This is a genomic window from Candidatus Paralachnospira sp. LCP21S3_A2 (assembly GCF_052118925.1).
In the GTDB taxonomy this organism is placed as follows: domain Bacteria; phylum Bacillota; class Clostridia; order Lachnospirales; family Lachnospiraceae; genus Lientehia.
The window spans coordinates 1-57,671 of sequence record NZ_JBQKGG010000014.1 but is presented as its reverse complement, the minus strand read 5'-3'; the positions used below and the strand labels follow the sequence as shown (position 1 = coordinate 57,671).

The window sequence follows — 57,671 nt, the reverse complement described above, 5'->3', positions numbered from 1 at the left end:
TGGAAGCCAGGGAAAACAAGATGTCCGAAGAAGAGATCGAGGCCATCGGTGCCGGCGATCAGGGTCTGATGTTCGGTTATGCAACCAACGAGACACCGGAGTATATGCCTTACCCCATCGCGCTTGCCCATAAGCTGGTTCGTCAGCTTACCAAGGTAAGAAAAGACGGTACTTTAAAATATCTCCGTCCCGACGGAAAGAGCCAGGTAACCGTAGAGTATGACGAGAACGGAAAACCGATCCATCTGGATGCAGTCGTTCTTTCTACCCAGCATGATCCCGATGTGACCCAGGAGCAGATCCATGCAGATATCCGTAAATATGTTCTGGATCCGATCCTTCCGGCAGAGCTGGTGGATGATGAGACCAAGTTCTTTATTAACCCCACCGGACGTTTCGTTATCGGCGGCCCTCATGGCGACAGCGGCCTGACCGGTCGGAAGATCATTGTCGACACCTACGGCGGCTACGCAAGACACGGCGGCGGCGCATTCTCCGGAAAGGACTGTACAAAGGTAGACCGTTCCGCAGCTTATGCAGCACGTTATGCGGCAAAGAACCTGGTAGCAGCCGGACTGGCAGACAAATGCGAGATCCAGCTTTCCTATGCCATCGGAGTTGCACAGCCGACTTCGATCAATATTGATACATTTGGAACCGGAAAGCTTTCCGATGAGCGCCTCGTAGAGATCATCCGCGAGAATTTTGATCTCCGTCCCGCAGGAATCATCAAGATGCTTGACCTGAGAAAGCCTGTTTACCGCCAGACCTCCGCTTATGGTCATTTTGGCCGTAATGACCTGGATCTGACCTGGGAAAGACTGGACAAGGCTGAAGCACTGAAGAAGTATCTGTAAGCAGATCTCCGATCATAGAAAAAAGCATAATTCTGCGCCGCAGACTCAAAAACAGAGAAGGCGGCGCAGTTTTTGTATCATAACACAAAGGTATTCACGAACGGCTGATGCGTATCCGGAGCAGAAATATACCGAGGGCTGTTCGGATCGTTTCGGATGATCGGCGCCTGCTTGACCTGCTTTCCGGGAAACGGTATAATACAGTTAAACTGCAATGAAGCAATGATAAGTGGGATAAAGGAGAATAAGATGGGTAAGATTTATGCAGGTGTCGATCTTGGCGGCACAACAACGAAAATGGGACTGTTTACCGCAGACGGAACACTGATCCGGAAGTGGGAGATCCCCACAAGATCTGAGGACGGAGGAACCCATGTGACTCCGGATATTGCGGAGGCGATCAAAAAGCATATGGCGGAGGAACAGCTTCCCATGGAGGATCTGGCGGGAGCCGGTATCGGCGTGCCCGGCCCGATCATGCCCGACGGTTATGTAGAGATCATTGTCAATATCGGACGGATCCAGGACTGGAATCCGGTGAAGGAGCTGTCGGAGCTTCTTGGCGGAATCCCGGTGAAAGGAAGCAATGATGCCAACGTGGCGGCTCTGGGCGAGATGTGGCAGGGCGGCGGCAAGGGCTATAAGGATGTAGTTGCCGTGACCCTTGGAACCGGTGTCGGCGGCGGCGTGATCCTGAACGGCCATATCGTTCCCGGAAGCAAGGGTATGGGCGGAGAGATCGGCCATATGGTCATGGACTGGGACTGGCCGCGTGAAGAGGGACGGTGCAACTGCAACAACTACGGCTGTCTGGAGCAGATCGCTTCGGCGACGGGAATCGCGCGGATCGCAAGACGGTTCATGCGGAACCAGGATATGCCGTCGGTGCTTCGGGATGTTGAGGATGTGACGGCCAAGGACGTGTTTGATGCGGCAAAGGCAGGCGATGCCTTGGCAGAGTCGGTGGCGGCGTACTGCATGAAATATCTGGCGCGGGCTCTGGCTTACATTGCCCAGACGATTGATCCGGAGGTCTTCGTTATCGGCGGTGGTGTGTCCAAGGCGGGAACCTATCTTCTTGATCTTCTGCGGGAGCAGTTTGATCCGCTGATCACGTTGATTAAGGAAAAACCGAAGCTGGCGCTGGCAACTCTGGGGAATGATGCCGGGATTTACGGAGCCGCAAAGATGGTAATCGAGGATTAAGAGACAGAAAACGATAAAGAGAGGCATAAAGACAGGCAGTACCATGAAAAAAGAAACAAAGAAAAAAACCTTTTTCTCCTATTATAAGCCGTATCTGGGACTGTTTCTGAGCGATATGCTGTTCGCCTGTATCGGCGCGGGCGTCACACTGGTGATCCCGCTGATCATCCGTTATATTACGGGAACAGCGGTTCATTTTGAAACGGCTCAGGCAGTATCCACGATCTTAAAGCTGGCGGCACTGATGGTCGTTCTGGTGGCGGTGGAGTTCGGCTGCAACTATTATATCGGTTATTTCGGGCACATCATGGGTGCGCGCATGGAGCGGGATATGCGGCATGAGCTGTTTGCCCATTACCAGAAGCTTTCCTTCGCTTTTTACGATGATCAGAAGGTCGGACAGCTCATGTCCCGGGTCACCAATGATCTGTTTGACATCAGTGAACTGTGCCATCACGGTCCGGAGGATCTGATGATCTCGGTGATCCGCATGGCGGGCACGCTGATCATTCTGCTGTTCATCAATGTACCCATGGCGCTGGCGGCTGCGGTGCTTCTGCCGTTTATGCTGGGCTATGCCTATGTGCTCAATAAAAAGATGAAGCGGGCCTATAAGCGGAACCGGGAAAAGATTGCCGATGTCAATGCCCAGATCGAGGACAGCCTTTCGGGGATCCGTGTGGTGAAGTCCTTCAGTAATGAGAAGGGTGAGATGGAGAAGTTCGATCAGGGCAATCAGAAGTTTCTGGAGAGTAAAAAGGACAGTTATCGGTACATGGGAGCCTACAACGCCGGACTTGGAGCCTTCGCGACCATGATGACGGTGCTGGTGATCTCAGTGGGCGCCCTTTTACTGGCGCGGGGAAGCCTGGAGGCAGCGGATCTGGTGGCATTTCTTCTGCTCATCAATAACTTCACCGATCCGGTGAAACAGCTGATCCGGTTTACAGAGATGTTCCAGAACGGTATGTCCGGTTACAGCCGGTTTCGCGAGATCCTGGCGGTGGAGCCGGACATTGAGGATGCGCCTGATGCGGTGGAGATTGATCATGTGGACGGGGAAATCCGGTTTGAGGATGTGGATTTCCGATATGCGTCCTCGAAGGAGGATGTGCTCCATCATCTGAACATGACGGTAAAGCCGGGGGAATATGTGGCACTGGTGGGCTCCTCCGGTGTGGGAAAATCAACGCTGTGCAGCCTGATCCCACGGTTTTATGAGGTGAACGGCGGAAGGATCACACTGGACGGCCGGGATATCCGGAAGATCACATTAAAGAGTCTGCGGGAGCAGATCGGCATTGTGCAGCAGGATGTGTATCTGTTCGCAGGAACCGTATATGAGAATATCTGCTACGGAAAAAAGAATGCGTCCAGAGAGGCTGTCATCGAGGCGGCAAGGATGGCGGGAGCTCATGAGTTTATTATGGAACTTCCGGACGGATATGATACAGACATCGGCCAGCGGGGCGTAAAGCTCTCCGGCGGCCAGAAGCAAAGGCTTTCCCTTGCCCGGGTGTTTTTGAAGAATCCTCCGGTGCTGATCTTTGACGAGGCCACCTCAGCGCTGGATAATGAGAGCGAGCGGCTGGTTCAGGAGGCCATGGAACGGCTGGCAAAGGGCAGAACGACGTTCGTAATTGCCCACCGGCTTTCTACGATCCGAAATGCCGGAAAGATCCTGGTTTTGACCGATGACGGCATTGCCGAGCAGGGCAGTCATTCAGAGCTGATGAAGAAAAACGGGATTTATGCCCGGTTTTACCGGATGCAGTTCTCAGCAGGAGAAACGGACGGAAGGTGCATGACCGGTATGCATGAAGTTCTTGAATAATCATGCGTTTTATGATATGATAACGAAGAACCGGTTTTGGCCGGAAGCAAGGAGAAAGGAACACGGCAGTCATGAGTCAGCAGAAAGTAGATAAGTATAAAGAGCAGAAGGCAAGACGGAAAGAGATCGTAGAAAAAGAGCGGCGCGACCGGAAAATGAGAAAAGCCATCGCTGCTCTGATTCTGATTCTTGTGATTGCAGGAATCGGAGCCGGAATCGGTATTACGATCCGGAATCAGTATATTAAGGCACAGAATGCAAAGCCGGATTATACGGCAAGCTCTCTGGTCGTACAGGATATGGCCGGAATTCTGGAAACGGAAACCAGCGCAGATGCAGCGGGCGGTGAGACCTCTGCGGATGAGGCAAATGCGGAGGAAACTGCACAGGCTGCGGAAACGGAAGCAGCAACTGAGGCCGCTGAGACACAGAGTGGAAATTAAACAGCAAAAGAAAAGAGCGGAGGGCATCGATGTCCTCCGCTTCTGTGGCTTTATGGGGAAAGAACGGAAAGCGGGACAGAAGCATGAACCGAAAAATGGAAGAAAAACCTGGTTTGGTAAAAATGCTGAATAAACAAAAAGAACCCCAAAAACGAGGAGTCCCCGGAGCAGAAGCTCCGGGGTAATTATGAAAAACCTATATGCAATTTGACGAAAAAACGAAGATAATTGTTTCTCATCTGTACAAATAGCATAACAATAGAATATGAACAAAATATGAACACATCATGAATAAACCGTTAATATTGACCGCAGAGGAGAAAAATGGCCGTTTCGCGGAGCACAGGAGGGAGGAATTTTCGAAATGGAAGAAGAAACAGGAAGAAAGATAATCGTGATCGGACATCGGAACCCGGATACGGATTCCATCTGTTCGGCGATTGCATATGCAAGATTAAAGCAGGCAGTGACCGGACGGGAGCATGTACCGTGCCGTGCCGGGATCATCAATCAGGAGACCCAGTATGTTCTGGAGCGGTTTCAGGTTCCGGTTCCGGAGTTTAAGGAAAATGTCCGGACGCAGGTAAAGGATGTGGAGTTCCGGAAAACAAAGGGCGTCAAATCCAATATTTCCTTAAAAAAGGCATGGAGCCTGATGAAGGATCTTGGCGTTGTGACGCTTCCGATCACCAGGGACAGCCGTCTGGAGGGGGTAATTACCATCGGTGATATTGCCAACTCTTATATGAACGTATATGACAGTGCGATTCTTTCCGCAGCACGTACCCAGTATGAAAATATCAGGGAGACTCTGGAGGGAATTGTGGTTGTCGGGGATAAAAACCGTTATTTTGATCAGGGAAAGGTGCTGGTGGCAGCGGCAAATCCCGATCTGATGGAGTCCTATATCGAAGAGCATGATCTGGTAATCCTCGGAAACCGTTACGAATCCCAGCTTTGTGCCATTGAGATGAATGCGGACTGTATTGTGGTCTGCGACGGTGCACCGGTCTCCATGACCATCAAGAAGCTGGCGGAGGAGCATGGATGTACGGTGATCTCGACGCCGTTTGATACGTTTACGGCGTCCCGTCTTATCAATCAGAGTATGCCCATTGGCTATTTTATGAAAACAGATAAGATCATCAGCTTCGATATTGAGGATTATACCGATGAGATTAAGGACATCATGGCAAGCAAACGGTTCCGTGATTTTCCGATCCTGGATAAGGACGGCCGTTACAAGGGCATGATCTCCCGTCGGAATCTGTTAGGCATGAAGCGCAAGCAGGTGATCCTGGTGGATCATAATGAGCGTGCTCAGGCTGTTGAGGGGATTGAGAACGCAGAAATTCTGGAGATCATCGATCATCACCGCCTCGGAAGTCTGGAGACGGTTTCGCCGGTGTTTTTCCGGAATCAGCCCCTTGGCTGTACAGCGACCATCATTTATCAGATGTATATCGAAAACAAGGCAGAAATCTGTCCGGAGGTGGCAGGACTTCTGTGCAGTGCTATCATTTCCGATACGCTTCTGTACCGGTCGCCCACCTGTACACCGGTGGACAAGGCGGCGGCGGAGGCACTGGCAAAGATTGCCGGTATTGATACCAAGCAGCTTGCCAGAGAGATGTTTGCGGCGGGAAGCGATCTGAAGCAGAAAACAGAGAAAGAAATTTTTTATCAGGATTATAAGGTATTTGATATGGATGGCACTACCATCGGAATTGCCCAGATCAGTTCCATGGATGAAGAGGAACTGAAGGAATTAAAGAAGCGGATGGTTCCGTTCCTGGAACAGATGAAGAGCAGGCATAACGTGGATATGCTGTTTTTCCTGCTTACCAGTATTCTGGATGAATCCTCCGAGGTGCTGTGTGACAGCCAGAGCGGTGAGCAGCTTCTTGAGCAGGCGTTCCCCGGCTGTCATCCTCAAAATCAGTCGGTGGTTCTGGAGGGCGTGGTGTCCAGAAAGAAGCAGTTTGTACCGGCACTGATGATGGTGCTGCAGGCATAGGAGAGGTGTTTTACGATGAAGTACGCATTGACGAACGGAAAAATTTTAGACGGAACAAGGGACATGAGTGTGCAGGAGGAACTCTGCGTTCTGGTGGATGGCGAGAAGATCCGGGCACTGGTTCCGGAACAGGAGATTTCGGTCGGGTATGAAACGATTGATTTAAAGGGCGGCTATCTTATGCCGGGACTGATCAACATGCATGTTCATCTGGCAGGCAGCGGAAAGCCCCAGAAAAAGCAGAGGGACAATGAGAAGCTGGTGAAGAAGATCATGAGCTCGGGCCTTACCAGGGCAGTTGCGTATAAGATGGTCTGCGGATTTGCAAAGCAGGAGATGCTAAGCGGAGTCACGACGATACGGACGGTAGGAGGCCTGGGGGATTTTGATACCAGGCTTCGTGATGAAATCGCGGCGGGAACAAAGGACGGTCCCAGGATCCTTGCGGCAAACCGTGGAATCTCCGTTCCCGGCGGACACATGGCAGGTTCAGTTGCTGTGGCAGCACATAATAACGAGGAAGCCCTCGCCCATCTGGCTCAGTCGAAAAAAGAGGGTGTGGATCTCATTAAGCTGATGATCACCGGCGGCGTGCTGGATGCCAGGGAAAAGGGTGTGCCCGGGGAGCTGAAAATGGCGCCGGACATGGTAAAGGCTGTCTGTGAGAAGGCTCATGAGGCAGGGTATCAGGTGGCCGCCCATGTGGAATCGCCCGAAGGTGTCCGGGTCGCACTGGAAAATGGCGTGGATTCTGTCGAGCATGGTGCAAAGTTGGATGAGTATATGATCCGGCTTTTCAAAGAGCATGGCGCATTCCTTTGCACGACTCTGTCTCCGGCTCTTCCCTATGCGTTGTTTGACCGGTCGGTTACCAATGCGTCCGAGGTGGAGCAGTATAACGGCAACGTGGTCTTCGAGGGGATCATCGACTGTGCGAAGGCAGCTCTGGAAAACGGAATTCCGGTGGTGCTGGGGAACGATGTGGGATGCCCCTGGATCACGCAGTATGATTTCTGGCGGGAGCTGTATTATTTCCATAAATACGTCGGCGTGTCCAACGCCTTTGCCCTTCACACGGCAACGGAGCAGAGCGCCCGCCTGGCCGGGATCGGCGATGTGACAGGAACCATTGCACCCGGAAAGTGTGCGGATCTGATCGTGACAGCGAAAAATCCTCTGGAAGATCTGCGGGTTCTGCGAAACGTTGATCTGGTCATGGCACGGGGCCGCCTGATCCGCCAGCCGAAGCTCAGAAAGCGGGCACAGGTGGAAGCCGAGCTGGATAAGTTTTTGGACTGAAAAGCATGGAGAGAACGATATGAGACACAACTGGAATAATATTACCATGATCGGTATGCCGGCCTCCGGGAAAAGCACGGTCGGTGTGCTGCTGGCTAAGCGGATCGGCTATCAGTTTATTGATTCCGATATTCTGATCCAGAATCAGGAGAAGCGGCTGTTAAAGGAGATCATTGCCCAGGACGGCCTGGAGGGCTTCCTTGCCATTGAAGAACAGGTGAACCGCGGCATTCAGGCAGACCGGGCCGTCATCGCTCCCGGCGGCAGCGTGATCTACGGAAAGACTGCTATGGAGCATCTGAAGGAGATCGGAACTGTGGTTTATTTAAAGATCAGCTATGAGGATCTGGAAAAGCGGCTTGGAAACCTGGTGGACCGCGGGGTTGCTCTGAAAGACGGCATGACGCTTCGGGATCTTTACGATGAGCGGACAGAACTTTATGAGAAATATGCCGATGTTACCATCGATGAGACCGGAAAGACCAGCGGAAAAGTCGTTGACGAGCTGCGGGCCATGGTGGAGTGGGGGTAGAAAGCAATGGCGGTGCAAAGTGGTACTTTTCTGGTACTTGCTTGACAATGCCCTTTCAAGTGTGCTATTCTGTGATACGTTGAAAACCTTATAGATCAAGGGATTTCAATAAAAATAGTCGAGTGTTCGAGACCTTCCACTCGTAAAACAAAACTAAAGGAGAAATGAAAAATGAAGACAAACAACGTATCATCAAAGGTGGTTCTGTATCTTGTGCAGGGAGCGCTGATCGCGGCGCTCTATGTGGTGCTGACCATGCTGTTCGAGCCTATTTCGTTCGGGCCGGTGCAGTTCCGGATCTCAGAAATGCTGGTAGTGCTGCCGTTCTTTACACCGGCGGCGATTCCGGGTGTGACCATCGGCTGCTTCCTGGCAAACCTGTTTTCCGGAGCGGTTGTTATGGACGTGGTGCTGGGAAGCCTGGCGACTCTGATCGGCGCTGTGGGAACGTATCTGCTGCGAAAGCACAAGTATCTGGTGAGTGTGCCGCCGATCGTGTCCAACACCCTGATCGTACCGTGGGTGCTGAAGATTGGCTACGGTGCGGGAGACGCAGTACCGTTCATGATGGTGACCGTGGGAATCGGAGAGATCCTGGCGGTGGCAGGACTGGGAACGATTCTTCTGCTGGCGCTGGAGCGTCATAAGAACGTAATCTTCCGGATGAACGCGGTATAGTTCAAATAAGGAAAGGAAAAGAAATGTATCAGATCGATTTTCAGAAACCTATTGCGATACATTTTATCGGAATCGGCGGGATCAGTATGAGCGGGCTGGCGGAGATACTGCTGAAGGAAGGCTTTCGCGTAACCGGGTCCGATTCAGCAGTGTCTGCTCTGACGAAACATCTGGAAGCCGGCGGAGCAGTTGTATATCAGGGACAGCGGGCATCCAATATCAGTCCCGATACGGATCTGGTGGTATATACGGCGGCTGTTCATCCGGATAATCCGGAGTTCGCCGAGGCTGTGCGGCGGGGACTTCCCATGCTGACAAGAGCCGAGCTTCTGGGGCAGATGATGAAGAATTACAGGCAGGCAGTAGCCATTGCCGGAACCCATGGAAAAACAACGACGACTTCCATGGTGACAGAGATCCTGCTGGCAGCGGATGCAGATCCGACGATTTCCGTGGGTGGGATTCTTCACAGCATCGGCGGAAATATCCGGGTCGGCCATTCGGACTGCTTTGTGACGGAGGCATGTGAATATACCAACAGCTTCCACTCATTCTTCCCGACCATTGAGGTTATTCTGAATATCCGGGAGGATCATCTGGATTTCTTTAAAGATCTGAATGACATACGAAACTCGTTCCATACCTTTGCGAAGCTTCTGGCAGGAGACGGACTTCTGATCATCAATGCGGATATTCCGGGATACCGGGAGTTAATGAACGATCTTGCCTGTCCCATGGTGACCTTTGCGCTGGAAGCGGAGGATGCGGATTACCGGGCAGAGCAGATCACCTATAATGAAAAGGGATATGCGTCCTTTGACGTGATCCGTCGGGGAAGAAAGATCGGTCATCTGGATCTGGAGGTTCCCGGTGAGCATAACATTGCCAATGCCCTGGCTGCGGCAGCTGTGGCAGATGCACTTCATATTCCGGAGGAAGCCATTGAAAAAGGTCTTGACGGCTACACCGGAACAGAGCGGCGGTTTGAATTCAAGGGAAATCTCGGAGGTGTGGAGATCATTGATGATTATGCGCATCATCCGGATGAGATCAAGGCGACGCTGCTTGCGGCAGAGAAGCTTCACAAAAAGAAGATCTGGTGTGTATTCCAGCCGCATACATATACCAGGACAAAAGCGCTGATGGGAGAGTTTGCGAAAGCATTGTCCCTGGCAGATGAGGTAGTTCTGGCGAAGATCTATCCGGCGAGAGAGACCGATACGCTGGGAATCAGCTCCGCGGATCTTGCTGTCGAAATTGAGAAGCTGGGCACGCCGGTCCATTATTTTGAATCATTTGGAGAAATTGAGAAATTTCTTCTGGAAAATCTTGTCCCCAATGAATTGTTGATAACTATGGGGGCGGGAGACGTTGTAAAGATTGGAGAAACCCTTTTGGGAAAGTAGTTATCCACAATATCCACAGGCTTATCAACAATTTATGGGGATAAGCCTGTGGATTTTTTTGTGGAAAACTCCAGATTGATAAATTCATAACTATCCAGTAAAATCGACGTTTTCTGCACATGATGGGGAAAAAAGTCGATGGTTATCCACAATATCCACAATATCCACAATGAAATTGTGGAGAAAGCTCCACAGTCTGTGGACAGGAAAAAGCAGTTCTCTTTTTCGGGGGGCTGTGCTATAATGGACGGACGAGAGAGGTGAGAGAGATGGCCGGACTGTATGTGACAGACAGGCAGAGCCACGGAGCAACGGTGGTGTCCAACCGGTTTGTGGATGATTATATGGCGGAGGCTAACGGAGAGTTTGTAAAGGTATATCTTCTTCTGCTGCGTCAGATGACCCTGGGCGGAGAGCTTTCTGTCGCAGGAATGGCGGACAGGCTCAATAATACGGAAGCAGATGTGCTGCGTGCATTGAAATACTGGGAAAAAACAGGGCTGATCCGACTGGAATATGACCGGGCGGGAACGCTGGCAGGGATCTTGCTGCTGGATGGGGAGAAGGCCATGCAGGCTCCGGGCCAGGAAAACCGACGGGGGATAGACCGTCAGACAACGGAGCACCGGGCAGGAACCATGGACGGACAGGCAGAGTCCGGAGCGGCGGAGCAGGAAGCGGCTGCGAAGTCGGTCTTTGACGGAAACGGCCCTACAAAGGAGCAGATGCAGGCGCTTACGAAGGACGCGGATTTTACCCAGCTTGTCTATATGGCAGGACGTTATACGGGAAAGAATCTGACGGCAAGAGACTGCGATGTGCTGGGAAACCTGTATGGGAATCTTCATATGAGCGCAGAGCTTCTGGAATATCTGCTGGAATACTGTGTTTCCAATGGACACCGGAGCATGCGTTATATTGAGGCAGTTGCCCTGAACTGGAAGGAACGTGGGATCCTGACGGTGGAGCAGGCGCGGGCGGAGACCGTCATGGGCGGAAAGAATACATATGCCGTGTTAAAGGCCTTTGGTCTTGGCGGGCGGAATCCGGCTGCCGGGGAGCGGAAGACTATCGACCGGTGGTTTCGGGAGTACGGCTTTCCGGTGGAGGTGGTGCTGGAGGCATGTGACCGCACCATGCGGGCGATCCATCAGCCCAGCTTTGAGTATGCGGACAAGATCCTGACGGAATGGCGGAAGAAAGGGATCAGCCGGAAAGAGGATATTGCGCGGTTGGATGAAAAGCAGCCGAAGGATCAGTCCCAGATTCAGAGCCGCGAGGAAAAGCGCCCCAACAGCTTCCATAATTTTACCCAGAGAGATTACGATTACGATGAGCTGGTGAAAAAGCTCAACGGTTTTTAAAGGAGGATGGCAGTGGCACTGAGTAATTCCCAGTATGATGCGCTGATGAGGATCTATCAGCGGCGGCAGACGGAGAACCGCCATAAGCAGGAGGAGCGGATCGCACAGGTCTACCGGGCGCTTCCCCGGCTGGAGGAGTATGACCGGGAGATTGCGGCCGTTTCGGTGGAGCAGGCAAAGCGGCTCTTATCCGGTGATCAGGCGGCGCTTCCCCGGCTGCGGACAAAGCTTGACGAGCTGCGGGAGGGAAAAGAAACACTGCTGGCGATGGGCGGCTTTTCAAGGGAGTTCATGGCGCCGGTCTATACCTGTCCGGAATGTAAGGACACCGGCTATGTGGACGGGAAAAAGTGCCGCTGCTTCCGACAGGCGGAGATTAAGATCCTGTACGGACAGTCCAATCTGGAGCATGTGCTGGAGCGGGAAAATTTTGATCATCTTGTCTATGATTACTATGATAAGGAACTGATCGTCAACGAAAAGCAGGGGCTGAGCCAGTATGATTATATGAAGCAGGTGGTGGCAGGCTGCCGTGCTTATGTAGAGAATTTCCGGGAAAAGGGAGGAAATCTTCTGTTCACCGGTTCGGCAGGAACGGGAAAGACATTTCTGACCAACTGCATTGCAAAGGCGCTTCTTGACCGGGCGGAAGCGGTGCTGTATCTCACGGCATCAGATCTGTTTCAGATCATCGTGGATCACCGGTTCGGGCGGGATGGCGAAAACCGGGAAAAATATGACGGTTTGTTTTCCTGCGATCTGCTGATCATTGATGATCTGGGGACAGAGCTGGGAAACAGTCTGGAAAATGCGGAGCTTTTTTACTGCATCAATGACCGGAAGCTGCGGGAAAAGTCTACAGTGATCTCCACGAATCTGTCGGTCAATGAGCTGCGCCGTACCTATTCGGAGCGTATTGCGTCCCGTGTTATGAACGATTATCGGGTTATTCCGCTCTTTGGCGCTGATATTCGTATAAAAAAGAAAATCGGGCAAAGCAGGGCTTGACTTTTCAGAACGCCGATGTTAGCCTTTTAATAGAAAACTCGGAATTACTGTGTCATTTTATGTTATAAAAATATTACAGACGATCGGATAAAACAGGAGGAAACAAGAATGCAGGACGAACATGTGCTGAATACCATACCCGTAGGGCCGCTGGGGCTGATCCCTATTGACGGCTGCCAGGAGCTTGGGCGAAAGGTGGATGCCTATCTGGCTGCGTGGCGCTGTGAACGGCAGCATGAGCATAAAGGATCCGTGCTGTTTTCTGAATATGAAAAGGAAAGCTTTATTATCGAAAGTCACGTGCCGCGGTTTGGAACCGGTGAGGCAAAGGGCGTTATTGACAAATCCGTGCGGGGGGATGATTTGTTCCTGATGGTGGATGTCTGCAACTACAGCCTGACGTATACAGTCAGCGGTCATCTGAACCATATGTCCCCGGATGATCATTTCCAGAATTTAAAGAGAATTATTGCTGCGGTGGGTGGAAAGGCAAGGAGGATCACCGTTATCATGCCGTTCCTTTACGAGAGCCGCCAGCATAAGAGAAGCGGAAGAGAATCCCTGGACTGTGCTCTGGCACTTCAGGAGCTGATCCATATGGGCGTGGATCATATTATTACCTTTGATGCCCATGATCCCCGCGTGCAGAACGCGATTCCGTTAAAAGGCTTTGAGACGGTGCAGCCCTGCTATCAGTTTATCAAACATCTGCTGCGTCATGAGCTGGAGCTCCAGATCGACAGTGAGCATATGATGGTCATCAGCCCCGATGAGGGAGGCATGAGCCGTGCAATCTATTTTGCTAATGTTCTTGGCCTGGATGTGGGTATGTTCTATAAGCGCCGTGATTATACCAGGATCGTAGACGGACGTAATCCGATTGTAGCACATGAGTTTCTTGGTTCCTCAGTAGAGAATAAGGATGTGGTTATCATCGATGATATGATCTCCTCCGGAGACAGTGTTCTTGAGGTAGCTAAGGAGTTAAAGCGCAGAAAGGCAAGAAAGGTGTTTGTCTGCGCAACGTTCGGTCTGTTTACCGGCGGACTTCAGAAGTTTGATGAATATTATGAGAAGGGGATCATCGACCGGATCCTTACCACAAACCTGATTTACCAGACGCCGGAGCTCCTTTCCAGACCGTATTATATTGATGTTGATATGAGCAAGTATATTGCGCTTCTGATCGATTACATGAACCATGATGTTTCCATCAACGGGCTTCTGAATCCAACCGACCGTATTAACCGGGCACTGGAAAAATATCGGAACCGGTAAGAAGTGACAGCAGGCGAAAAAATGTTTCTGGAGCAGTCCGGAAACAGAAATGAACAGGAATGAATAAAATATTCTCCCGTCCTTCGGAACAGATCTGAAGAGACGGGAGATTTTCTGTTTATAAGGTGATCAGATGATATGGCACGTTCAGTCTTGACAGGAAGGCAGCCTCCCGTTTATGGCAGGTGAACAGGAGCACCTGGCCGGAATAATGTTCTGCCAGCCACTTTAAGGTGTTGTGGAGGCGGGTATCATCATAGTAGGCGAAGGTGTCATCCAGCAGGATGGGGAACGAGACATCAGGGCAGAGGATCTGCACCGCACTGATGCGGAGTGCCAGATAGATCTGCTCAATGGTGCCGCGGCTTAATGATTCCAGAGGAACAGTCCGGCCGCCGGTGCGGACCGTGACGTTTAAGCTTTCATCAATGTAAACCTGATCGTAAATGCCGTCGGTGATGGAGCAGAGGATTTCGGAAACCTGGCGGTTAAGCACCGGGCTGAAGGTTTCATGGATCTTTGCTGACAGGGAGGCAATGGTTTCTTCTGCCAGAGTGACGGCTTTGATCTTTTCCTCTGCCTGATGGTTTGCTTCACGAATCCGCCCCACGGCAGTTTTCTGTTCCTCCAGGTCGGCGAGTCTGGCTGTGGCCTGTTCAAATTCCCAGGTCTGCTTCTGAAACTGTGTCTGCTCTTCATGGGCAGCCTGGAGCTGTTCCTGAAGCGCAACGATGGCCTTTAAGGAATCCTCTGTGGCTCTCTCTGTGGCTTCCAGCTCCTTTTCCTGCTGGAAATAATCACCGATGACTCGAAGCAGTTCCTCCATGCCTTCCTCGCTGACCTCGGAAGTTCCGAGATGGAGTTCAAACTGCTGCTGTAGAAACAGCTCGGTTTCTGCGGCCATTGCTTCCGAATCGGAGTCATCTTTTCGGGACAGGATGAATAAAATAACAGTGACCAGAAGTGAGACTCCGGAAGCACCGAAAAAGAAGATCAGGAATGGCAGCATGGGGAGCGGAAACGGTGTGTTTACGATCGGAATCTTGTCGTAAAAGATAATACCGAGTCCAAGAAGCGCAAAAATCACCGTGGATAAAAGCCCGGCAGCGATGTCACGAAAGCGCAGCCTTCTCCGTGCATGGCGGTCATTCTCGTTTTTGGCAAGCCGGTGGGCGGCAAAGGCATCCTCCAGACGATCCTGGTAGATTTCCGGATTGCGGATTGCGGACATGCTGTTTTTGGCAAGCTGTTCTTTTCGAAGCTCATGGAGCGTTTCCAATCCGGCCTGAGTTTTCTGTTCTTTTTTCAGGGAGGCTTCCAGTGTTTTGATTCTCTTTTCCAGCTCCTCTGGCTGGCCGTCCATGTCCTTTAACTGATCCTCGATCTCACAGATCTCCCGGAACAGGGACCGGAACCGCTCTTCAGCATTCGGGTCGATGGACTGCTTCAGGGCTTTTTTCTTTTCCTTTAAGGAAGCCATGGTATGGGTTACATCCAGGGCACTGTTTCCGGAAAAGGTTAAGCTGGAGAGATGATTTTTCAGGCCGGAGCTTAGCGACTTGTCAGTGGCAGCCTTGAGCTGTTCAATGCTGATGGTGTTTTTATAAACATCTTCAGTGAGACCGCTCAGCAGCCGGTCCAGATCGGCCTGCTCGGTACTGATCAGCTTTCCGGTGGCCTGTTTCCGGATGGCCATGGTACGGTTTTTGGTGTCAAAGCACCGTTCCAGCAAAAAATCGCCGTCATCCTCATCCGTCCGGAACGACAGAGAACCACCGTAGGGAGCCTGAGAATTCCAGGGATAATAGTGGCTGTAGGTATCGGTACTGGCGGCCCGTCCCCGGCCCCGTTCCATGCCGAAGAGCATGGCACGCAGGTATGCGTGGAGGGTGGATTTTCCGGAGCCGTTGTCTCCGTAGATCACATTGATCCCATCGGTAAAGGACAGATCCTCATGGGTGTATTTTCCGAAACCGGAAATATGCAGATCCTTTAATTTCATTTTGGTTCTCCTGTATCTGAATCTAAGTTGGAAAGCAGCGCGTCAAGACCATAGAAAAATGCCTGGCGGCGGATTGGATCCTGAAGGGAGGATTCCTCAGCGCCGGGAAGAAAGGTGTCAATATAATCACCGATCAGGTCGTGGCGGTGTTCCATGCGCAGCGCTTCGATGTCATAGGCGGGTACGGTCGTATCGGTAAACGAGATGATCCGTCCGGCAGTTCTCAAATATGCTTCGTCGAACACGATGTCGGGATCCCGCTTTCCGGTTAAGGTCAGCTTGTAGATATTGGCGGCTCCGTACTGTTCCATGAAATTTGTCACGGTTTTGAACAGAGACTGGTTTGTGGTCTTTTCCGTCACCTTGACCCGGCATGGAATATAGCTTCTGGAGGCAAGAGGAAGGAATTTCAGATGCAGTTCACCGGGGCCGTCATTTTCGGTGAGCTCCCCGGCGATACAGCCATGATTTCCGGTTTCCGTCAGATCTACCGGGCAGAGGGAGCCAGGATAGGCCATGCGTCCGGCTTCGTTGAGCCAGGGCTTGTGGATATGGCCCAGTGCCATATAGGAAAAGCCGGATCCGGCCATTTTTTTCAGATCCATGGGGATATGGGTTTCGTCTCCGCCGTGGGCGAGAAGAATATGAAACCTCCCGTCTGCAGGAGCCTGAAGTGTATCATACAGTGGTTCGCGGATCTCTCTGGTATGATAGGAAAAACCATGAACTATGGTATTCAGCTCCGGAAAGGAGACTTCTTCCAGCTCGTTTCCCGACAGGAGGGTGACATGATCCGGCCAGGTGAACCGCTCCAGGGCGGAGCCGGCACGGATACAGTCGTGATTTCCGGCGATCATGATCACAGGGATCTCCGGAATATTGGAAAGAAGCGCGCTGGCCTCTTTCAGTTCCGCGGCGGTGGGCTGGCGGTGGAACAGATCGCCGGATAAAAGAAGCAGATCCGGCTTCTCTTTTTTGCATGCCACGATCAGCGCCTTGAACGCGGCAAGAATATCAAAAGAACGCTCGCGGGACCAGGGAAATCCCCGGTCCGGCTGGCATCCGAGATGGATGTCGGCAGCATGGATAAATTTCATGGAATAATCCTTTCTGTAAAAACCGGGCAGAATTCCATCGTGCTCCAGAATCAGGCCGGTTCGGAATAGTAACCAAAAGTCAAGGAACTCTTTTCATTATATCATAGGTAATGAGGTGGTTTCAAAAAAATATTTTTATAAATTGCATAAAATTTAGGGGAAAATAAAAAAATAATTGTTCACATATTCCAAAAAGTGTGATAAACTTAATATAAGCATCATATGTAACTGTTCAGGGCCTGAAGGGATCAGATATGACCCGGAGCAGGAGACAGAACTATATTACAGCAAGAGGTGATAGCGTGGTTAAGAAAGAAATGATTGCAATGCTGCTGGCCGGCGGACAGGGCAGCAGGCTGGGCGTTCTGACAGCGAACGTGGCAAAACCGGCAACAGCTTTTGGCGGAAAATACAGGATCATTGATTTCCCGCTCAGTAACTGTATCAATTCCGGAATCGATACAGTCGGAGTTCTTACCCAGTACCAGCCCCTCAGGCTCAATGCTCATATCGGCATTGGGATTCCGTGGGATCTGGACCGGAACATCGGAGGAGTGTCCGTCCTTCCGCCATACGAAAAGAGTAAAAACAGTGAGTGGTACACGGGAACAGCCAATGCGATTTATCAGAATATGGAGTACATAGACTCCTATAATCCGGAGTATGTGCTGATCTTGTCCGGCGACCATATCTATAAGATGGATTATGAGGTTATGCTGGATTACCATAAAGCAAACAATGCAGATGTGACCATCGCGGCCCTTCCGGTTCCCATGGAAGAGGCAAGCCGTTTCGGCGTGGTGATCACAGATGAAAACAACCGGATCACGGAGTTCGAGGAGAAACCGGAGCATCCCAGAAGCAATCTGGCTTCCATGGGTATCTATATTTTTACCTGGAAGATCTTAAAAGAAGCTCTGATCAAGATGTCGGACGAGCCCGGCTGTGATTTCGGAAAGCATGTGATCCCCTACTGCCATGCCAAGGGTGAGCGGATCTTTGCCTATGAATACAACGGCTACTGGAAGGATGTCGGAACGCTCGGCTCCTACTGGGAAGCCAATATGGAGCTGGTGGATATTATCCCGGTATTCAACCTTTATGAAGAATTCTGGAAAATCTATACCAAGAGCGATATCCTGCCGCCTCAGTATATTTCCACAGATTCCGTCATCGAGCGCAGCATCATTGCCGAGGGCTCCGAGGTTTACGGCGAGGTCTATAATTCGGTGATCGGTGTCGGAGTTAAGATCGGAAAGGGCGCGGTGATCCGCGATTCCATTCTGATGTCCGGTGTTGTCATCGGCGACAACTGCGTACTGGATAAAGCCATTGTGGCAGACAACGTGGAGGTCGGAGCCAATGTCCGGCTGGGCGTGGGCGAGTTTGCCCCCAGCAAGCTGAATCCCAAGGTTTATGCCTTTGACCTGGTGACCATCGGTGAGGATTCCTATATTCCCGACGGCGTTTCGGTAGGACGGAATACGGCAATCTCCGGCGTGACAGAAAAATCAGATTATCCCGGCGGCGCGCTTGAGAGCGGCGGTTATATTATAAAGGCAGGTGGCGTGAGATGAGAGCGATAGGAATTATTCTGGCAGGCGGAAACAACAAGAGGATGAGGGAATTGTCAGAGAAGCGTGCGGTTGCCGCAATGCCTGTCGCAGGAAGCTACAGAGCCATCGACTTCGCTCTGAGCAACATGAGCAATTCCCATATTAAAAAAGTAGCGGTATTCACCCAGTACAATTCCACTTCCCTGAATGAGCATTTAAGCTCCTCCAAGTGGTGGGATTTCGGAAGAAAGCAGGGAGGACTGTTTGTATTTACTCCGACCCTTACCGCAGTCAACAGCAACTGGTACAGAGGTACGGCAGATGCTCTCTGGCAGAACCTGAATTATTTAAAGAGCAGCCATGAGCCTTATGTTGTGATCGCCTCCGGCGACGGAATCTACAAGATGGATTACAATAAGGTTCTGGAGTATCATATCGCAAAACAGGCAGATATCACTGTGGTCTGCAAGGATCTTCCCGACAGCGAGGATGTGAGCCGCTTCGGCCTTGTACGCACCAACGGAGACGGACGGATCATCGATTTTGATGAAAAGCCTATGGTGGCGACATCCCATACGGTGTCCTGTGGAATTTATGTAATTCGCCGCCGTCAGCTCATCGAGCTGATCGAGAAGTGTGCGGAGGAGGATCGCTACGACTTTGTTCAGGATATCCTGATCCGCTATAAGAACATGAAACGGATCTATGCCTACAAGATGGAGTCCTACTGGAGCAATATCGCCTGCGTGGAGGCTTATTACAAGACCAACATGGATTTCCTGAAACCGGAGGTTCGAAATTATTTCTTCAATACCTATCCGGATATTTATTCCAAGGTAGATGACAATCCGCCCGCAAAGTACAACATGGGAGCCCAGGTGCGGAACAGCCTGGTGTCCAGCGGCTGTATCATCAACGGCAGGGTGGAGAATTCGGTGCTTTTCAAGAAAGCATATATTGGCAACAACTGCGTGATTAAAAATTCCATCATTCTCAATGATGTTTACATCGGCGATAATACGCGGATTGAGAATTGTATCGTGGAAAGCCGCGATACGATTCGGGCAAATATGACGTATCAGGGGGAGCCCGGAAATCTCAAGATCGTCATTGAGAAGAATGAGCGGTTCGTGCTTTAAGAATCTGCCTGCTGGAGAATGACGAAGGAAGGGGACTATGTAAAAATGCAGATTACAGACGTGAGGGTTCGAAGAGTAGCAAAAGAAGGTAAAATGAAAGCCATCGTGTCCATCACTCTGGATAACGAGTTTGTGGTGCATGATATTAAAGTGATCGAGGGAGAGAAAGGCATGTTCATCGCCATGCCGAGCCGTAAGGCCACCGACGGCGAATACCGTGACATTGCCCACCCGATCAATTCTACTACCAGAGACCGGATCCAGAATACCATTCTGGAGCGCTATGCAGAGGAAGCCGCCAGGCCGGATTTCTTTGAAGCATAAGGCAAGAGTGGGGCGAAGCCGGTCAGGCGGAGCTGGTACAGCATAAGCAGATGGCATATCGAATGGGCTAAAATCGAAATGTTAAAAAGCAGATAAAAGAAAAGAGGAACTGTCTTCGGAAAACGGGGCGGTTCCTTTTCTTTATACTGTCGAAGGTGGAGAGGCGGCGGGGATACCATCTGCAGCATGTCCCTGGGATAGTATGTGTCTGTCTGTCTGCCTACTATCCCAGCGCCACATCCAGCACCATCATCAGACTGAATCCGATGGCAAAGAAAACGGTTCCGATATTGGAATGTTTTCCTTCGGACATTTCGGGGATCAGCTCTTCGACGACCACATAGAGCATGGCGCCGGCGGCGAAGCTCAGCAGATACGGAAGAGCAGGAACCACCAGACCTGCGGCGAGCACCGTCAGCACGGCGCCGATGGGTTCGACCACACCGGAGAGGACGCCGCCGAAGAATGCCCGTCCTTTTTTCATGCCTTCCGCCCGCAGAGGCATGGAAATAATTGCGCCCTCCGGGAAGTTCTGGATGGCGATTCCCAGGGACAGCGCCAGCGCACCGGCGGCTGTGATCTGGGAGGCGCCGGAAAGATACCCGGCATAGACAACGCCCACGGCCATTCCTTCCGGGATGTTATGGAGTGTCACAGCCAGGATCATCATGGTGGTCCGCTGAAGCTGGCTTTTTGGGCCTTCGGCCTGATCGCTGCCCAGATGGAGATGAGGAATCAGTCGGTCCAGGAGCAGCAGAAACAGGATTCCCAGCCAGAATCCGGCAGCGGCGGGGAGAAACGCCAGCGTTCTCAGCCTGGCAGATTGTTCGATGGCAGGGATCAGCAGGCTCCAGATCGATGCCGCCACCATGACTCCGGCGGCGAAGCCGGTCAGCGCCCGCTGGATCTGTTTATTCAGTGCCTGCCGCATGAAAAAGACGCAGGCCGCACCGAAGGATGTACCGAGAAACGGAATCAGAATACCATAAAAAGTGGTCATAAGAACCTCCTTTCAACTAAAAGTTAGATATAGCTAACTCACGGGCGATAAAAGAACTGCCGGAGCAGTTCAAGTATCAGATGAGGTTATTATAAGCGAAAAAGAGAGGGAGAGCAAGGGGAAAGTACAGGAGATGAACAATCGTGGACAGTGCGCATGATATCCTCCCGGGAAATATGGTTCTTTTAGTTAAAGCTTCCGTCCCAGGTGGGCATATTGGAGATATAGCGGCTTTCGACGGCGGGGACATAGTAGGCGCCATAGGTGATTAACCCGTTTTCCTGTGTTTCTTCGGGAAGCTCCACATAGAAGCGGTAGTATGGCATATAGTAGGTTTCCAGCGCGCCGGTACGGTAGACCAATTCCACTTTTTGCACATAAGCTTCACCAGGAAATTCATAAGGAACGGAGGTCAGGTAATGGCTTTCCGCCAGCAGTTCCTGTGCCTTGTCCGGGCTGATGATGGGATAGTCGCCGATTTTCCGGGAAAGATCCGGTTTGAAGATCCGCGCCATAAAAAGGTCTCCGTTGTCATCGCAGTAAAATTGAACCTGGTTGAAATTATAATGAACGATCTGTTCGGTAACGGTTCCGCTATCGTCAAAAAATCCGACAGAATAATGCTGATTTCCGTAAATATCATAATCACCGCCGGACAGATTGGAGCGTGGCTGCATGAAGCCGATGAAATCTGAATAGGAGGTTTTCAGCCAGTCTGATACGGCAGCCAGCTCCTCATAGGAGGAGGTATGGGTAAAATGATATTCCTTTGGAAGCTCTCTGGCTGGATCGAATGAAACGGTCACGGTCATTTCCTGATCCACGGTGATCGTGACGCCGTCGGTCTCAAGGACTGCGGCGGTGGGGGCAAACTGTGTTTCGGAAACGGAATCTCCTGCTTCTTCCAGTTTTTCCCGAATCTGGTTTCTGGTATCTTCATCGGGGGAGTTGTCCGAGAGGGTCAGGGTATTGGGATCAAGTCCAAGGCTGGCTGCTGTGTCAAGCAGGAGCGCGTTCATCGCGGTGAAATCATAACCGCCGGTGATCTGATAAAAATCGTCATAAGTCAGAGGATTTTTATAGACCGGGAGCGCGGAAAGTTCCAGTGCTTCATTCCATGGATTATCATTCACAAGTTCCGATATATCATGGGCGGTGCAGCCTTCAAATCCCATGCCGAGTGTAAGGTCGGAAACAGTCAGCACTGGAAGATCCGGGGAATCCAATGTGTCGGAAGAAACTCCGGGGATTCCATGCAGAACCAGTCCGATGACGATGAACAGGACCAGACAGGCGGCCAGGGCACTGAGCCGAACCCGGACAAGCTTTTTGTGTTTTAAGATCTGATCGGCTTCTTCCACAAAAGCCGGATCAACAAGCTCCATTTTATCTAACAGATCTGTTCCTCTCATAAAACATAACCCTCCTTTTCCAGATAGCTTCGGAGATCCCTGCGGCACCGGAAGAGTGTCGTTTTTACCTTGCTTTCGGAGATGGAAAAACGCCCGGAAATATCTGTGATGGAATCCAGATACCAGTAACGTCTGAGAAAAATCATACGCTTTTCTGCATTCAGCTTGCGCAGATATCCGTTTATGGCTTCCCGCAGCAGCAGATCATCGATCCGGCATTCCACATCATCAGGCGCAGGGATACACTGCTCCAGCTCGGTGTTCAGCTCACATAAAAATGCGCGGCGTTTCAGGCGGCTGCGGTTCCGGCAGCAGTTCAGGGATAAATGACGGGTGATCCGGAGCAGAAACGAGTAAAGATAGCTTCGCGGTTCATGGGGAGGAATCGAATTCCATGCTTCCAGGTAAGTATCATTTTCACATTCCTCGGCAGTCTGATGATCTCGGACAATGCCGTATGACAGGGCGCGCAGGCGGCTTCCAAACTTCTCAGCCGTATGGGCAACTGCGGTCTCATCGCGCGACAGATATAATTCAACAATCCGGGAATCGTCCATGGCGGACCTCCTTTCGCTGACAGTATTTCTATCTTTATAAGCACCGTTTGGAGGACGGAGGTTACAGGTTTTATAAAAAAGATGAAAGGGAAATGTTAAGGTTCTTATTTATAACTGTACCATAAACGGGGAAGAGTGGGAATGGAATGTTTTGGAAAACGGATAAAGGAGAGAAAAAACAAATCGGATCAGAGATTATCCCCTGAGTTGTAAAGATATAAAACCGTAAAAATATAAAATGGGAATATGAGCGGATTGACTATTAGCCGCCGCATGCTCGTGACTTTAGTCGTGAGTTAGGCGGCTTTTGGTTGCTTTGTATGCTTACATATGGTACCATAGAAATATGGATAAAACAGTTTATTTTTCAATTCCGAAAGATGTTACGCATGGTCGTGGTTATATCTATTCCCTGCAGTATCATATCGTATGGGTCACAAAATATCGGAAACCCGTATTCCTTGGCGGTATTGAGACAGAGGTAAAACAATACCTGCTCGAAACGCTGAAATCTTTAGATATGAACGTTCTTGCAATGGAAGTGATGCCAGACCATATCCATCTGCTCGTAGACTGCAAGCCACAGCTCCGGCTGTCCGATGCAGTCAAGATACTCAAAGGCAACATTGCCAGATGGCTCTTTTTGAAGCACCCGGAGATCAAGAGACAGCTCTGGGGCGGACATCTGTGGAACCCATCTTACTTTGTTGCTACTGTAAGTGACCGGACACTGGATCAGGTCACACAATATATCAACAGCCAGAAGACCAGATAGATCAGAAAGGAGGCACAGCATGAAGATCATTTCGACTTATGGCGTCAAGATCAAAACTTATAATCATATCTTCAACGAGACCATAGAAGTCTATCGTCATGCTGCTGGCTTCCTGATCGATGTCTGCCTGAATGAATGGGATCAGATCTTCCCATTAAAGGGAAAATGCCGGCTTACCTATGTGGAATCACTGATCCATGTCACCGCGGCACATCCGAATGTAACATATACGGACTTCGATAAAAGGTTTTATAAACTTCCAAGCTATATCCGGCGTGCTGCAATCAATGAAGCAATCGGGAAAGTCTCTTCCTACAAGAGTAACCTGGCAAACTGGGAAGCCGATGAACCAAAGACACGCGGAAGGAAACCTTCTTTCCCAAAAGCCGGATATATCTATCCGTGTATGTACCGTGGGAACATGTACCAGCAGACAGGAACTTATGAGGCAAAGATCAAGGTCTATATCCGTAACACCTGGGACTGGCTGACTGTCAAGCTCCGGAAGTCCGATGTAGACTACATGGAACACCGGTGTGCCACACGGAAAAAGTGTGCCCCTACCCTGCAGAAACGCGGACATGAATGGCACTTGGATTTCCCGTTCATGGAAGAAGTAACGCTTTGTAATATGGATATCCGGAGTCGGACGGTCGTTGCTGTAGATCTTGGGATCAATACTGCTGCGACGGTCAGTGTGATGCGTGCCGATGGCACTATTCTCGGAAGACATTTCTGTAAACTCTCCGAAGAAACAGACCATCTGACGCACAGCATCAACCGGATCAAAAAAGCACAGCAGCATGGGAACCGGAAAATGCCAAGACTATGGGCGAAAGCAAAGGGTATCAATCACGATATTTCTGTCAAAACGGCCACGTTTATCATCGATACTGCTGTTCTTTACAATGCTGACACGATCGTGTTCGAACACTTAGACAAAAAAGGAAAAGTCCATGGCTCCAGGAAGCAGCGGCTGAAATTGTGGCGGAGCCAGGAGGTCCAGGCGATCGTCACAAATAAGGCACACCGGCTTGGCATGCATATCAGCCGGATCTGTGCATGGGGGACTTCCCGTCTTGCCTATGACGGCAGTGGAACGGTCCTCCGTGGTCAGGAAGCCGGCTTTTCTCCATACGGACTCTGCAGATTTTCAAATGGCAGGGTCTATAACTGTGATCTCTCAGCTTCCTATAACATCGGAGCCAGATATTTTATCAGAGAGATCTTAAAATCCTTGGATGAAAGTTCAAGGTTGCTCATGGAGGCGAAAGTTCCTCCATGCAGTAAGAGAAGCACCTGCACATGGTCTACGTTAATTAGCCTGAATGCGGAGCTTATGTTCTTAGCGGCATAAGAATTCTGAGTTCTGGCTGTATCGGTAGAAATGTAGTCCCCGCCTCCTAAAGAGGCTACGTGTGATCGACTGCACTTAAGGGGAAGCACGCGACTTTAGTCGTGTGAGGCTTCACAGAGAATTAAAATAAGGGTATTGTGGTAGTAATATGTTGTTTTTAGCATGGATAAATACCGGTTCACAAATCTTGAATTTTCGATGAAGAACACTTGATTATATGAGGAGGTTTGCAGATGAACGAACATGAAGTTCCTGAAACGGAATTCAATCACATAGATAACAGAAAGAATTTACTGTCCGGTGCAGAACCGGCGGGACAGTTGTCTGGCCAGATCTGTCATATGGAGATTCCGGCTGATGTGGCGCGGATCATCGATACGCTGGAGCAGGCCGGATTTGAGGCGTTTGCGGTAGGCGGCTGCGTGCGGGACACGATCCTCGGGCGGACGCCGGGTGACTGGGACATTACGACCTCGGCGCGGCCGGCGCAGGTCAAGGCATTGTTCAGGCGGACGGTGGACACCGGGATCCAGCATGGAACGGTGACGGTGCTCCTGGGGAAAGAGGGGTATGAGGTGACCACATACCGAATCGACGGCGAGTATCGGGACGGGCGTCACCCGGAGGAAGTGGCGTTCACGGCCAGCTTAAAGGAGGATCTGGCGCGGCGGGATTTCACCATCAATGCCATGGCATACAGTCCGAAAACCGGAATCATCGATGTGTTTGGCGGAATGGAGGATCTGGAGAGACGGGTGATCCGGTGCGTGGGCAGCGCCAGAGAACGGTTCGGAGAGGATGCCCTGCGGATTCTGCGGGCAGTGCGGTTTTCGGCACAGCTTGGATTTGCCATTGATCCGGAGACGGAGGAAGCAATCCGGGAAATGGCGGAGCGGCTGGAGCTGATCAGCCGGGAACGAATCCAGGTGGAGTTAGACAAGCTGCTCTGCTCGGCCAATCCCGGTTATTTTCGGAAGGTTTATGAGCTGGGGATCACGGCGGTGGTTATGCCGGAGTTCGACCGTGCCATGGAGACGCCCCAGCGGAATGCCTACCATGATCTGTCCGTGGGGGAGCATACCTTAAAGGCACTGGAAAGCGTCCGCGCCGATCATATCCTGCGATGGACGATGCTGCTTCATGATCTCGGAAAGCCGGATACTATGACAACCGGCGAGGACGGCCGGATCCATTTTTACGGACATGCCAAGGTCAGTGCGGAGCTGGCCAGAAAGATCCTGAGGGGATTAAAGTTCGATAATGAGACGGTGGATCAGGTGACGCTTCTTGTGACATATCATGATTTCCCGTTCCAGATCTCCGAAAAGGGAATCCGACGGGCCATGAACCGGGTAGGGGAGCTATTCCCGAAGCTTCTGGAGGTCTGCACTGCAGACAGCATGGGGAAAAATGAACATGCGAGAGCCGAATATCTTCCTCTTCTGGAACAGGCGGAAAGCTGTTACCGGAAGATCCTGAGGGACGGGGACTGTGTGAGCTTAAAGAGCCTTGCCGTCACCGGTTCCGATCTGATCGCAGCAGGCATGAAGCCGGGGAAAGAACTGGGGCAGTGCCTGAACCGATGCCTGGAAGCTGTTCTGGACGATCCGGCAAAGAATAGAAAAGAGACACTGCTGAAGCTGGCATTTTCTACGGAAAACGAGAGTCCGGCGGAAAAAACGCAGAAAGAGGAAGCAAAGCGGAAGTGAATATTGGATCATTACAGAAGATCAGGTTAAAGGTACCCCCGGAGAACGAAAAATCTCCGGGGGTTGTAAATCTTATAAATAGTGTTTGATGGTATTGGGATCATTTAAGGCATTTTCCAGGATACGGCTGAGCACGGAAGTATATCCTTTTCCGAGGGATCTGGCTTTTTTCAGGGCCTGAGGTGATAAGCGGATTGTGACAGTCTGTTTTTGTCTGTCTGCAGTCCGTTCTTTGGAGATACGTTTGAACTGAGCCAGTTCAGCTTCTGTAAATTCCGGGTATTCGTCATCGTCCGGAATTGGGAGCTTTGCTGCTTCTGTAAGCATGGCAATTTGTTCTGGGGTGGGAGCTTGTGTTACATCAATAGTTTTACGCATTATAGTACGCCTCCTTTTCGCGGGTGGTAGCCAATCTGGCAGATATGATTCGTATCACGTCGGTTCGTTCTGTATATACGACCATGACAATAAGCGTGATGGAATTGATTTGTCCGATGGTGATATATCGATCCTCTATATCAGAATGCAGAGAATCATAAGTTTCAATTCGGTAAATATCATTAAAAACAAGTGCTGCGGTACTGAAATCAATACCATGCTTCTATATATTGATTTGTTCTTTATGGTCGTCCCATTCAAATTTCAATATAGTTCTCCTCCCTTTTATAATATTATAGTATGCATTAAATAAAAAAACAATACAAAATGTAAGACAAAATAGAATATAAAACACCTGCGGCAGATAGGACGTATCGCGCCGCAGGCAATAATTTGATAGTGTTGAATAATGGAGGATTTTGAATTACAGTCCCTCGCTTCGCAGCAGACGGTCCATCAGTTCAACGACCTTCATAGTGTAATCGAAGAAGGCAATGGAGTAGTCTCCGGTTTCCAGGGCAGCTTCAATGTCCTGGATCTCATACTGGAGAGCCTTCGCGGTTTCACCGACCTCCAACACTTCTTCCCGGCCGTCGGGATAAACCAGCGTGGCTTTCTCGGCGCGTACATAGTTCATGACAGTGATGTAAGCCTTGTCACCGGCGATGATGCCGCGCTTGGGAAGCTTGGCACGGAACGTTAAGTTCACGCTGCCGATTTCCTTCGTGCTGGTCTTCAGGGCGATGCCCCACATTTCATCGACTCCGGTGGGATAAGGGCTCATGAGATGCTTCATGTCAGTCAGTTCCCCGGACAGGAAGTACAGAACGAACGACAGGCCGTAGGTTCCGATGTCCAGCATGGCGCCGCCGCCCAGATCCGGGTTAAAGAAGCGGTTGGTGGGATCCTCCTCCTTCAGGCTTCCCAGCTCTGCCTCCACGAACTTGATGGTTCCGAGAGTGCCGTCCGCCATCATCTTCTTGATCTCCTTAAAGATGGGCATATGGTAGATGGTCATGCCCTCGCACAGCAGCAGTCCCTTTTCGCGGGCAAGCTCTGCCGCTGTTTTCATTTCTTCAAAATTCCCCCAGATCGCCTTTTCGCAGAGCACATGCTTTCCATGGTTCAGGCATTCCATGATCCATTTATAGTGCTGACTGTTGACGGTGGCGATGTAAACGATGTTAACCGCCGGATCGCCAAGAAGCTCCTCGTAAGAATTATAAATATGGGTTACATGATACTGCTCTCCGAACGCTTTTGCAGATTCCGGATTTCGGGATGCGGCAGCATAGATCGGGTGAAGCGCGGTCATATTTTCAGCAAACTCATGGGCGATGTGGCCCAGTCCAATGATTCCCCAGTTGAATGTTTTCATAGTCAGAACGTCCTCCTCATGTGATCCAGTTTTTTCATTACGATTTTCTGTGCCTGTCTTGTTTTTATTTTTGTTATCGTGAATGTGAAATCAGTACGATTTTATTATCTTCGGAAATCCGACAGGTGTCAACCGGGAATGAAAGAATCATTTCATGCCGGCCAGGGCAGTGGATCCACGAAAAATACAGATATTCATCAGGATCTTTGTTCAATTGAAGGATGAGCCGGGGACATGGCTCAGAGCGCTGGTGGTGAAGCGAAAGAGCAGGGGAAACTATAAGGATAAAAGTAGGAATAAAGTAAGTGCGGATCTGAAAAACAGCCGAACCCTGCTTTTGCGGGGTTCGGCTATAATCAGGAGTCGTATTTACGATTACCGGTATTCTTCCGGCAGCATGGAAAGGATCACGTCTCTGGTATAGGCACCGAGGAACTTCTTCTGATCCTTTTCCAGTGTTTTGATGTCGATGGGCTTGCCGAAGGTGACGGTTACATGGCTCTTTTTGATCCATGGAATGTGCTTTTCGAAGATCTCTGCCGTTCCGGTCATGGCAACAGGAATGATCGGACAGCCGGTTTTTTCGGCGATCTTCATGCTGCCCTCCTTAAATTCCATCATGCCGGCGTCTCTGTTCCGGGTACCTTCCGGAAAGATCCAGATGCTGATCCCGTGCTTGACCTTGTCGATTCCGGCAAGAATGGTCTTTAAGCCCTCTTTAATGTTCTTACGATCCAGGAAAAGGCAGTGGATATTTTTCATCCAGCGGCGCAGAAACGGAATTTTTTCCATTTCCTTTTTGGCAATGAAGCCGCATTCACCCTTGATGAGCCGATAGCCGATCACGATATCGAAATAGCTCCGGTGGTTGCCTACATAGAGCACCGGCTGATCATCAGGGATGTTTTCACGTCCGATCACATCAACCTTTGTACCGGACAGGAAGAGAATGATGCCGAATGCTTTCTGAACCAGCCACAGGGAGCTTTTTGATTTTCGCTCCGGATTGAATCTTCCGATGATCCACTCCACAATAAGAGCAGGAGAAAAGATCACCAGAAAAAGGATCAGAAAGATGGCAACAAGAATCAGTCGTATCATGTGGTACTCTCCTTAGTTTTCTCCGTGGGTCATATGATCTACATCCTCCAGAAGGCTTGCCTTCAGCTCATAAAGCTTTGAGGAAAGATCGATATGGGCGCGGTGCGGGTTGGTAAGACGTTTTGCCTCCTCCCAGAGAGTATCCAGCTCCTGCCTGCAGATGGCCTGGATCTCCATAACGGAGGGAGAGGTGTAGATGCACTCGCCTTTTTTGAATACCTGAACCGGAAGCTCACGGATCGTGTAGCTGTTGGGCGCCAGATGCGTCTTTTTCCAGGTATCAATGGGGTCGAACAGTAGAAGCGGCTGGTCGCTGGAATATTCCTCATCCGTGAGGGCAATCATGTCGGCGATCATCTTATGGTTCTTCTTGTCATAGATTCGGTAAGTGGTCTTGTTTCCGGGGTTTGTAACCTTTTCCGTGTTTTCGGAAAGCTTGATCTTCGGAACAAAATCGTTGCTTGTCGGATCCTGAAGTGCTGCCAGCTTGTAAACGCCGCCGAAGGCAGGGCAGTCCTGGCAGGTGATCATCTTTGTACCGACGCCCCAGGAATTGATGGCTGCGCCCTGGGTTTTCAGACTGCTGATCAGGTTTTCGTCCAGGTCGCTGGAGGCAGAGATGATAGCGTCATGGAAACCGGCAGCATCCAGCATTTTTTTAGCTTCCTTGGAAAGATATGCCAGGTCACCGCTATCCAGACGGATTCCGTAGCCCTTTAAGGGAATTCCGGCGGCCTTCATCTCCTGGAATACCTGAATGGCATGGGGAACACCGGAGCGGAGTGTATCATACGTATCCACCAGCAGGATGCAGGCGGTGGGATAAAGCTTTGCATAGGTACGGAACGCGGTCAGCTCATCGGGGAAGCTCATGATCCAGCTGTGGGCATGGGTCCCTTTTACAGGTACATCAAAAAGCTGTCCGGCAAGAACGTTGGAGGTTCCGATACAGCCGCCGATCATGGCAGCTCTCGCTCCGTAGATTCCGGCGTCCGGCCCCTGGGCACGGCGCAGGCCGAATTCCATGATTCCGTCGCCCTGTGCGGCATGAACTACACGGAAGGTCTTGGTGGCGATAAGACACTGATGGTTAATGATATTTAAAATCGCCGTCTCCACAAGCTGAGCTTCCATAATGGGGGCAACAACCTTTACCAGAGGCTCACGGGGGAAGATGATAGTTCCCTCGGGAATTCCATAAATGTCTCCGGAGAATTTAAAGTTGCTGAGGTATTCAAGAAAGTCTTCATCGAAAAGACCGGTGCTTCTCAGATAATCGACCTCCTCTTTTCCAAAGTGGAGGTTTTTTACATAGTCAATAACCTGCTCCAGGCCGGCCATGATGGCAAAGCCGTTGCCGCAGGGGTTGTCGCGGTAGAAGACGTCGAAAACAGCCGTCGGATTCGTACCGCCCTTGAAATATCCCTGCATCATGGTAAGCTCATACAGGTCTGTCATCAGCGTCAGATTGCGAGCACTCATAGTATCTCCTTTCGCCGGGGTTCTCCCGGTCTCTTTCAGTTAGTATGGGCGGAAACCCGAAACAGATTCTGACATTCCGGTTCTGATTTTGCCCCTGATATCTTCTCATTATATCATAAAATAAATTTTACACAAGCATTACATAACACACGACAGATGACAAGACAGAACAGAGGGGATATACCAGAATCCAGACAGAGGTACTCTGCGGCGAGACACGGATGTGAGGCGTTTCCGGAATGTTATCCTTCCTTTTTATGAAGCCAGGTTATACCTGTAATTCCATTCCCGTATACTCTCCCCGTGGAAAATCCAGAGGAAAACTTGAAAAAGGGTGAAAAATAAGATAGTATAAAAGATAACGCGGCGGCATGGCGCTGAACGTCTTGGAGCGCCACCCCAGGGATTAGAGATAAAGTGAGGGAAAACATATGGAATTTCAGGTTGCAGTGATTCCCGGCGACGGTATCGGACCGGAGATCGTTACAGAGGCCATGAAGGTGCTCGATCAGGTGGGCAGGGTTTATGGTCATCAGTTTCATTATAAGAAGCTTCTGATGGGCGGATGTTCCATTGACCGGTACGGTGTGCCGCTGACAGAGGAAACGCTGGAGGAGGCAAAGAACAGCGATGCCGTGCTGCTTGGAGCAGTCGGAGGAAACGTCGGAAACTCCCGCTGGTACAGCGGAGCGCCCAGTACAAGACCGGAAGCAGGACTTCTGGGGATCCGCAAGGGACTGGAACTGTTTGCCAATATCCGTCCGGCGTGGCTGTATCAGGAGCTGGCAGAGGCCTGCCCCTTAAAGAAAGAAATCATCGGCGAAAAGGGCTTTGATATGGTCATCATGAGAGAGCTGACCGGCGGCCTGTATTTCGGCGAACGTCATACAACAACAGAAAACGGAATTCGCAAGGCCGTGGATACCCTGGTTTACGATGAGAATGAGATCCGCCGGATTGCCGTAAAGGGCTTTGAGATCGCAAGAAAGCGTTCCAGAAATCTGATCAGCGTGGATAAGGCCAACGTGCTGGATTCCTCCCGGCTTTGGAGAACCGTGGTGGATGAGACGGCAAAGGATTATCCCGATGTGACCGTCAGCCATATGCTGGTGGACAATGCCGCCATGCAGCTTGTCATGAATCCGGCCCAGTTTGATGTGGTCCTGACAGAGAACATGTTCGGCGATATCCTTTCTGATGAGGCAAGCGAGATCACCGGTTCCATTGGAATGCTGCCCTCTGCCAGTCTCGGAAAGACAAAGCTCGGCCTTTATGAGCCCAGCCATGGCTCGGCACCTGATATTGCGGGCAAGGATATTGCAAACCCCATTGCAACGATCCTGTCGGCGGCTATGATGCTGCGGTACTCCTTTGATCTGGATGCGGAAGCAGACGCTGTGGAAGCAGCAGTACAGCAGGTGCTGACCGATGGTTACCGCACCGGCGATATTTATTCAGACGGCTGTAAGAAAGTCGGAACGAAAGAAATGGGCGATCTGATCGCAGAAAGGATAAAGAAATGAAAAGTGATGCAGTAAAAAAGGGAATGCAGCAGGCACCGCATCGATCCCTGTTCAACGCCCTCGGATTTACCGAAGAGGAAATGGAACGTCCTCTGGTCGGAATTGTAAGCTCCTATAATGAGATCGTTCCCGGTCATATGAATCTGGACAAGATCGTGGCAGCCGTAAAGCAGGGTGTTGCCATGGCGGGCGGAACCCCCGTTGTATTTCCTGCCATCGCTGTCTGTGACGGAATCGCCATGGGCCATGTTGGGATGAAATACTCTCTTGTAACGAGAGATCTGATTGCTGATTCCACCGAATGTATGGCTCTGGCCCACCAGTTTGATGCGCTGGTCATGGTACCGAACTGTGATAAAAATGTGCCCGGCCTTCTGATGGCGGCAGCAAGACTGAATATCCCTACCGTATTTGTCAGCGGAGGCCCCATGCTGGCGGGTCATGTGCATGGCAAGAAGCGGAGTCTTTCCAGTATGTTTGAGGCAGTCGGCTCCTATGCGGCAGGAACCATGACAGAGGCGGACGTGAAGGAATACGAAAATAAGGTGTGCCCGACCTGCGGCTCCTGCTCCGGTATGTATACTGCAAACAGCATGAACTGCCTGACAGAGGCACTGGGCATGGGACTTCCCGGAAACGGAACGATTCCGGCTGTTTATTCCGAGCGGATCAAGCTGGCAAAGCATGCCGGCATGAAGGTTATGGAAATGCTGGAGAAGAATATCCGTCCACGCGACATCATGACCGAGAAGGCATTTATGAATGCCCTGACGGTTGACATGGCACTGGGCTGCAGCACTAACAGCATGCTCCATCTTCCCGCTATCGCTCATGAAGCGGGCGTTGAGCTGAATGTGGATATCGCAAACGAGGTCAGTGCAAGAACGCCGAACCTGTGCCATCTGGCGCCGGCCGGTCCGACGTATATGGAGGATCTGAATGAGGCAGGCGGCGTGTATGCCGTTATGAATGAGCTGACCAAGAAGAATCTGTTATACACGGATCTCATCACTGTGACCGGAAAAACGGTCGGAGAGAATATTGCAGGCCATGAGATCTTAAATAAAGAAGTAATCCGTCCTCTGGACAACCCCTACAGCCAGACCGGCGGCCTCGCAATCTTAAAGGGCAACATTGCTCCCGACTCCGGCGTTGTAAAGCGCTCCGCGGTTGTTCCGGAGATGATGAAGCATGAAGGCCCTGCCCGCGTCTTTGACTGTGAGGAGGATGCCATTGCAGCCATCAAGGGCGGAAAGATTGTTGCCGGTGATGTGGTCGTAATTCGTTATGAAGGCCCCAAGGGCGGCCCCGGCATGAGAGAAATGCTGAACCCCACTTCTGCTATCGCAGGTATGGGACTTGGCTCCAGCGTGGCGCTTATTACCGACGGCCGGTTCTCCGGTGCGTCCAGAGGTGCATCCATCGGTCATGTTTCCCCGGAAGCAGCCGTAGGCGGCCCCATTGCACTGATCGAAGAGGGCGATATCATCGAGATCGATATTGATGCCCATAAGCTCAACGTGCGGGTTTCCGATGAAGAGCTGGCAAAGCGCCGTGAGAAGTGGCAGCCCAGAGAGCCGAAGATCACAACCGGCTATCTGGCAAGATATGCAAGTCTGGTAACCTCCGGAAACCGCGGTGCAGTTCTGGAGATCAAGAAGTAAAAGGCAAACGAGGAGGAAAACATGAAACTGACAGGTGCGGAAATCGTAGTAGAGTGCCTGAAGGAGCAGGGAGTTGATACCGTATTCGGTTATCCCGGCGGCGCAATACTGAATATCTATGATGCATTATATAAACATTCGGACGAGATCACCCATATTCTGACCTCTCATGAGCAGGGTGCGGCTCATGCGGCAGACGGCTATGCGAGAGCTACCGGAAAGGTTGGTGTCTGTCTGGCAACCTCCGGCCCCGGTGCGACCAACCTGGTAACCGGGATCGCCACGGCTCAGATGGATTCCATTCCGCTGGTTGCCATTACGGCCAACGTAACGGTGGGACTTCTTGGACGGGACAGCTTCCAGGAGGTGGACATTGCCGGTGTGGTAATGCCCATCACAAAGCACAGCTTTATTGTAAAGGATGTCAGCACACTGGCGGATACCCTCCGCAGAGCCTTTAAGATTGCGGCAGAGGGACGCCCCGGCCCGGTTCTGGTGGATATTACCAAGGATGCAACGGCCAATGCAGCGGAATATGTTCCCATGAAGCCTGCGAAGATTCTTCCCAAGGTCAATACCATCAAAGAAGCAGATATCAAGAAGGCGATTGACCTGATTGAAAAGGCAAAGAAGCCGTATATTTTTGTGGGCGGCGGTGTGACCATCTCCGGAGCCAGTGAGGAGCTGGCAGAGTTCGTGGAGAAGGTGGATGCTCCTGTGGCTGATACTCTTATGGGCAAGGGTGCGTATCCCGGCGATAGCCCCCGCTATACTGGCATGGTCGGCATGCACGGAACAAAGAGTTCCAATCTGGGAATTACGAAGTGTGATCTGCTGATCACCATTGGCGCCCGGTTCAGTGACCGTGTGACCGGAAATACGAAGAAGTTTGCCCGTGATGCAAAGATCCTCCAGATCGATGTGGATGCGGCAGAGGTAAATAAAAATATCCATACCGATGCATCGGTGATCGGCGATGCAAATGCGGTTCTGAAGATCTTAAATGAACGACTCACCGCGCAGCATCATGAAAAGTGGATGAAAGAGGTGGAGGAGCTGAAAGAAGCCTATCCTCTTACCTATAATCCCGATGGACTGACCGGCCCTTATGTGATCGAAACGCTTTATAAAGTAACTCAGGGCGATGCGATTATTACGACAGATGTAGGCCAGCATCAGATGTGGGCAGCACAGTTCTACAAGTATAAGAAGCCTCGTACGTTCCTGACCTCCGGCGGCCTGGGCACCATGGGCTACGGTCTTGGTGCAGCTATCGGCGCAAAGGTCGGAAAGCCGGATGTTCCGGTATTCAATATCGCCGGAGACGGATGCTTCCGTATGAATATGAATGAGATCGCAACGGCGTCCCGCTATAATATTCCCGTGGTTGACATTGTTATCAACAATCATGTGCTTGGTATGGTGCGCCAGTGGCAGACTCTGTTCTACGGCGGACGGTATTCTGCGACAGTCCTGGAGGACAAGGTGGACTTTGTGAAGGTGGCGGAGGCGCTTGGTGCAAAGGGAATCCGCGTCACAAAGAAAGAAGAAGTGGAACCTGCGATCCGCGAAGCCATGGCAGCAGGCGGCCCCGTGATCATCGATGTCCAGATCGACAGTGATGACAAGGTATTTCCTATGGTAGCTCCCGGAGCAGCCATCGAGGAGGCCTTTAATCAGGAGGATCTGGATCAGAGAGAAGCCGAATAAAGATGTAAAGAGTCCGGAATCGGCCGTGATTTTGCAAAGAACCCGTTGGAACTGCTTCGGATTGGCTAAAATTTTAACAAAAATGAGGCCTGGTGACTTTACAGTTACCAGGCTTTTGTATTATACTAGTGTCAATGTGACGTTAAAACATGCGGCGAGGCCGCGAGGAGGATTAGTGAAATGAGCAGAGTGTATAATTTTTCGGCTGGACCGGCAGCGCTGCCGGAGGAGGTTCTGAAGGAAGCGGCAGCAGAAATGCTGGATTACGCAGGGACGGGAATGTCCGTCATGGAGATGAGCCACCGATCCAAGACTTTCGATAAGATCATTAAGGATGCAGAGCAGGATATCCGTGATCTCATGGGAATTCCGGATAATTACAAGGTGCTGTTCTTACAGGGCGGCGCAAGCCAGCAGTTTGCCATGATCCCCATGAACTTTATGAAGAACGGCGTTGCGGATTACATCGTGACCGGAAACTGGGCGAAGAAAGCATGGCAGGAGGCATCCAAATACGGAAAGGCTAACTGTATCGCATCCAGTGAGGACAAGAATTTCAGCTACATCCCCGACTGCTCGGATCTGCCGGTGGACGAGGATGCAGATTATGTTTATATCTGCCAGAATAATACTATTTACGGAACACAGTTCCATACGCTTCCCAATACCAAGGGAAAGACTCTGATCGCAGATGTTTCGTCCTGCTTCTTATCGGAGCCTATTGATGTGACAAAATACGGTGTGATCTATGGCGGTGTTCAGAAGAATGTAGGTCCTGCAGGCGTGGTAATTGCCATTATCCGCGAGGATCTGATCACCGATGAGGTGTTCCCCGGAACTCCGACCATGTTAAAATACAAGACTCATGCCGATAAGGATTCTCTTTACAACACACCGCCCGCTTATGGCATCTATATTTGCGGAAAGGTGTTCAAATGGTTAAAGAAGATGGGCGGTCTGGAAGAAATTGAACGGCGCAACCACAGGAAGGCCGAGCTTCTGTATGGCTATCTTGACGAGAGCAGGCTGTTTACACCGACAGCAGAGAAGGCTTCCCGTTCTTATATGAATGTGGACTTTGTGACCGGAGACAAGGAGCTGGATGCGGAGTTTGTGAAGGAAGCGGAAGCAAAGGGCTTATGCGGATTAAAGGGACACCGGATGATCGGCGGCATGAGAGCCAGCATCTACAATGCAGTTCCTTATGAGGGCGTAGAAGCGCTTGTGGCATTTATGAAAGAGTTTGAGGAAAAGCACAGCAAGTAATGTGCAGTCGGAGGAAAAACAAATGACGAAGATTCATTGCCTGAATCAGATCTCCAGAGAGGGCTTAAAGCTTCTTACGGATGATTATAAAATTACAGAAAATCTGGCGGATGCGGATGCTGTTCTTGTCCGCAGTGCCAATATGCATGAGATGGAGCTGCCCGATGGTCTGGAGGCCATCGCCAGAGCCGGAGCCGGTGTCAACAATATTCCCCTGGAGAAATGTACCGAAAAGGGAATCGTGGTATTCAACACGCCCGGTGCAAATGCCAACGGCGTAAAGGAGCTGGTTCTTGCCGGAATGCTTATGGCAGCCCGCGATATCCACGGCGGAATTGAGTGGGTAAAGGAAAACAAGGACGATGCGAACATCAGCAAGGACATGGAGAAGAGCAAGAAGAATTTTGCCGGCCGTGAGATCATGGGCAAGCGCCTTGGTGTGATCGGTCTTGGTGCTATCGGTGCCCGTGTAGCCAATGCGGCAGCTGATCTGGGCATGAAGGTTTACGGTTATGATCCGTTCATTTCTGTAAACGGCGCATGGCAGCTTTCTCCGTTCGTAAAGCATGTGACCGATCTCAATGATATTTATAAGAAGTGTGATTACATCACTGTTCATGTGCCGCTTCTGGACAGCACAAGAGGGATGCTGAATAAAGATGCGTTTGAGAAGATGAAGAATGGCGTGGTGATCCTGAATTACGCCCGCGATCTTCTGGTGAACGATGATGATATGCTGGAGGCATTGAAGAGCGGAAAGGTTCATCGTTACATGACGGACTTCCCCAATCCCAAGGTAACGCATATGCCCGGCGTGATTGCGACTCCTCATCTTGGTGCGTCCACGGAGGAATCCGAGGATAACTGCGCACAGATGGCAGTGAAGGAGCTGATGAATTACATGGAAACCGGCTCGATCAGCAATTCGGTGAATTATCCGGTCTGCGAGATGCCGCCCTGCAGGGGAGTATGCAGGATCTGTGTATTCAATCTCAATAAGCCCAACATGATCGGACAGTTTGCATCGGTCCTGGCTGATGCAGGTATCAATATCCCGGCAATGCAGAATAAGAGCAGGGGGGATGTGGCATACACCATTATTGACGCAGATGAAATGGTTTCGCAGGAGGTCGTTGACAGGCTGATGGAAATTGATGGAGTATATAAGGTTCGTGTCATTGAGAAAAAACAGAAGTAAAAATAAAAAGCAAAACAAACAAAATAGAGGAGAAGATTATGGCTGTTGTAAAACCATTTCTATGTGTCCGGCCTGATCCGTCTGTGGCCGCCCGTGTGGCGGCCCTTCCTTACGATGTATATAATCGGGCGGAGGCAAAGGCGGAGGTGGAGCGGGAACCGCTTTCCTTTTTGCGGGTAGACCGGGCGGAGACACAGTTTCCGGATTCGGTGGACACTTATGCAGACTGTGTTTATGAAAAGGCAAAGGAGCTTCTGGACGGTATGCGTGCTGACGGCACCATGATCACCTCGGAAAAGCCCTGCTATTATATTTATGAGCTGACTATGGACGGGCGTGCCCAGACCGGAATTGTGGCCTGCTCTGCGGTGGATGATTATCTGGACGGCACGATCCGTCGTCATGAAAATACAAGAGCCGAGAAGGAGGCAGACCGGATCCGCCATGTGGATACCTGTGATGCCCAGACCGGGCCGATCTTTCTGTCCTACCGTTCCAGGGAGGATATCAATGCAGTTGTAGACGCCGTGAAGAAAAATGCTCCGGTCTATGACTTTATTTCTCCCGACGGAATTCGTCACGCGGCATGGGAAATCGCCGATGATGCGCAGGTGGAAGCGCTGGAGCGCGGATTCGCGCAGGTTCCCAATACCTATATTGCCGACGGACATCACCGTGCCGCATCTGCCGTAAAGGTCGGATTAAAGCGGCGGGAGGCCAATCCTGGCTATACCGGCGGGGAACCCTGGAATTTCTTTTTGTCTGTGCTTTTCCCCGATGATCAGCTGATGATCATGGACTACAACCGCGTGGTAAAGGATCTGAACGGACTGACGGAAGCGCAGTTTATGGAGAAGGTAAAAGAAGGATTTATCGTGGAGGCTGCCGGAACCGAGGCGGTGCGTCCGGAGAAGAAGGGACAGTTCGGTATGTATCTGGACGGCTGCTGGTATCGCCTGACAACGAAGCAGGCGCCTGCAGGCGATCCGGTGACAGATCTTGATGTTTCTGTCCTTCAGGATACCCTGCTCCATCCGGTTCTCGGGATCCAGGATCCCAAGACCGACAAGCGGATCGACTTCATCGGCGGAATCCGCGGCCTCAGCGAGCTGGAACGGCGCTGCCATACCGATATGAAGGTGGCGTTTTCCATGTATCCAACCTCTATGGAGGAGCTGTTCCAGGTAGCGGATGAAGGCAAGCTCATGCCGCCCAAATCCACCTGGTTCGAACCGAAGCTGCGGAGCGGTCTGTTTATTCACCGGCTGTAAGCATGCGGCATATATAAGTACGGATTATTTTCCCCGCCTGGTCCATCCAGTCCTGTGCGCGGCACATACTTGAGTTGCCGCTATCAGTCCTGGAAAGTGGACTGCGGCGGGGAATTTTGCGCGCGAAATATGGTTGTCCGCATGGCTACCAGTCCTGTGTGCGGTGGATATTTGAGCTGAGAAGCTGTAGGCCCGCTTGGACCACCCAGTCCTTGGAAGTGGAATGCGGCGGGGAATATAGGGATTCAGATAATATGCGGTATGAATGTTTATGGTGGGAAACTAAGAGAATTTTGCCCAATATAGGAAAGAGAAGTATAGCCTATGAGCTAAAAACTTTATTTCGTGAGGAAAGGGTACTGCGATAAAGGCTATATATTTTGAATCATATTCCAGAACAGCTAAGATATAGAGCAGAAAGCAGGCCGCGCCGAAGGAAGTGTACGAGGCTTCCGTCGGGAAGTTCCATGCTAGCAGCCGTCACAGAGCGCGTTGTCTGAGCCCGGAGGGCGAGTTCGCAGGCGAATGACGGCGAATCAGCGCATGGAATTTCACAGGAAACGCAGCTTGAACTTCCGGAGGCGTTGTCTGCTTTCGTAATATATCCCACCCCTCCTCCCTCAGAGCTGCATTTCGCGGACGTTTCAGGAAAAGCCAGGCGGAGTGCGGCAGGAAAAATTTTGCATAGGAGGTCTCACTGCCCGCATATGACAGAGGCGACTTTGATTGGAGCCGGGTGGCATGTGCGGGTGAGACCTCCTTGGGCGGAGACTTTATATGCCGCACCCGCCGTGCATTTATATTCTAAACACGAGAAAGGAGTCTCCAGTTTGAAGGAACAATGGATGTTATACACGAAGAAGGCCGATTTTAAGGCCATTGCTTCCCGCTTCGGGATCGATCAGGTGACGGCGCGGATCATGCAGAACCGCGGCGTGGAGGGCGACGGGGCAATCCGGGAATATCTTCACGGGACGCTGGCGGACTGTCCGTCGCCATTTTTGATGAAGGATATGGAAAAGACGGTGGAGATCCTGAATAAGAAGATCCGGGATGGAAAGCGGATCCGCGTCATCGGCGACTATGATATTGATGGCGTGTGTGCCACATATATTCTGATAAAAGCCCTGAAACGGCTGGGAGCCGATGTGGATTATGACATTCCCGATCGGATCCTGGACGGCTATGGACTGAACATCCATCTGATCGAGCTGGCGGCGGAGGCCGGTGTGGATACTCTGCTGACCTGTGACAACGGAATCTCGGCGTCAGAGCAGATCCGTTATGCAAAGGAGCGGGGCATGACGGTTCTGGTGACGGATCACCATGAGGTACCCTTTGAAAAGACAGGAGAAGAAAAGCGTGAGATTCTTCCTCCGGCGGATGCAGTGGTAAATCCCCACCAGGCGGGCTGCAGCTATCCCTTCGAGGGGCTGTGCGGAGCGGCAGTGGCATATAAGCTGGCGGAAGCATTGTACGAGACAGCGGATATTCCGAAGAGTGAGCTGTCCCCGTTTGTGGAGGCAGCAGGACTGGCAACAGTCGGCGATGTGATGGTGCTTCAGGGGGAGAACCGGATCCTTGTAAAGGAAAGCCTGAAGCGGATGGCGCATACGCAGATCCCGGGGCTGGAGGCCCTGATCCGCATAAACGGACTGGAGCCGGGAAGTCTCAACAGCTACCACTTCGGTTTTGTGATCGGCCCCTGTCTCAATGCCGGCGGTCGTCTGGATACGGCAAAGAAATCCCTGGCGCTGTTTCTGACGGAGGATACGGCAGAGGCAGACCGCCTGGCGGCGGAGCTGAAGGAGCTGAATGACCGGCGCAAGGACATGACCGAGGAAAATGTAGAGGCGGCGGTGGCCTATCTGGAAGAAAACGGCAGAGAGAAGGATCTGGTTTATGTGATCTATCTGCCGCAGTGCCATGAAAGTCTGGCAGGAATCGTGGCGGGGCGGATCCGCGAGCGCTATCATCACCCGGTCTATGTGGTGACAAAGGGAGAGCACGGGCTGAAGGGATCGGGCCGCAGCATTCCGGCCTACAGCATGTATGAGCATCTCGTTCCCTGCGGCGGGCTTCTTTCCAGCTTTGGCGGCCATCCCATGGCAGCAGGCCTGTCGCTTCCGGAGGAAAATCTGGAGCTGTTTCGGGAACAGCTGAACCGGGAAAGCGGACTTTCGGATCAGGATTTCACGAAGCAGGTCTGGATCGATGTGCCCATGCCGGTGTCCTATGTGACGGAGGCACTTATCGAGGAGCTTCATCTGCTGGAGCCCTTTGGAACAGGGAATGAAAAGCCGTGCTTTGCCCAGAAGGGACTGACGATCCGGAAGAAATATATAATAGGAAGAAACAGAAACGTTCTGAAGTTTCTTCTGGCGGATGAGACTGGCAGAACGGCTGATGCGATCCTGTTTTCCGGGGTGGAGGAGGCCGATCGGGAGATGGAAACCGGCGGACATATTTCAGTGACCTATTATCCGTCGGTCAATGAATATATGGGAAAGAGGAGCCTCCAGATGGTGGTGACCGGCTGGAAAGTGGAAGCCTGATAACGATTTTAACGAGTTTATTATATACAAACGCTTGCTTATATGGGCGGCCGAGACTATAATAAGAGGGGATTGACGGCCGGAGAGAAGGCGCATTGTTCCGAAAAACAAGGCTTTCGGCGGCAGTGAAAATTTCCAAGGAAAAGAAACGGAGGAAGAAGCTGTGAAAAAAATAGAAGAGTATGTAAGAAGTATCCCGGATTTTCCGGAGCCGGGAATTATTTTCCGCGATGTGACTTCGATCCTGCAGGACGCAGACGGACTGCACCTTGCCATCGATCTGCTCCAGGATACCTTAAAGGATGTGGATTTTGATGTGGTAGTCGGACCGGAATCCAGAGGTTTTATCTTTGGTGTGCCGATTGCCTATAATATGCATAAGTCCTTTGTGCCGGTTCGGAAAAAGGGAAAGCTTCCCTGCGAGACCATTGAAGAGAAATATGATCTGGAATATGGCAGTGCAGTGATCGAGATGCATAAGGATGCCATCAAGCCTGGTCAGAAGGTTGTCATTGTCGATGACCTGATCGCAACCGGCGGAACCACCGAGGCAATCATCCGTCTGGTGGAGAGACTCGGCGGCGAGGTTATGAAGATCAGCTTTGTCATGGAGCTGGCAGGTCTCAAGGGTCGGGAGAAACTGAAGAATTATGATGTGGCCAGCGTAATCTGCTACGAAGGAAAATAAATCATACGGAGAAATGTTATGGAACAGACAATCAAAACTCCGAAAAAGAAGCATGGCCTGACGACAACACGTATCATTGCGCTCGGCTTTGCATGTGCGATCCTGGCAGGAGGCCTGATCCTCATGCTGCCGGTTTCCTCGGCGGACGGGAGCTGGACAAAGCCGATTGATGCGCTGTTCACGGCAACGACCAGTATTTGTGTGACCGGACTTGTTACGGTGACAACGGCAGTTCACTGGAGCTTCTTCGGCCAGCTGGTGATCATGATCCTGGCACAGCTGGGCGGTCTCGGTGTCATCACGGCAGCCATGTGCATTATGCTTCTTCTGCGGAAGAAAATCACGCTGAAGGATCGTATGCTGATTCAGGAAACGTATAATATGGACACTTTAAGCGGGCTGGTCCGGCTGGTTATTAAGATCGTCAAGGGAACCTTTCTGGTAGAGGGGGTCGGTGCGTTACTATACTGCTTCGTCCTGATCCCGGAGTTCGGCTTCTGGCCGGGACTGTGGAAGTCGGTGTTCAATGCGGTTTCCGCGTTCTGTAATGCCGGAATGGATGTGATCGGCAGCGACAGCCTCCGTGCCTATGCGGGAAATCCGCTGATGAATATCACAACCATGATGCTTATCGTCCTTGGAGGCCTTGGCTTTGTAGTATGGTGGAACATCATCGATGCATGGAGAGAGCGGAAGAAGCATGGTCATATGCGTCATCTTCTGACGCTTCATACAAAGCTGGTTCTGATCATGACCGGAGGACTGATTTTCGGAGGTGCACTGTGCTTCTTCCTGTTTGAATATCATAATCCGGACACCATTGGAAACATGAGCCTGGGAAATAAGATCATGAATTCCCTGTTCCAGTCGGTAACAACGAGGACCGCCGGATTTGAGACGATTCCGCAGGCATCCATGACGAGTGGTTCTACGCTGCTGATGATCATCTTAATGATCATCGGCGGATCCCCTGCCGGAACCGCCGGCGGCATCAAGACTACTACGGTCGGAATCCTGCTCCTCATTATGCTTTCCACGATCCGTGGCAAAAAGGATACGGAGTTCATGGGACGGAAGATTTCAGATGATGCGGGACGGACGGCCTTGACGGTGACGGGACTTGCCATGCTGGTAATGCTGACAGCCTGCATAATTCTCTTTGCAACGGATGGCCTGGGGTTTGTCGATACACTGTATGAGGTGGCATCGGCCATGGGAACTGTGGGACTGACCAGAGGAATCACCCAGGGATTGAGCACCGTTGGTAAGGCTGCATTGATCGTCGTTATGTATATCGGCAGGATCGGACCTGTAACGATGGGACTGGCTCTTGCCATGAGGCGGAGAGGACAGGAACAGAACCGGACGCTGCCGGAGGAACGAATTCTCATTGGATAGAAACAAAAATATAAAATAAGAAACAGAATAGTTTCTTTTAGGAGATCATATGTCGAAGAAAGAATTTGCAGTCTTCGGACTGGGTGAATTTGGAAGCAGTATTGCCATGGCACTGGAGGATAATGGCTGCCAGGTTCTGGCGATTGACCGGAATGAAACGAGAGTTCAGGAGGTATCGGCCTATGTAACTCATGCCGCCTGTGGAAACGTGGCGGATCAGGCGCTTGTAAAATCTCTTGGCGTTCAGAATATGGATGGTGTTGTCATCGGGATCGGTGAGGACATGGAGTCCAGCATTATGGCGACCATCTGCGCCAAGGAGTGCGGCGTTCCTTTTGTGCTGGCGAAGGCCAACAGCGATATCCATGCCACCGTATTAAAAAAGCTGGGGGCGGATCAGGTCATCTTTCCGGAGAAGGCCATGGGTGTGCGTCTGGGACGGAACCTGGCCTCCGGAAACTTTATCGATACCATTGAGCTTTCCAAAAAGTTCAGCATGGTGGAGATTGCCACACCGAAAAAGTGGATCGGAAAGAGTATTCGGGAGCTGAACCTCAGAAGCTGCGGGATCAATGTGATCGCACGAAAAGGTGACGGAGATAAGGATAAAGAAGAAATGGTACTTATCGTGGATCCGGATCGGATCATTGAGGGCAATGAAAACTATATCATTATCGGAAATAATAAGGATCTGGAACGGGAGCTTCTTTAAGAGGCTCCCCTTTTTGGAGGAAACAGTATGAGGATTGACAGTGCAAAAAGCGCGCAGGTGAAGCATGTGGCGGCTCTGCAGAAAAAAGCAAGGACCAGACGGGAAGAGGGATGCTTTGTGGTCGAAGGGATCCGTATGGTGGCGGAGGCACCGGCTGACCGGCTGGAGGCCGTCTATGCGTCGGATTCGTTCTTGAGTGCCGGCGGCGCGGAGAAGCTCTCCGGGATTTCCTATATCGAGGTATCGGACACGGCCTTTAAGGCCATGGCAGAAACTCAGACCCCCCAGGGTGTTCTGGCGGTGGTACGCATGAAGCCGTGGGAGGAACAGGAAATTTATGAAAATCCCAATGCCCTGCTGGTGATCCTTGAAAATCTTCAGGATCCGGGCAATCTGGGGACAATCCTGCGGGCGGGAGAGGGCGCAGGCGTGACCGGTGTGATCATGAGCCGGGAGACGGTTGACATTTATAATCCGAAGGTGATCCGTTCGACAATGGGCTCCATTTACCGGGTGCCGTTTCTGATCGCTGAGGATCTTTCAGCGGCCATGGAGCAATGTCATGCCAGCGGAATCCGTACCTGTGCGGCACATCTTGACGGTACTATGGAGTATGACCGGGCCGATTACCGGGAGAAGAGTGCATTTCTCATCGGAAATGAGGCTGCGGGATTGAGCGATAAGCTGTCGGGACAGGCAGATACGCTGGTGAAGATTCCCATGATGGGGCAGGTGGAATCGCTGAATGCGGCGGTGGCTGCTTCGGTGCTTCTTTATGAGGCGGCAAGGCAGCGACGGAATGCTGTAATTTGACGAAAAAAGAGGGAAAATACAACTAAAATTCGACAATATGACGAATGAACCGTCCCGATCCGTGAGCCACAAGATTCTGTGGAACCGACCGGGGCGGTTGTCTATATGTGGTATATCCGGCAGGAAAAATGTAACAAAAATTTTACGTTTTTTAAGCAAAATAAAAGATCGAAAAATGGATAAAAAGAGAAATGGAAGCATAGTGGTAGAGCATAGCACAAAAATAACTGGAAAATGGCCTGAAGTGGGAAAGTGTTGACAAAAGTGAAAGATGGTGCTATGATGTCTGCGTAACAAAGTTGTAACATTTTACATCTTGCCTTAACAAACAGGGCAGATTGAAAGGTTACAGCAATGCAGCAAGGAGGTATACAATGCGAAGAAAGAAAAGCATCGCTTCATGCTTTGCCATCGGTGCATTGCTTTGTACTCTGACTTCGTCCGGGATTCCCGTGTACGCTGCTTCGGCAAACGCTCTGACTGTGGCGGAAGCAGGTAAGGCATCTTTGACAGAGGTCCAAGACATCAGAAACGCCTCAGAACAGAACATAAGAGAAATTGTTAAAGCAGCAATAAAGAGTACAGAGCAGGGAGATCAGCAGGAGCCGCTTGGAACGGCCATCGTGCGGATCGCCGGAGCATCTGTGAAAAGCGGTGCCGCAGATTATGAAACAGCAGCGGCGCGGAGCGAACAGTCTGTACAGACTGCCGTACAGTCGGAAAGCCAGCCGGAGACGGCGGTGGAATCGGCAGCACAGGTACAGGAACAGCCCGAGACGGCGGAGAGCACCATCGCCCCGGAGCTGGAGGGTAAGGTGATCACAACGGTGGATACCTACCTGAATATCAGACAGGAACCCGCTCAGGACAGTGAAGTGGTCGGACGCCTTTACGAAGGCAGTGCCGGAACGGTGCTGGAAACTGCAGACGGGTGGACAAAGATTTCCTCCGGAGACGTGGAGGGCTGGGTACATAACGATTATGTCGTATCCGGTGCAGACGCACAGAGCTATGCCGAGCAGACCTTAAAGCAGGTGGCCGTGGTACAGGAAGACGGAATCCGTGTAAGAGCGGGAGCATCCATCGATTCTACCTGGGTCGGTGTAGTAAATTCCGGAGAATCCTATGTGATCGTTCCGGAAGAAACGGCAGAGCCGGAAAGCAGTGAGGCAGCTCCGGCAGAAACCGAAAGCCAGACTGCGGAGGAAACGGAAACCGCAGCAGAGACGGCTGTTGTGACGGAAGCGGAGACACAGGCTGTTTCCACAGAAGCCGCAGAAACCGAAAGCACACAGGCTGCTGCAGAGACGGCAGAGAGCCAGAGCGAACCCACAGAAGCGGAGACTGAGGCAGAACCGCTGAACTGGGTAAAGATCGAATACGAAGACGGCGAAGAGGGGTATGTGTGTGCAGATTATGTGACCGCAGAATTCTCCCTCGGAGCAGCAAAGAGCATGGAAGCAATCAGGGCAGAGGAACAGGCGGCTGCTGAAAAAGCAGCAGCTGAAAAGAAAGCGTCTCAGAAGGCTTCGGCAGCATCCTCATCTTCTTCCGAAACATCCGGTGCAGCCGCAGCAGGCGAGTCGGGCTGGGTATCTCTCGGAGAGTTTAAAATCACCGCATACTGCGGCGGCGTGTGCTGCAACGGCAAGTGGGCAGGAACCACAGCCTCCGGAGCAGTTCCCAGTGAGGGAAGAACGATAGCAGTTGCGCCCTGGATCATTCCTTACGGAACTCAGGTAAAAATCGCCGGAATGGACGGCGTGTTTGTTGCAGAGGACACCGGTGGATTCGCAAACAAGAATCCTTACCAGATTGATCTGTTTGTGGCAGACCACGGCTCAGCAGGAAGCTGGGGCGTTCGTTACCGCGAGGTATGGGTAAAACGATAAGCGCAGAGCGCATTCAGATAAAATTCATATAGATTTCAAAGGGCCCGCCATCGGCGGGCTCTTTTCATATTCGCGGCTTGTAATCCCACCTGAAATGGAGTATAATAATGCAAATACAGGCTTTTGCAGGTCTTTGGAAGGGAGCGTGTGCCATGGAAGCTGTATACTGGCTGATTGCCATTATCCTCCTGCTGGTCATCGAAGCAATGACCATGGGACTGACAACGATCTGGTTTGCGGGCGGCGCAGTGATCGCGTTTATTGCCTGTCTGGCCGGTGCGGATCCTGTGATCCAGGGAGTCCTGTTCCTGGTGGTATCGCTGGTGCTTCTGGTATTTACCAGACCCTTTGCGAAGCGATATATCAACCGCGGGACCATAAAGACCAATGTAAACGGAATCATCGGAAAAGAGGCACGGGTGACGAAGAAGATCGACAACCGTGAAGAAACCGGAGAGGCGGTTCTGAATGGCCAGTACTGGACAGCAAGAGCGGCTGATGAAAAGGAGATCCTGGAGCCGGGGGAAATGGTATATGTCAAGGCTGTCCGCGGCGTAAAGCTGATCGTGGAACGAAAAGAAACGGAAGTGTAAAAACGGAGGTAGAATGATGAGAGGGAGTTTTCTGATTGCAGCTGTATCGGTAGGCCCGCTGGTGGCACTGGCGGTTCTGCTGGTGATTATTTTATGGATCCTGGCATCCTGTATCAAGATCGTGCCCCAGGCGAAGGCGGTAGTGCTGGAGCGTCTCGGCGGATACCGAACAACCTGGTCGGTGGGACTTCATGTGAAAGCGCCGTTCATTGACCGCGTAGCCAAGCGTGTAAACTTAAAAGAGCAGGTCATTGATTTTAAGCCTCAGCCCGTGATCACAAAGGATAACGTAACCATGCAGATCGACACGGTTGTGTTCTTCCAGATCACCGATCCGAAGCTGTATGCTTACGGCGTGGAAAATCCGCTGATGGCCATTGAAAACCTGACGGCAACGACTCTGAGAAATATTATCGGCGACCTGGAGCTGGATCAGACCCTGACCTCCAGAGAGCTGATCAACACAAAAATGCGTACCCAGCTTGATGTGGCGACCGACCCCTGGGGAATCAAGGTCAACCGCGTGGAGCTGAAGAATATCATCCCGCCCAGAGAAATCCAGGATTCCATGGAGAAGCAGATGAAAGCGGAGCGTGAGCGCCGTGAGAAGATCCTCCAGGCAGAGGGTGAGAAGAAGTCCACAGTGCTTGTGGCAGAAGGTAAAAAGGAATCGGCGATCCTTGATGCGGAGGCGGAAAAGCAGGCAGCGATCCTGCGGGCGGAAGCAAAGAAAGAGGCCACGATCCGCGAGGCAGAAGGTCAGGCACAGGCCATTCTGAAGGTACAGGAGGCTACGGCAGCCGGCATCCGGCTGATCAAGGAGGCAGGTGCAGATAACGCTGTGCTCCAGTTAAAGAGCCTGGAGGCGTTTGCCAAGGCAGCAGACGGACAGGCGACCAAGATTATCATTCCCTCGGATATCCAGGGAATTGCAGGCGGGATCAAGAGCCTGGTGGAAGTAGCAAAGGACTGACAAACGGAGGACAAAAGAAATGGAGATCATGAAGAGCCTGAAGGGTCGGAATTTTCTGACGCTGAAGGATTTCACACCGGAGGAGATCCAGAACTTTTTGGATCTGGCGGCAGATTTAAAGGCAAAGAAGAAGCAGGGCATTACCGGAACCAGCTTAAAGGGAAAGAACATTGCCCTGATCTTTGAAAAGCCGTCCACAAGAACCCGGTGTGCATTTACCGTAGGAGCTAATGATGAGGGCGGATTTCCCACTTATCTTGGCAAGGGTGAGATTCAGCTTGGAAAGAAAGAAAGCGTGGAGGATACGGCCCGCGTTCTGGGAAGAATGTTCGATGCCATCGAGTTCCGCGGCTTCAAGCATGAGCATGTGGAAGCACTGGCGAAGTTTTCAGGAGTTCCCGTATGGAACGGACTGACTGATGATTATCATCCTACCCAGATCCTGGCAGACTTCCTGACCATGGAAGAAAACTTCGGACACCTGAAGGGTCTGAACTTTGTATTCATCGGCGACGGACGGAATAACATGTCTAACAGCCTGATGGTGGGCTGCGGAAAGATGGGTGTCAACTGTACCATTATCGCTCCCAGGTCCTTGTGGCCGGAGGAGGAGCTGGTGGAGACCTGCCGCGGATACGCGAAGGAGGCAGGAAGCACTCTGACTATCACCGATGATCCAGGTGCAGTGGCCGGTGCAGATGCCATCTACACCGATGTATGGTGCTCCATGGGTGAGGAGGATAAGGCAGCAGAGCGTATGGCACTGTTAAAGCCTTATCAGGTAAACAAAGAACTGATGGAAAAAACCGGAAAAGACAGCACGATCTTTATGCACTGCCTGCCGGCAGTGAAGGGCAACGAGGTGACCGAGGAGGTCTTCGAGTCCGAAAAATCGGTGGTCTTTGACGAAGCAGAAAACCGTATGCATACCATCAAAGCTGTGATGGTGGCTACGCTGGGAGAATAAGGCTTCATGTACCTGAACAGGACAAAAAAGAATCCATATACAAAGCAGACGGTGTTTGATATCCTGTCCGCTGCCGCAGGTCTGGCCGTGATCGTTGTGGGAGTGTTCTCCTTTCTGGATCCGGACCGGAACGCCTGGCTGTTCCCTGTCGTATTTCTTCTGGCAGCGGTGTTCCAGACACTGCTAGCCATTCCGAGAGTCTCCGGCGGCTATGGAAACTTCGGACGGAAGAACGGACGGCAGAAGGCGGCGGGAATCGCGCTGTTTATCGCGGCAGGGCTGTTTGTGATCCTGGCGGCGGTAAGCGCGGTCTGCCTCTGGAGGTAACGATTGAAAGCAGAAATATTACAGGTGCTGCGGGAGACAGACGGATTTGTCTCCGGGCAGAATATCTGCCGGAAACTGGCAGTGACAAGAACGGCGGTCTGGAAAGCAATCGGACAGCTCCGGGAAGAAGGCTATGTGATCGAGGCGGTGCCCAATAAAGGGTACCGCCTGAAATCCTCTCCGGATTCCATTTCGGCGGCTGAGATCGGTTCCAGGCTGACAACACGGTGGGCAGGACTTCCGACCGTGTTTTTAAAGAAGATCGATTCAACGAACAACGAGGCCAAACGCCGCGCGGAGAAAGGCGCAGTTCATGGTTCCTTATTTGTGGCTGAGGAGCAGGACGCAGGAAAGGGGAGGCGCGGAAGAAGCTGGGAGTCCCCGGTGGGAAGCGCGATTGCCATGTCGCTGTTATTAAAACCCTGGTTTTCACCGGGAAGTGCATCCATGCTGACTCTGGTGGCGGCCATGGCGGTGGCTGACGGAATCCGTTCGGTGACCGGACTGGAAACCGGGATCAAGTGGCCCAATGATATTGTGGTAAACGGAAAAAAGGTCTGCGGGATCCTGACGGAGATGAGCGCCGAAATGGACTGCATCAATTATGTGGTCATCGGGATCGGGATCAATGTCAATGTTACCGAATTTCCGGAGGAGATCAGGGACCGGGCGACGTCCATTCTTCTCGAGACTGGAGAGCAGGTCTGCCGTGCCGAGATTATTGCACAGATTTTAAGTGCCTTTGAGCGTTATTATGAGCTGTTCCTGGAAACGGAGGATCTGACCTTGCTGAAGCAGGTTTATGAAGAACGTTTGGTGAACCTCGGAAAGCCGGTCTGTGTGCTGGATCCCAAGGGTGAATGGAAGGGTGAGGCCCGGGGCATTGATGAAAAAGGGCGGCTCCTTGTGAAGGCAGAAACAGACGGCGAGGTGCAGGCGGTCGAATCCGGTGAGGTATCGGTCCGCGGCGTATACGGGTATGTATGATGAATGAAAAAACAGTGCTCTGCGGAGCAAATTCCTATACACAGAAATATTATTTTAATGAGGAGTTTTCCAAACTCCCCGATTCCATCAAGCAGGAACTGAAAATCCTCTGCGTGCTGTATGTCGAGGATGTCGGCGGGATCCTGACGCTGGAGTTCGATGAGAACGGAAATCTGGAACTGCGGGTGGAGAGCGATGAGGGCGATTACCTGTTCGATGAGATCGGAAGCGTCCTGAAGATCAAGGAGATCCAGCGGGAAAAAGAGGAGCTTCTCGAATCGCTGGAGCTGTTCTACAAAACGTTCTATCTGGAGTAAACGAATGAACAAAATGAAAAAGCTGGTCATCGGTAATGTGACACTGGACACGCCGGTGATTCTTGCACCGATGGCAGGCGTAACAGACCTGCCATTTCGTGTCATCTGTGCGGAACAGGGGTGCGGCATGGTCTGCACGGAAATGGTAAGCGCAAAGGCAGTGTTTTATAAAAATAAGAATACGGCGCCTCTGTTAAAGACTGATCCGAGGGAACGGCCGGTTTCTCTCCAGCTATTCGGATCGGAGCCGGAGCTTCTCGCACGGATCGCAGCGGAGCTGGAGCCGGGGCCGTATGATATTCTGGACTTTAATATGGGCTGTCCGGTGCCCAAGGTGGTCAACAACGGTGAAGGCTCGGCGCTTATGAAAAATCCGAAGCTGGCCGGTGAAATTCTGCGGGCTATGGTTCATGCCGTGAAAAAGCCGGTAACGGTGAAGCTGCGTCGGGGTTTCGATGAGGAACATGTCAATGCAGTGGAGCTGGCAAAGATTGCCGAGGATGCCGGAGTGGCAGCCATTGCTGTCCATGGGAGAACCAGAGAGCAGTATTATTCCGGCAAAGCCGACTGGGGGATTATCCGTGCGGTAAAAGAGGCCGTCTCCATTCCGGTAATCGGAAACGGAGATATTTTCACGGCGGCGGATGCGGTACAGATGTTTGAAGAAACCGGCTGTGATGGTGTCATGGCAGCCCGCGGTGCCAAGGGAAATCCCTGGCTGTTTCGTGATATCCGGGCTGCGTTAGAGGAACGGCCGGTGCCGAAGCGCCCCGGAATTTCAGAGATCCGGGAAATGATCTTGCGTCATGCACGCATGGAAGTGGAATTCAAGGGGGAGAATATTGCCATGCGGGAAATGCGCAAGCAGGTGGCCTGGTATACGGCAGGCTGTCCCCATTCCTCGTCCCTACGTGAAGCTGTCAACCACGTAACGGCTTATCGGGAACTGGAAGAACTGTTATACAGCCGGCTGACAGAGCAAGTATAAATTCGCGGATCCACTGCCCAGGCCAGACAGAGGCAACTAGAGTATGTGCCGGTTGGCTGGCCTGGGTGGAGCCGCGAAGATCGGTTTTGCCGGGCCGGCGTAAAGCAGAATCCGGAAAGCCGTTGACAAGGACTTGTCTTTAGGATATAATACGGTGAATGTGGGGGCGTCTGCGCGCCCCTTGTAGCAGTGTATCAAAAGGGAGAGATCCCGGAGCGATATAGAAGATTTTTAGAAGGGAAAAACAGGATCATGGCAGATGCAAAAAAGAATATTCTGACCTATGCCGGCCTCAAAAAATATGAAGATGAGCTGGCAGACTTAAAAGTAGTAAAGAGAAGGGAAATTGCTCAGAAGATCAAGGAAGCAAGAGAGCAGGGTGACCTTTCCGAGAATGCCGAGTATGATGCGGCAAAGGACGAACAGCGTGACATCGAGCTGCGTATCGAAGAGCTGGAGAAGCTGTTGAAGAATGCAGAGGTCGTTGTTGAGGATGAGATCGAGCTTGACAAGATCAGTGTCGGCTGTGAAGTAAAGGTATATGATGTGGAATTTGAAGAGGAAATGACCTTTAAGATCGTCGGTTCTACTGAGGCAAACAGCCTGGAGAACCGGATTTCCAACGAGTCTCCTGTAGGAAGAGCCCTGATCGGCAAGCGTGTGGGTGAGACCGTAGTAGTTGAGACCCAGGCAGGTGACATCGAGTATAAGGTTCTTGATATCAAGAGAGTATCATAAAAACCATGCCGTCATGACGGCAGCGTAATATAGAGAGGGAAGAACAGTGGCAGAGCAGAAGAACGTACAGGAACAGGATCTTGGACAGCTTCTGAAGGTGCGCCGGGAGAAACTGGCAGCGCTCCAGGAGGAAGGCAAGGATCCCTTTAAAATCACAAGTTATCATGTAACTCATCACAGCAATGAGATAAAGGAACAGTTTGACAGCCTTGAGGGCAAAGAGGTTTCCGTCGCCGGACGTATGATGTCCAAGCGTGTCATGGGAAAAGCATCGTTCTGTCATGTGCAGGATCTTCCCGGAATGATCCAGGCCTATGTGGCAAGGGACAGCGTGGGTGAAGAGGAATATAAGGCATTCAAGAAGCTGGATATCGGTGACCTGATTGGCGTAAAGGGAACAGTATTCCGCACAAAGACCGGTGAGATTTCGATCCATGCAGAAGAAGTAACGCTTCTGTCCAAGAGTCTCCAGATCCTTCCGGAGAAATTCCACGGCCTGACCAATACCGATCTGCGCTACCGCCAGCGGTATGTGGATCTGATCATGAATCCCGAGGTAAAGGATACCTTTATCAAGCGCTCCAGGATCATCAGCACGATCCGGAAGTTCCTGGATGCACAGGGCTTTATGGAAGTGGAAACGCCCATGCTGGTTTCCAACGCAGGCGGCGCGGCAGCCCGTCCCTTTGAGACCCATTTCAATGCGCTGGACGAGGATCTGAAGCTTCGTATTTCTCTGGAGCTTTATTTAAAGCGTCTGATCGTCGGCGGTCTGGAGCGTGTTTATGAGATTGGCCGTGTATTCCGAAATGAGGGCCTTGATACAAGACACAACCCTGAATTTACCCTGATGGAGTTATATCAGGCCTATACCGATTACCACGGCATGATGGATCTGACCGAGAATATGTACCGTTATGTGGCAAAAGAGGTTCTCGGAACAACCACCATTACCTACAACGGTGTGGAGATGGATCTGGGCAAGCCCTTTGCCCGCATGACCATGCTGGAAGCCGTTAAGAAATATTCCGGCGTGGATTTTGACGAGATCCATACCTTAGAGGAAGCAAGAAAGGCTGCAGATGAGCATCATGTAGCTTATGAGGAGCGCCATAAGAAGGGCGATATCCTGAACCTGTTCTTTGAGGAATTTGTTGAGGAGCATCTGATCCAGCCTACCTTTATCATGGATCATCCTGTTGAGATCTCCCCTCTGACAAAGAGAAAGCCTGACAAGCCGGATTATGTAGAGCGTTTTGAGTTCTTTATGAACGGCTGGGAAATGGCGAATGCCTACTCAGAGTTAAATGACCCCATCGACCAGCGTGCCCGCTTTGCCGCACAAGAAGAGCAGTTCGCTCAGGGCGACGAGGAAGCAAACCATACAGATGAGGATTTCTTAAACGCTCTGGAGATCGGTATGCCTCCGACCGGCGGCATCGGCTACGGCATCGACCGTATGTGCATGCTGCTGACTGATTCGGCTGCCATCCGAGACGTTCTGCTGTTCCCGACAATGAAGTCCTTAGATGGTGTAAATAAGAAAAATGATGTAAATAATACAGCTTCTGAAGCACCTGAAAAAAATGTAAAAACTGAGTCTGAAAAGATTGATTTTTCTAAGGTAAAGGTAGAGCCTTTATTTGAGGAATTTGTTGATTTTGATACATTCAGCAAGTCAGATTTCCGTGCAGTAAAGGTTAAAGAGTGTGTTGCAGTACCGAAGTCAAAGAAACTGTTACAGTTTACTCTTGATGACGGAACAGGCACAGACAGAACCATTTTAAGCGGTATTCATAGCTTTTATGAGCCGGAAGAACTGGTTGGAAAGACGCTTATCGCTATCACAAATCTTCCACCGAGAGCGATGATGGGCATTGACTCTTGCGGTATGCTCCTCAGTGCTATTCATGAAGAAGAAGGCGAAGAAAAGCTTCATCTTCTGATGGTTGATGACCACATTCCAGCAGGTGCAAAGCTCTATTAAGATGTAACTATATGAAAGTCAGTTACTCCGTGCCTATGGCACTCCCGTAACTGCCAACTGCATTCGTAATCCGGGCGATTGCCCTACTTACTCATACAGTTTAGCCTGACCGATATCCATGAATTCGTTCATGCAAGCATGACTCATTCATGGCTGCCGTTCAGGACTTTCATAGTAAATAGACGGGACGTACTTCATTTGATAAAAAACTAAAAAAACAGCGATTTACATCAAACTTACATCAATTGATGCAGAAATCGGTGCAAGCAAGAAAAAATCGCATAATTAGTGCATTGAGTGGGCAATTCCAATCGGAGTTGCCCATTTTTAAAACAAACAGAAATACAAATCAGAGTTTGTGATGGTAGATAATATGGAATGGTTTAATGTTTTTGGGCTGATTTTTATTGCAGTCATTATGATACCCAATGTTGTATTTGCGATTAAGTGCAAAGATGGATTTGATAATAAGTGGAACAATAAATATGTTGAAGTCACAGAACAAGTAGGGAGATTGGGTTGTTTCGGATTCATGATAATCAATATTCCGGGAACTTGGTTCGGGTGGTGGTCTGACGAAGCATTTGCACTATATCTGATTGTAGATACCATATTGGTAATGCTTTATTGTGCTATTTGGATTATATGTTTTAAGAAAAACAGCGTTTTCAGAGCATTAGCACTTTCTATTATTCCTTCAATGTTGTTCTTATTTAGTGGGATTATGAGTAGGTCAGTGCTATTGATTATTGCATCAGTATTATTTGCACCAAGTCATATTGTGATTTCATATAAAAATGTAAAATGATATTTACAAATTCAAGTTTGTTAAATTGGAAAATTAGAATTTGTGAGGGTAATTATGATAAATTTTTTGAATGATATAAGGAATGCAGAAAATCCAATATCCAATAATAGAAAACTTATAAATACCATAGCGATATTGTTTCTCGGAATAGCTTTGGGAACTTTCTCAAAATATCTGGATTTTCGTCAAACTGAACTTCCAGGTGTGCTTATGGCAATAAATGGAGTCTTAGATATTGGTAATTTTCTTGGGCGTTTTGCAATCTGGATATTGATTGCACTGTGTATTTCTATTTATAGCAATTCTGCAATAAGAGCAAGCATCAATGTTTTTGTATTCTTTGTTGGTATGGTTGCAAGCTACTATTTGTATTCAAACTATATTGCAGGATTTTTCCCAAGAAGTTATGCGATGATTTGGTTTGGATTTACAGCTGTTTCTCCATTATTGGCTTTTGTCTGTTGGTATGCAAAGGGGAAAAGCAAACTGGCATTTATACTATCAGCGGTGATTTTGGCAGTATTGTTCAATATGTGCTTTGTATATGGATGCTGGTATTTTAATGCAAAATCTGTTTTGGAAGTGATAGTCTTTATTATTGGACTTATTGTTTTGAGGAGAGACACATTGAGGAGTTCTGCGCTAATGGGAACGATTAGTATAGTTCTTGCGGTTTTACTTGATATGGTTATTCCATTTCATTTTGGATAAACAACTTCCAGTTTGCCAACTTGCCCTTTGAGAGAGGAGAAATCCTTTTCTCAAAGGGCTTTTTTGATTTTACGGATATTCGCAAACTACAAGATAAAGCCAAAACTTCATATACTCTAAGCACAAGGAGGCCCCGGTTTGGCTATGAATAACAGTTTAGCAGAAGTACACCCGGAGCTTGTTTCGGAGTGGTCGGAGAAGAACTTATCGCTTACACCTGATGACATTACTTTCGGTTCAAATAAAAAAGTATGGTGGAGAGGTGCTTGCGGTCACGAATGGCAGATGAATATTCTTGTGCGGCAGAGCCGCCTGTCCAGTGTAACGTGAGCCACCTGTCCAGACGGAGTGAGCCACAATAAATATGCGAGTTTACTCGCGTAATGCTTTATCCAA

The 57,671-nt window shown here is 50.8% G+C and carries 51 protein-coding genes and 1 pseudogene (1 of these 52 running past the window's edge); 42 read left to right on the top strand and 10 right to left on the bottom strand.

All coding sequences use genetic code 11. The annotated features are described in order from the left end of the window. The 12 genes from metK to ACTQ3K_RS10020 all read left to right on the top strand — a co-directional run. Positions 1-857, top strand: partial view of a methionine adenosyltransferase gene (gene metK / locus ACTQ3K_RS10075; RefSeq protein WP_441567587.1) — the 3' portion only. Its footprint begins 331 nt before the window's first position; the window shows 857 of its 1,188 coding nt (coding positions 332-1,188); the start codon falls outside the window, past its left edge; the stop codon is at positions 855-857. Positions 858-1,106: 249 nt separating this feature from the next. After that, entirely contained in the window at positions 1,107-2,063 is a 957-nt protein-coding gene (locus ACTQ3K_RS10070; protein ID WP_441567585.1) for an ROK family glucokinase, read from the top strand. 43 nt (positions 2,064-2,106) lie between these two features. Beyond that, entirely contained in the window at positions 2,107-3,897 is a 1,791-nt protein-coding gene (locus ACTQ3K_RS10065; RefSeq protein ID WP_441567583.1) for an ABC transporter ATP-binding protein, read from the top strand. A 71-nt stretch (positions 3,898-3,968) separates the two neighbouring features. Further along, positions 3,969-4,340, top strand: coding sequence for a hypothetical protein (locus ACTQ3K_RS10060; RefSeq protein ID WP_441567581.1), 372 nt, complete (start codon positions 3,969-3,971; stop codon positions 4,338-4,340). A 364-nt stretch (positions 4,341-4,704) separates the two neighbouring features. Further along, positions 4,705-6,357, top strand: coding sequence for a putative manganese-dependent inorganic diphosphatase (locus ACTQ3K_RS10055; protein ID WP_441567579.1), 1,653 nt, complete (start codon positions 4,705-4,707; stop codon positions 6,355-6,357). Between the two features lie 15 nt (positions 6,358-6,372). Next, the gene (locus tag ACTQ3K_RS10050; RefSeq protein ID WP_441567577.1) at positions 6,373-7,656 is read left to right on the top strand and encodes an amidohydrolase family protein; all 1,284 of its coding nucleotides are present in this window, start codon (positions 6,373-6,375) and stop codon (positions 7,654-7,656) included. Positions 7,657-7,675: 19 nt separating this feature from the next. Continuing rightward, positions 7,676-8,188 carry a shikimate kinase gene (locus ACTQ3K_RS10045; RefSeq protein WP_441567575.1) on the top strand — a complete coding sequence of 171 codons (513 nt, stop codon included), beginning with the start codon at positions 7,676-7,678 and terminating at the stop codon, positions 8,186-8,188. Positions 8,189-8,359: 171 nt separating this feature from the next. Further along, positions 8,360-8,866: a QueT transporter family protein gene (locus ACTQ3K_RS10040; protein WP_441567571.1), complete on the top strand. Its 507-nt coding sequence runs from the start codon at positions 8,360-8,362 to the stop codon at positions 8,864-8,866. Between the two features lie 23 nt (positions 8,867-8,889). Next, the gene (gene murC, locus ACTQ3K_RS10035) at positions 8,890-10,272 is read left to right on the top strand and encodes a UDP-N-acetylmuramate--L-alanine ligase (protein ID WP_441567569.1); all 1,383 of its coding nucleotides are present in this window, start codon (positions 8,890-8,892) and stop codon (positions 10,270-10,272) included. Positions 10,273-10,541: 269 nt separating this feature from the next. Further along, positions 10,542-11,636: a DnaD domain protein gene (locus tag ACTQ3K_RS10030; RefSeq protein ID WP_441567567.1), complete on the top strand. Its 1,095-nt coding sequence runs from the start codon at positions 10,542-10,544 to the stop codon at positions 11,634-11,636. A gap of 12 nt (positions 11,637-11,648) precedes the next feature. Beyond that, a complete protein-coding gene (locus tag ACTQ3K_RS10025) occupies positions 11,649-12,644 on the top strand; it encodes an ATP-binding protein (RefSeq protein WP_441567566.1) in 996 nt (331 codons plus the stop codon). Between the two features lie 108 nt (positions 12,645-12,752). After that, positions 12,753-13,922, top strand: a complete 1,170-nt coding sequence (locus ACTQ3K_RS10020) for a ribose-phosphate pyrophosphokinase (protein ID WP_441567564.1) — start codon at positions 12,753-12,755, stop codon at positions 13,920-13,922. A 118-nt stretch (positions 13,923-14,040) separates the two neighbouring features. Here the strand turns inward: ACTQ3K_RS10020 and ACTQ3K_RS10015 are convergent, their stop codons facing one another. Next, a complete protein-coding gene (locus tag ACTQ3K_RS10015) occupies positions 14,041-15,924 on the bottom strand; it encodes an ATP-binding protein (protein WP_441567562.1) in 1,884 nt (627 codons plus the stop codon). After that, positions 15,921-17,021: a metallophosphoesterase family protein gene (locus ACTQ3K_RS10010; protein WP_441567560.1), complete on the bottom strand. Its 1,101-nt coding sequence runs from the start codon at positions 17,019-17,021 to the stop codon at positions 15,921-15,923. The genes ACTQ3K_RS10015 and ACTQ3K_RS10010 overlap by 4 nt, the downstream gene beginning before the upstream one ends. Positions 17,022-17,323: 302 nt before the next feature. Between ACTQ3K_RS10010 and ACTQ3K_RS10005 the strand changes: the two genes are divergently transcribed. The 3 genes from ACTQ3K_RS10005 to spoVG are packed head-to-tail and all read left to right on the top strand — an operon-like array spanning position 17,324 to position 20,040. Further along, complete coding sequence (locus ACTQ3K_RS10005; RefSeq protein WP_441567558.1) at positions 17,324-18,598, top strand: glucose-1-phosphate adenylyltransferase; 1,275 nt, start codon at positions 17,324-17,326, stop codon at positions 18,596-18,598. Beyond that, positions 18,595-19,716, top strand: coding sequence for a glucose-1-phosphate adenylyltransferase subunit GlgD (gene glgD / locus ACTQ3K_RS10000; RefSeq protein WP_441567556.1), 1,122 nt, complete (start codon positions 18,595-18,597; stop codon positions 19,714-19,716). Before ACTQ3K_RS10005 ends, glgD begins: the two co-directional genes overlap by 4 nt. 45 nt (positions 19,717-19,761) lie before the next feature. Beyond that, entirely contained in the window at positions 19,762-20,040 is a 279-nt protein-coding gene (spoVG, locus tag ACTQ3K_RS09995) for a septation regulator SpoVG (protein ID WP_441567608.1), read from the top strand. A 223-nt stretch (positions 20,041-20,263) separates the two neighbouring features. Here spoVG and ACTQ3K_RS09990 read toward each other — a convergent pair whose 3' ends face one another. From ACTQ3K_RS09990 to ACTQ3K_RS09980, 3 genes are all read right to left on the bottom strand, one after another. After that, positions 20,264-21,040 (bottom strand): ZIP family metal transporter, encoded by a 777-nt coding sequence (locus tag ACTQ3K_RS09990; protein ID WP_441567554.1) that lies wholly within the window; start codon positions 21,038-21,040, stop codon positions 20,264-20,266. Positions 21,041-21,225: 185 nt separating this feature from the next. Further along, a complete protein-coding gene (locus ACTQ3K_RS09985; protein ID WP_441567552.1) occupies positions 21,226-22,452 on the bottom strand; it encodes a hypothetical protein in 1,227 nt (408 codons plus the stop codon). Further along, the gene (locus ACTQ3K_RS09980) at positions 22,449-23,009 is read right to left on the bottom strand and encodes an RNA polymerase sigma factor (protein ID WP_441567550.1); all 561 of its coding nucleotides are present in this window, start codon (positions 23,007-23,009) and stop codon (positions 22,449-22,451) included. Before ACTQ3K_RS09980 ends, ACTQ3K_RS09985 begins: the two co-directional genes overlap by 4 nt. Positions 23,010-23,355: 346 nt before the next feature. Here ACTQ3K_RS09980 and tnpA point away from each other — a divergent pair, with 346 nt between their 5' ends. The 3 genes from tnpA (at position 23,356) to ACTQ3K_RS09965 (ending at position 26,850) form a co-directional block, all read left to right on the top strand. Then, on the top strand, positions 23,356-23,784 hold the full coding sequence (gene tnpA, locus ACTQ3K_RS09975) for an IS200/IS605 family transposase (protein WP_441567548.1): 429 nt from the start codon (positions 23,356-23,358) through the stop codon (positions 23,782-23,784). Between the two features lie 19 nt (positions 23,785-23,803). Further along, complete coding sequence (locus ACTQ3K_RS09970) at positions 23,804-25,141, top strand: IS200/IS605 family accessory protein TnpB-related protein (protein ID WP_441567546.1); 1,338 nt, start codon at positions 23,804-23,806, stop codon at positions 25,139-25,141. A gap of 341 nt (positions 25,142-25,482) precedes the next feature. Next, on the top strand, positions 25,483-26,850 hold the full coding sequence (locus ACTQ3K_RS09965; protein WP_441567606.1) for a CCA tRNA nucleotidyltransferase: 1,368 nt from the start codon (positions 25,483-25,485) through the stop codon (positions 26,848-26,850). A 72-nt stretch (positions 26,851-26,922) separates the two neighbouring features. Here the strand turns inward: ACTQ3K_RS09965 and ACTQ3K_RS09960 are convergent, their stop codons facing one another. The 5 genes from ACTQ3K_RS09960 to ACTQ3K_RS09940 all read right to left on the bottom strand — a co-directional run bounded on the left by ACTQ3K_RS09960 (position 26,923) and on the right by ACTQ3K_RS09940 (position 31,189). After that, positions 26,923-27,228 carry a BrnA antitoxin family protein gene (locus ACTQ3K_RS09960; protein WP_441567544.1) on the bottom strand — a complete coding sequence of 102 codons (306 nt, stop codon included), beginning with the start codon at positions 27,226-27,228 and terminating at the stop codon, positions 26,923-26,925. Beyond that, the gene (locus ACTQ3K_RS09955; protein WP_441567604.1) at positions 27,221-27,442 is read right to left on the bottom strand and encodes a BrnT family toxin; all 222 of its coding nucleotides are present in this window, start codon (positions 27,440-27,442) and stop codon (positions 27,221-27,223) included. Before ACTQ3K_RS09955 ends, ACTQ3K_RS09960 begins: the two co-directional genes overlap by 8 nt. Before the next feature lie 210 nt (positions 27,443-27,652). Further along, a complete protein-coding gene (locus tag ACTQ3K_RS09950) occupies positions 27,653-28,606 on the bottom strand; it encodes a Gfo/Idh/MocA family protein (RefSeq protein ID WP_441567542.1) in 954 nt (317 codons plus the stop codon). A 375-nt stretch (positions 28,607-28,981) separates the two neighbouring features. Continuing rightward, positions 28,982-29,707 (bottom strand): lysophospholipid acyltransferase family protein, encoded by a 726-nt coding sequence (locus tag ACTQ3K_RS09945; protein WP_441567540.1) that lies wholly within the window; start codon positions 29,705-29,707, stop codon positions 28,982-28,984. A gap of 12 nt (positions 29,708-29,719) precedes the next feature. Further along, a complete protein-coding gene (locus ACTQ3K_RS09940; RefSeq protein WP_441567538.1) occupies positions 29,720-31,189 on the bottom strand; it encodes a nicotinate phosphoribosyltransferase in 1,470 nt (489 codons plus the stop codon). A 431-nt stretch (positions 31,190-31,620) separates the two neighbouring features. Here ACTQ3K_RS09940 and leuB point away from each other — a divergent pair, with 431 nt between their 5' ends. From leuB to ACTQ3K_RS09820, 24 genes and pseudogenes are all read left to right on the top strand, one after another. Then, the gene (gene leuB / locus ACTQ3K_RS09935) at positions 31,621-32,712 is read left to right on the top strand and encodes a 3-isopropylmalate dehydrogenase (protein WP_441567536.1); all 1,092 of its coding nucleotides are present in this window, start codon (positions 31,621-31,623) and stop codon (positions 32,710-32,712) included. Further along, positions 32,709-34,376, top strand: a complete 1,668-nt coding sequence (ilvD, locus tag ACTQ3K_RS09930) for a dihydroxy-acid dehydratase (RefSeq protein ID WP_441567534.1) — start codon at positions 32,709-32,711, stop codon at positions 34,374-34,376. Before leuB ends, ilvD begins: the two co-directional genes overlap by 4 nt. A 21-nt stretch (positions 34,377-34,397) precedes the next feature. Then, complete coding sequence (ilvB, locus tag ACTQ3K_RS09925; protein ID WP_441567532.1) at positions 34,398-36,086, top strand: biosynthetic-type acetolactate synthase large subunit; 1,689 nt, start codon at positions 34,398-34,400, stop codon at positions 36,084-36,086. A gap of 180 nt (positions 36,087-36,266) precedes the next feature. Further along, positions 36,267-37,352, top strand: a complete 1,086-nt coding sequence (gene serC / locus ACTQ3K_RS09920) for a 3-phosphoserine/phosphohydroxythreonine transaminase (protein WP_441567530.1) — start codon at positions 36,267-36,269, stop codon at positions 37,350-37,352. A gap of 22 nt (positions 37,353-37,374) precedes the next feature. Then, positions 37,375-38,550, top strand: a complete 1,176-nt coding sequence (locus ACTQ3K_RS09915) for a phosphoglycerate dehydrogenase (protein WP_441567528.1) — start codon at positions 37,375-37,377, stop codon at positions 38,548-38,550. Between the two features lie 38 nt (positions 38,551-38,588). After that, positions 38,589-39,821 (top strand): DUF1015 domain-containing protein, encoded by a 1,233-nt coding sequence (locus tag ACTQ3K_RS09910; protein WP_441567526.1) that lies wholly within the window; start codon positions 38,589-38,591, stop codon positions 39,819-39,821. Between the two features lie 845 nt (positions 39,822-40,666). Next, positions 40,667-42,376: a single-stranded-DNA-specific exonuclease RecJ gene (gene recJ, locus ACTQ3K_RS09905; RefSeq protein WP_441567602.1), complete on the top strand. Its 1,710-nt coding sequence runs from the start codon at positions 40,667-40,669 to the stop codon at positions 42,374-42,376. Positions 42,377-42,539: 163 nt separating this feature from the next. Beyond that, positions 42,540-43,064, top strand: coding sequence for an adenine phosphoribosyltransferase (locus tag ACTQ3K_RS09900; protein WP_441567524.1), 525 nt, complete (start codon positions 42,540-42,542; stop codon positions 43,062-43,064). An 18-nt stretch (positions 43,065-43,082) separates the two neighbouring features. Continuing rightward, positions 43,083-44,462, top strand: coding sequence for a TrkH family potassium uptake protein (locus ACTQ3K_RS09895; protein WP_441567522.1), 1,380 nt, complete (start codon positions 43,083-43,085; stop codon positions 44,460-44,462). Positions 44,463-44,511: 49 nt separating this feature from the next. Beyond that, positions 44,512-45,174 (top strand): potassium channel family protein, encoded by a 663-nt coding sequence (locus tag ACTQ3K_RS09890; protein WP_441567520.1) that lies wholly within the window; start codon positions 44,512-44,514, stop codon positions 45,172-45,174. A gap of 27 nt (positions 45,175-45,201) precedes the next feature. Further along, on the top strand, positions 45,202-45,987 hold the full coding sequence (locus ACTQ3K_RS09885; protein ID WP_441567518.1) for a TrmH family RNA methyltransferase: 786 nt from the start codon (positions 45,202-45,204) through the stop codon (positions 45,985-45,987). 374 nt (positions 45,988-46,361) lie between these two features. Continuing rightward, complete coding sequence (locus ACTQ3K_RS09880) at positions 46,362-47,879, top strand: SH3 domain-containing protein (RefSeq protein ID WP_441567516.1); 1,518 nt, start codon at positions 46,362-46,364, stop codon at positions 47,877-47,879. 152 nt (positions 47,880-48,031) lie between these two features. Next, on the top strand, positions 48,032-48,472 hold the full coding sequence (locus tag ACTQ3K_RS09875; protein WP_441567514.1) for an NfeD family protein: 441 nt from the start codon (positions 48,032-48,034) through the stop codon (positions 48,470-48,472). A 13-nt stretch (positions 48,473-48,485) separates the two neighbouring features. After that, positions 48,486-49,445 (top strand): SPFH domain-containing protein, encoded by a 960-nt coding sequence (locus tag ACTQ3K_RS09870; RefSeq protein ID WP_441567512.1) that lies wholly within the window; start codon positions 48,486-48,488, stop codon positions 49,443-49,445. A 19-nt stretch (positions 49,446-49,464) separates the two neighbouring features. Further along, positions 49,465-50,412, top strand: a complete 948-nt coding sequence (argF, locus tag ACTQ3K_RS09865; RefSeq protein WP_441567510.1) for an ornithine carbamoyltransferase — start codon at positions 49,465-49,467, stop codon at positions 50,410-50,412. Between the two features lie 6 nt (positions 50,413-50,418). Next, on the top strand, positions 50,419-50,739 hold the full coding sequence (locus ACTQ3K_RS09860; protein ID WP_441567508.1) for a DUF6637 family protein: 321 nt from the start codon (positions 50,419-50,421) through the stop codon (positions 50,737-50,739). Between the two features lie 3 nt (positions 50,740-50,742). Beyond that, entirely contained in the window at positions 50,743-51,726 is a 984-nt protein-coding gene (locus tag ACTQ3K_RS09855) for a biotin--[acetyl-CoA-carboxylase] ligase (protein WP_441567506.1), read from the top strand. Further along, entirely contained in the window at positions 51,726-52,043 is a 318-nt protein-coding gene (locus tag ACTQ3K_RS09850) for a DUF6145 family protein (protein WP_441567601.1), read from the top strand. The genes ACTQ3K_RS09855 and ACTQ3K_RS09850 overlap by 1 nt, the downstream gene beginning before the upstream one ends. 4 nt (positions 52,044-52,047) lie before the next feature. Continuing rightward, positions 52,048-53,031, top strand: coding sequence for a tRNA dihydrouridine synthase DusB (dusB, locus tag ACTQ3K_RS09845; protein ID WP_441567504.1), 984 nt, complete (start codon positions 52,048-52,050; stop codon positions 53,029-53,031). Between the two features lie 252 nt (positions 53,032-53,283). Then, the gene (greA, locus tag ACTQ3K_RS09840; protein WP_441567503.1) at positions 53,284-53,769 is read left to right on the top strand and encodes a transcription elongation factor GreA; all 486 of its coding nucleotides are present in this window, start codon (positions 53,284-53,286) and stop codon (positions 53,767-53,769) included. Between the two features lie 46 nt (positions 53,770-53,815). Then, a complete protein-coding gene (gene lysS, locus ACTQ3K_RS09835; protein WP_441567501.1) occupies positions 53,816-55,756 on the top strand; it encodes a lysine--tRNA ligase in 1,941 nt (646 codons plus the stop codon). A gap of 361 nt (positions 55,757-56,117) precedes the next feature. Next, a complete protein-coding gene (locus tag ACTQ3K_RS09830) occupies positions 56,118-56,564 on the top strand; it encodes a hypothetical protein (RefSeq protein ID WP_005330834.1) in 447 nt (148 codons plus the stop codon). A gap of 54 nt (positions 56,565-56,618) precedes the next feature. Next, complete coding sequence (locus tag ACTQ3K_RS09825; RefSeq protein ID WP_441567498.1) at positions 56,619-57,275, top strand: hypothetical protein; 657 nt, start codon at positions 56,619-56,621, stop codon at positions 57,273-57,275. A gap of 144 nt (positions 57,276-57,419) precedes the next feature. After that, positions 57,420-57,584 (top strand): annotated as a pseudogene (locus ACTQ3K_RS09820) (zinc-ribbon domain-containing protein); the annotation flags it as partial. Positions 57,585-57,671 lie beyond the last annotated feature (87 nt).

Coding starts and splice junctions, on each gene's coding strand:
- murC (WP_441567569.1), top strand. CDS start 8,890: ATGTATCAGATCGATTTTCAGAAACCTATTGCGATACATTTTATCGGA.
- ACTQ3K_RS10060 (WP_441567581.1), top strand. CDS start 3,969: ATGAGTCAGCAGAAAGTAGATAAGTATAAAGAGCAGAAGGCAAGACGG.
- ilvB (WP_441567532.1), top strand. CDS start 34,398: ATGAAACTGACAGGTGCGGAAATCGTAGTAGAGTGCCTGAAGGAGCAG.
- ACTQ3K_RS09910 (WP_441567526.1), top strand. CDS start 38,589: ATGGCTGTTGTAAAACCATTTCTATGTGTCCGGCCTGATCCGTCTGTG.
- ACTQ3K_RS09830 (WP_005330834.1), top strand. CDS start 56,118: ATGGTAGATAATATGGAATGGTTTAATGTTTTTGGGCTGATTTTTATT.
- ACTQ3K_RS09965 (WP_441567606.1), top strand. CDS start 25,483: ATGGAGATTCCGGCTGATGTGGCGCGGATCATCGATACGCTGGAGCAG.
- ACTQ3K_RS09945 (WP_441567540.1), bottom strand. CDS start 29,707: ATGATACGACTGATTCTTGTTGCCATCTTTCTGATCCTTTTTCTGGTG.
- ilvD (WP_441567534.1), top strand. CDS start 32,709: ATGAAAAGTGATGCAGTAAAAAAGGGAATGCAGCAGGCACCGCATCGA.
- greA (WP_441567503.1), top strand. CDS start 53,284: ATGGCAGATGCAAAAAAGAATATTCTGACCTATGCCGGCCTCAAAAAA.
- ACTQ3K_RS09970 (WP_441567546.1), top strand. CDS start 23,804: ATGAAGATCATTTCGACTTATGGCGTCAAGATCAAAACTTATAATCAT.
- ACTQ3K_RS09875 (WP_441567514.1), top strand. CDS start 48,032: ATGGAAGCTGTATACTGGCTGATTGCCATTATCCTCCTGCTGGTCATC.
- ACTQ3K_RS10045 (WP_441567575.1), top strand. CDS start 7,676: ATGAGACACAACTGGAATAATATTACCATGATCGGTATGCCGGCCTCC.
- ACTQ3K_RS09880 (WP_441567516.1), top strand. CDS start 46,362: ATGCGAAGAAAGAAAAGCATCGCTTCATGCTTTGCCATCGGTGCATTG.
- ACTQ3K_RS10050 (WP_441567577.1), top strand. CDS start 6,373: ATGAAGTACGCATTGACGAACGGAAAAATTTTAGACGGAACAAGGGAC.
- ACTQ3K_RS10040 (WP_441567571.1), top strand. CDS start 8,360: ATGAAGACAAACAACGTATCATCAAAGGTGGTTCTGTATCTTGTGCAG.
- ACTQ3K_RS09950 (WP_441567542.1), bottom strand. CDS start 28,606: ATGAAAACATTCAACTGGGGAATCATTGGACTGGGCCACATCGCCCAT.
- glgD (WP_441567556.1), top strand. CDS start 18,595: ATGAGAGCGATAGGAATTATTCTGGCAGGCGGAAACAACAAGAGGATG.
- ACTQ3K_RS10030 (WP_441567567.1), top strand. CDS start 10,542: ATGGCCGGACTGTATGTGACAGACAGGCAGAGCCACGGAGCAACGGTG.
- leuB (WP_441567536.1), top strand. CDS start 31,621: ATGGAATTTCAGGTTGCAGTGATTCCCGGCGACGGTATCGGACCGGAG.
- ACTQ3K_RS09850 (WP_441567601.1), top strand. CDS start 51,726: ATGAATGAAAAAACAGTGCTCTGCGGAGCAAATTCCTATACACAGAAA.
- ACTQ3K_RS09940 (WP_441567538.1), bottom strand. CDS start 31,189: ATGAGTGCTCGCAATCTGACGCTGATGACAGACCTGTATGAGCTTACC.
- spoVG (WP_441567608.1), top strand. CDS start 19,762: ATGCAGATTACAGACGTGAGGGTTCGAAGAGTAGCAAAAGAAGGTAAA.
- ACTQ3K_RS09860 (WP_441567508.1), top strand. CDS start 50,419: ATGTACCTGAACAGGACAAAAAAGAATCCATATACAAAGCAGACGGTG.
- tnpA (WP_441567548.1), top strand. CDS start 23,356: ATGGATAAAACAGTTTATTTTTCAATTCCGAAAGATGTTACGCATGGT.
- ACTQ3K_RS09990 (WP_441567554.1), bottom strand. CDS start 21,040: ATGACCACTTTTTATGGTATTCTGATTCCGTTTCTCGGTACATCCTTC.
- recJ (WP_441567602.1), top strand. CDS start 40,667: ATGTTATACACGAAGAAGGCCGATTTTAAGGCCATTGCTTCCCGCTTC.
- ACTQ3K_RS10010 (WP_441567560.1), bottom strand. CDS start 17,021: ATGAAATTTATCCATGCTGCCGACATCCATCTCGGATGCCAGCCGGAC.
- ACTQ3K_RS10065 (WP_441567583.1), top strand. CDS start 2,107: ATGAAAAAAGAAACAAAGAAAAAAACCTTTTTCTCCTATTATAAGCCG.
- argF (WP_441567510.1), top strand. CDS start 49,465: ATGGAGATCATGAAGAGCCTGAAGGGTCGGAATTTTCTGACGCTGAAG.
- ACTQ3K_RS10020 (WP_441567564.1), top strand. CDS start 12,753: ATGCAGGACGAACATGTGCTGAATACCATACCCGTAGGGCCGCTGGGG.
- ACTQ3K_RS09825 (WP_441567498.1), top strand. CDS start 56,619: ATGATAAATTTTTTGAATGATATAAGGAATGCAGAAAATCCAATATCC.
- dusB (WP_441567504.1), top strand. CDS start 52,048: ATGAACAAAATGAAAAAGCTGGTCATCGGTAATGTGACACTGGACACG.
- ACTQ3K_RS10015 (WP_441567562.1), bottom strand. CDS start 15,924: ATGAAATTAAAGGATCTGCATATTTCCGGTTTCGGAAAATACACCCAT.
- ACTQ3K_RS09960 (WP_441567544.1), bottom strand. CDS start 27,228: ATGCGTAAAACTATTGATGTAACACAAGCTCCCACCCCAGAACAAATT.
- ACTQ3K_RS09890 (WP_441567520.1), top strand. CDS start 44,512: ATGTCGAAGAAAGAATTTGCAGTCTTCGGACTGGGTGAATTTGGAAGC.
- ACTQ3K_RS09895 (WP_441567522.1), top strand. CDS start 43,083: ATGGAACAGACAATCAAAACTCCGAAAAAGAAGCATGGCCTGACGACA.
- ACTQ3K_RS09980 (WP_441567550.1), bottom strand. CDS start 23,009: ATGGACGATTCCCGGATTGTTGAATTATATCTGTCGCGCGATGAGACC.
- ACTQ3K_RS09870 (WP_441567512.1), top strand. CDS start 48,486: ATGATGAGAGGGAGTTTTCTGATTGCAGCTGTATCGGTAGGCCCGCTG.
- ACTQ3K_RS09915 (WP_441567528.1), top strand. CDS start 37,375: ATGACGAAGATTCATTGCCTGAATCAGATCTCCAGAGAGGGCTTAAAG.
- ACTQ3K_RS09885 (WP_441567518.1), top strand. CDS start 45,202: ATGAGGATTGACAGTGCAAAAAGCGCGCAGGTGAAGCATGTGGCGGCT.
- ACTQ3K_RS10070 (WP_441567585.1), top strand. CDS start 1,107: ATGGGTAAGATTTATGCAGGTGTCGATCTTGGCGGCACAACAACGAAA.
- serC (WP_441567530.1), top strand. CDS start 36,267: ATGAGCAGAGTGTATAATTTTTCGGCTGGACCGGCAGCGCTGCCGGAG.
- ACTQ3K_RS10055 (WP_441567579.1), top strand. CDS start 4,705: ATGGAAGAAGAAACAGGAAGAAAGATAATCGTGATCGGACATCGGAAC.
- ACTQ3K_RS09985 (WP_441567552.1), bottom strand. CDS start 22,452: ATGAGAGGAACAGATCTGTTAGATAAAATGGAGCTTGTTGATCCGGCT.